Raw genomic sequence first — 57,060 nt, forward strand, 5'->3', positions numbered from 1 at the left:
ACGAGGCCCACCACCGCGTCTCCATCACCGACGCCGCCCTGGTCGCCGCCGCGACGCTCGCCGACCGGTACATCTCCGACCGGTTCCTGCCGGACAAGGCGATCGACCTGATCGACGAGGCCGGCGCTCGGATGCGGATCCGCCGGATGACCGCGCCGCCGGACCTGCGCGACTTCGACGAGCGCATCGCCCAGGTGCGCCGCGACAAGGAGTCCGCGATCGACGCGCAGGACTTCGAGCGGGCCGCCCAGCTGCGGGACACCGAGAAGCAGCTGCTCGGGCAGAAGGCGCAGCGGGAGAAGGAGTGGAAGGCCGGTGACCTGGACGTCGTCAGCGAGGTCGACGACGAGCAGATCGCCGAGGTCCTCGGCAACTGGACCGGCATCCCGGTCTACAAGCTGACCGAGGAGGAAACCTCCCGGCTGCTGCGCATGGAAGACGAGCTGCACAAGCGCGTCATCGGCCAGGAAGACGCCGTCAAGGCCGTCTCGAAGGCGATCCGCCGTACCCGGGCCGGCCTGAAGGACCCGAAGCGCCCGTCCGGGTCGTTCATCTTCGCCGGCCCGTCCGGCGTCGGTAAGACCGAACTGTCCAAGGCGCTCGCCGAGTTCCTGTTCGGCAGCGAGGACGCCCTCATCCAGCTCGACATGTCGGAGTTCCACGACCGGTACACCGTGTCCCGGCTCGTCGGTGCCCCGCCCGGCTACGTCGGCTACGACGAGGGCGGGCAGCTGACCGAGAAGGTGCGTCGCCGGCCGTTCTCGGTGGTCCTCTTCGACGAGATCGAGAAGGCCCACCCGGACGTGTTCAACACGCTCCTGCAGATCCTGGAAGACGGGCGCCTCACCGACGGCCAGGGCCGGATCGTGGACTTCAAGAACACGGTCATCATCCTGACCACCAACCTCGGCACCCGCGACGTCGCCAAGGCAGTGTCGCTGGGCTTCCAGGCCTCGGAGGACTCCGAGTCGAACTACGACCGGATGAAGCAGAAGGTCAACGACGAGCTCAAGCAGCACTTCCGGCCCGAGTTCCTCAACCGGATCGACGACACCATCGTCTTCCACCAGCTGCGCGAGACCGAGATCCTCTCCATCGTCGACATCATGATCGCCCGGATCGAGACCCAGCTGCGGAACAAGGACATGGGCCTGGAGCTGACCGACAACGCCAAGAAGTACCTCGCGAAGAAGGGCTTCGACCCCGTCCTCGGCGCACGGCCACTACGCCGCACCATCCAACGCGACATCGAAGACAACCTGTCCGAACGGATCCTGTTCAACGAACTGCCCCCCGGCCAGATCGTCGTCGTGGACTGCGAAGGCGACCCCGACGACACCGACACGTCCACACTCGTCTTCCGGGCCGGCAAGCCGGTGCCGACGGGTCAGCCGTAGGCCCGCCGGCCCACCGCCATCAGATGATCACGCGTCGCGTCGTCGCAGAGCGCCCCGGCCACCCCGGCGGCGTACGCCCGCTCGGGCCCGAGCCCGAGACGCGCCGCCAACTCGTGCTCACGGCCCAGATCGGTACCGAACATCGCCGGGTCGTCGGTCCCGACCGAGCAGCGCAGACCGGCGGCGACGAGGCGGGGCAACGGATGCGCGGCCTCGGACTCCACCACCCGGGTCCGCAAGTTCGACGTGGGGCACACGTCCAGCACCACACCCCGGTCCCGCAGCTCGGCGAGCAGGTCGTCGTCCTCGGCGGCCCGGATGCCGTGACGGATCCGGGCCGGAGCCAGCTCCAGCAGGTCGCGTACCGAATCCGGCCCACCCGCCTCGCCGCCGTGCGGGACGAACGCCAGACCGCCGTCGCGGGCGATCGCCACCGCCCGGGCGAACGCCTTCGCCGGCGCGGCCAGCTCCGGCCCGCCCAGACCGAACCCGACCACGCCCCGGTCCCGGTACCGCACGGCCTGGCGGGCGCACTCCTCGGCGTCGGCCGGCGCCAGCTCGCGGTCCACGTCGGGCGTCAACAGCACCCGTACGCCGTGCCGCTCGTACGCCTCGGCCGCGCCGTCGGCGTACCCCTCGAAGATGTCCGCCCAGCCGACGCCCCGGCGCACCCGCTCGGCCGGCGAGAAGATGCCCTCCAGGTAGACAGCGCCGTGCATGGCCGCCTCGGCGGCGTACGCCACCACGATGCGCCGGAAGTCGTCGGCCGTACGCAGGCAGTTGGTGGTCAACACCCAGGTGCGGACGAAGTGGTCGAAGTCGGTGAACTCGTAGAGCTGACGCAGACCCTCGACCGTCTCCGCGGGCAGCCGCTGACCGTTGCGGCGGGCGATGACCAGGAGCGTCTCCGGCCGTACCGTCCCTTCGAAGTGGACGTGCAGCTCGATCTTCGGGGCCGGCACGGCCATCAGGCGGTTCGGAGCGCGCGCCGCTCGGCCATCACCGGCGTCCGCCCCCGCCAGCCGGCCTGCGACACGCCCAGCAGCCAGCGCAGCGGCGTGGCCGAGAGCAGCGGCGGATCGGTGACCCGCACCTGCCGCACCGGCACCGTGAGCGTGGCCCGCGCGACGGCGATGCGCTGGGCGCTGCCCGTCTCGGCCGGTATCCGCAGGTCCGCGTCGCCGATCAGGAAGCTGTCCGGCGCGCCGTCGACGAGCGCCGAGGTGGCGTCCCGGTCCGGGCGCAGCAGCAGGACCCGGGCGCGGTGCTCGCCCGGCGGCACGGTGGCGGGCAGCGCGGCCGGCAGCGGGCGAGGCGCGGCCGTCCACCATTCGTTGCGCCCCCCGTCGTGGGGCGCCACCGCGGCGAGCAGCAGCCCCGGCAGGTCCACGGTGTCGAGGTGCATCAGCGCCCGGGGGCCCTGGCCGGCGACTATCGCGCGGCTGCGGATCACCGGCAGCAGCGCCGCCACCGACACGCCCGCCAACTGCCGGGCGAGTTGGCGGAACCGCTCCGGGGGCAAACTCACCCAGCGCCGGAACTGGGTGGTGAACGTGCCGACGCTGGAGTACCCGACCTGGGCGCTGATCGCCGTGACGGTGAGCGAGGAACGCAGCAGCAGCCGTCGCGCCTCGGCCATCCGCAGGGCGGCCAGGAAACGTGCCGGTGTCATCGAGGTGGCCTGCTTGAACACGCGATGGAAATAGAAGGGGCTGAACGGGGCAAGGCGCGCCAGCGTTTCCAGCGGCAACGGTCTGCCGAGCTCTCTTTTCATGTGCTCAATCACCCGGACAATGGCGGCCGACCGGCCGTCATGTTCCTTGCAGTCGGCACCTGAAAACTGCCCCATGGCCCCTCCATCGCTACCCGGAAACCGTGACCAATAGTGCTGTGCGGCTCTTGAACGAGTCTTGATTTGCCGCACGCGGGCCGCTCCGGCGCCCTCGGCGGCAGGCGATACGTGCTGGCCGGAGCCGGTGCGGGACCCACTTCCAGGCTTGCGCGCACCCGGCTTCACGCGCCCGCCGAAGCGGTGCCGACGGTCACCTGAGGCAACACAGCAACCTGCGAGAAGACAGTCGCCGAGGCGTTCCGCGAGTATTGGCCAGAGCGGGCACGCCAATCGAAGAACTTCTCTGCAGGCGAGCAGGATCCGCACGCGTACACCCACGGCGAATTGGACTTGCCATGGCCCGAATATTGTTGGCACTGCGACAACGAATCCTGACGCCGGATAAGCGCGAGGCGTTGTTTGACACACGCGGCTTCCATGTCAAGAACGACGCCGCGCGGCAGGCCCTGGAAAGCGCCGGGCAGAGTTTCATCGGCGGTTTCGGTGACGCCGCCGGGGCGCCGGAGCCCCGGGCCGCCGAGGAACTGCTGGAAAGCCGGCCGGCGCCGCTGCGCGGCTTCGCCTACGAGGGCGCCGCGATGGCGTACGCCCTGATGGACGGCCTCCGCCCCGGCGGCGGCCGGGGCATGGCGCGGTTCCTGGCCGGGCGCGGCGACGCGCACGTCTACATGGCCCACGTGGGCGCCGGCTGGGCCATGGCCCGGCTGCCCCGCTGGCGCCGGCCGGCCATCCTCCCGCCCGACCCGCTGCTGCGCTGGCTCGCCCTCGACGGCTACGGCTTCCACCAGGCCTACTTCCACACCGGCCGGTACGTCCACGAACGGCACCGCGACCCGGCGCACATCTGGCCGGCGGAGCTGCGGCACTACGCGCCGCACGCGGTGGACCAGGGCATCGGCCGGGCGCTGTGGTTCGTCGCCGGCGCCGACCCGGCCGAACTGGTCCGGCTGCTCCACCGGTTCCCCGCCGACCGGCACTCCGACCTGTGGAGCGGGGTCGGCCTGGCCGCCAGCTACGCCGGTGGCGCCGATCTGACGGAACTGCGAACGCTGCGCGAGGCGGCCGGCGAGCACCGGGCGGCGCTCGGCCAGGGCGCCGCGTTCGCGGCCAAGGCCCGGATGCGGGCCGGACACGTGCCGACGCACACTGCTGTCGCGGTCGGCGCGTTCTGCGTCACCAGCATCGAGCAGGCCGCCGCGATCACCGATGCCGCCCTGACCGATCTGACCGACTCGGCGTCGCTGCCCGCCTTCGCGGTGTGGCGTCAGCGGATCGCCGACCATCTCGTACTGCTGGGGAGGTGCTGACCGGGTGTCCATGATCCTGGGTTGGGGCCGACGTCATCTCGCCGGGCTGACCGCCCTGCTGCTGATCGTCGGCCTGTTCCTGATCGCCGAGCCGGCCACTGCTACCGACGAGGAACGGCGACGGGTGGCCGCGGGCTACCGGTTCACGCCGCTGTCCATCGCGATCCCGGGTGGTCTGCCGCAGCAGAGCATCCGCCGGGTCAACAAGGAGTACACGCACATCGACGCGTGGATCTCGTCGGTGGGCGCCGGGGTCGCCATGAACGACATCGACGGCGACGGCCTGGCCAACGACCTCTGCGTCACCGACCCGCGGATCGACCGGGTGGTGGTCACCCCGACGCCCGGGGCGCGCCAGGAGCGGTACCAGCCGTTCGTGCTCGACCCGGCGCCGCTGCCGATGGGGCCGCACATGGCGCCGATGGGCTGCGCGCCCGGCGACTTCAACGAGGACGGCCGCACCGACCTGCTGGTCTACTGGTGGGGCCGGACACCGGTGATCTTCCTGGCCCGCCCGGACGCCACCGGTCTGTCCGCGGCGGCGTTCCAGCCGGTCGAGCTGGTCCCCCGGCCCGCCGCCGCCGACGGCGGCTACACCGGGCCGCGGTGGAACACCAACACGGTGAGCGTGGCGGACTTCGACGGCGACGGTCACGAGGACGTGTTCGTCGGCAACTACTTCCCCGACGGCCCGGTGCTCGACCACACGGTCAGCGGCGGCGTGGCGATGAACAGGTCCATGTCGGCCGCGTACAACGGCGGGCGCGACCATGTCCTGCGCTGGACCGGCGCGACCGCCGACAGCGTCACCTTCGCCGACGTGCCGGACCTCTTCGACGACGACGTCTCCCGCGGCTGGGCACTCGCGTCGACCGCCACCGACCTCGACGGCGACCTGCTGCCCGAGCTGTACGTGGCGAACGACTTCGGCCCCGACCGGCTGCTGCACAACCGCTCCACACCGGGCCGGGTGCGGCTGGCCCTGGTCGAGGGCGAGGGCAGCCGGCTCACCGTGCCCAAGTCGAAGATCCTCGGGCACGACTCCTTCAAGGGCATGGGCGTGGACGTCGGCGACCTGGACGGCGACGGCCTCTACGACATGTACGTCGGCAACATCACCACCTCGTTCGGCATCCAGGAGAGCAACTTCGCCTTCGTCAACCAGGCCCGGGACACCGACGACCTGCGGCAGCGGCTCGCCGACGGGCGGGCGCCGTTCGTCGACCGCAGCGCCCCGCTCAACCTCGCCTGGAGCGGCTGGAGCTGGGACGTCAAGATCGCCGACCTGACCAACAGCGGCCGGCCCGACATCGTGCAGACCAGCGGCTTCGTCAAGGGCGAGGTGAACCGGTGGGCGCAGCTGCAGGAGCTGGCCACCGCCAACGACACGCTGCTGGAGCACACCTCGGCGTGGCCACGGGTCCGGCAGGGCGACGACATCGCCGGCGGGCAGCCGCTGCGCCTGCACGCCCGGATGCCCGGCGGCGCCTACGCCGACATCGCCGGCCAGCTCGGCTTGGCGGTGCCCATCCCGACCCGGGGCATCGCGCTCGGCGACGCCGACGGCGACGGCCGGCTGGACATGGCGGTGGCCCGGCAGTGGGACGCGCCGGTGTTCTACCGCAACGACAGCCCCGGCACCGGATCGCAGCTGTCCCTGAAGCTGAACCGGCCGCCGGCCGGCGACGCCGCCACCGGCTCCCCGTTGATCGGCGCGGACGTCACCGTCCGCACCCCGGACGGCCGTGTGCTGCGCGGCCGGGTCGACGGCGGCAGCGGCCACTCCGGCCGGCGCAGCTTCGAGGTGCACATCGGCCTCGGCGACGTCACCGGGCCGGTCCAGGTCGACCTGGCCTGGCGGGACCGCACCGGCGCGCCACGCGCGCAGACGGTGACGCTCACCCCCGGCCGGCACGCGCTCACCCTCGGCACCCAGGCACAGGAGGCGAGTTCATGACGAAGCCACGCGACCCGCGAGTGACAGCGCTGCGCCGCTTCGCGATCTCGATCACCGTCCTCAACATCCTCGGCTACACGGTCCTCGGCTTCGAGCAGCCCGCGCTCTGGCCGGTGTACGCCGTGCTCACCGCGTACGCCGCCGAGCTGCTGCTGGAGGCGGTGGGCGCCCGAGGTGAGGGCCGCGCCCCCCGGTACGCCGGCGGCGTGCGCAACCTGGTCGAGTTCCTCTTCCCCGCGCACATCACCGCGCTGGCGGTGAACATGCTGCTCTACACCAACGACCGGGTGCTGGTGATGCTCTTCGGCGTGCTGGTGGCGATCAGCGGCAAGTGGCTGCTGCGGGCGCCGGTCAACGGGCGGCTGCGGCACTTCATGAACCCGTCGAACTTCGGCATCGCGATCGTGCTGCTGCTGTTCCCGTGGGTCTCCATCGCGCCGCCGTACCACTTCACCGAGAACCTCTCCGGCCCCGCCGACTGGGCGATCGTGGCCGTGATCCTCGTCCTGGGCACGATGCTCAACGCGAAGCTCACCCGCCGGATGTGGCTGATCGCCGGCTGGCTGTCGATCTTCGTGGTGCAGTCGGTGGTTCGGGGCCTGGTGCTGGACACGTCGATCGTGGCCGCGCTGGCCACCATGACCGGTACCGCGTTCGTCCTGTTCACCAACTACATGATCACCGATCCGGGCACCACGCCGAGCCGGCCCGCCGCCCAGTTCGCGTTCGGTGGCGGCGTGGCGCTGGTGTACGGCGTGCTGACCGGCGCCTCGGTGACGTACGGGCTCTTCTTCGCCACCGCGATCGTCTGCCTGATCCGCGGCACCTTCCTCTGGTCGCTGCACGCCTCGCGCCGCGAGCAGCGACGCCGCGAGCAGGACCAACCCGTCTCGCCCGCAACGCCCGGGACACCGGCCACCGCCGGTCCCGTCTCCGCGGACAACGGCAAGCGGCCCGTGCCCGCCTGATCCGCGAATCGCACAACCCCAGGAGTGACGACATGAGCAGAATCGCGGTCGTCGGCATGAGCTGCCGCTACCCGGAAGCCGATTCGGTGGCCGACCTGTGGCGCAACGCCCTCAGCGGACGCCGCGCGTTCCGCCGGCTGCCGCCGGAGCGGATGAGCCTGGAGGACTACTGGGACGCCGACCCGGCCACCCCGGACCGTTTCTACAACCGGCACGCCGCCGTCATCGAGGGGTACACGTTCGACCGGATCCGGCACCGGATCGCCGGCAGCACCTACCGCTCCACCGACCTCACCCACTGGCTGGCGCTGGACGTGGCCGGCGAGGCGCTCGCCGACGCCGGCTGGCCGGACGGCGCCGGGCTGCCCCGGGACCGTACCGCCGTGGTGGTCGGCAACACCCTCACCGGCGAGTTCTCCCGCGCCAACGTGCTGCGGCTGCGCTGGCCGTACGTGCGCCGGGTGCTGGCCGCCGGGCTGCAGGAGCAGGGGTGGCCCGACCGGCGGATCGCGGAGTTCCTGGCGGTGACCGAGGAGCGGTACAAGAGCCCGTTCCCGCCGATCGACGAGGACACGCTCGCCGGTGGTCTCTCCAACACCATCGCCGGGCGGATCTGCAACCACTTCGACCTCGGCGGCGGCGGCTGGACGGTGGACGCCGCCTGCGCCTCCAGCCTGCTGTCCGTGGTCACCGCCGCGCGCGCCCTGGCCGACGGCGAGGTCGACGTGGCGGTGGCGGGCGGGGTGGACCTGTCCATCGACCCGTTCGAGATGGTCGGCTTCGCCAAGGCCGGCGCGCTGGCCCGCGACGAGATGCGGGTGTACGACGAGCGGTCGCAGGGCTTCTGGCCGGGCGAGGGCTGCGGCATGGTCGTGCTGATGCGCCACGACGACGCGGTGGCGCAGGGGCGCGTCGTGCACGCGACGATCGCCGGCTGGGGCGTCTCCTCCGACGGGCGCGGCGGGATGACCCGGCCCGAGGCACAGGGCTACCGGCTGGCGCTGGACCGGGCGTACCAGCGGGCCGGCTTCGGCATCGGCACGGTCCCGCTCTTCGAGGGGCACGGCACCGGCACCGCCGTCGGCGACGCCACCGAACTGCGTGCCCTCTCCGCCGCCCGGCGCGACGCCGGGGCCACCGATCCGGCCGCCATCGGCTCCATCAAGGCGCTCATCGGGCACACCAAGGCCGCCGCCGGGGTGGCCGGGCTGATCAAGGCGACCATGGCGTTGCGGCACGCCATCGTCCCGCCCACCGCCGGGTGCGCCCGTCCCCGCGCGGAGCTGACCGCCGCGGACCGTACGCTGCGCGCCGCGCCGGTGGCCGAGCCGTGGCCGGACGGGGCGCCGCTGCGCGCCGGGGTCACCGCGATGGGCTTCGGCGGGATCAACACCCACCTGGTGCTGGAGGCCGGCCCGTCCGCCGTGCCGGAACGTGTCCGGCGGCAGCAGTTGCGGCTGGCCCGGCACACCCAGGACGCCGAGCTGCTGCTGCTCGACGCGGCCGACCCGGTGGCGCTGCGGGAACGGGTGGCCGCGCTGCTGGATCCGCTGGCCCGGCTGTCGTACGGCGAGCTGACCGACCTGGCCGGCGCTCTGGCCGGCGAGGTACGCGGCCGGCCGATGCGGCTGGCGGTGGTCGCCGCCTCCCCCGCCGAGGCGGTGGACCGGTTCGAGCGTGCCCTGGCGGCGCTCGACCGGGGCGAGGAGGAGCTGTTCGCCGACGGGCTGGCGCTGCGGCGCACGCTGCGCCCGGCCCGGCTCGGGTTCCTCTTCCCCGGCCAGGGCTCCGGCCGCGGCGTCGACGGAGGCGCGCTGGCCCGGCGTTTCCCGGCCGCCGCCGAGGTGCACCGCCTGGCGGCGCTGCCGGCCGACGCGGACCCGGTGGCCACCGAGGTGGCCCAGCCGCGCATCGCCGCGGGTTCCCTGGCCGGCCTGCGGGTGCTCACCGAACTGGGCGTCGAGGCGCGGGTGGCGGTCGGGCACAGCCTCGGCGAGATCACCGCGCTGCACTGGGCCGGCACCGTCGACGCGGAGGCGCTGCTGCGGATCGCCGCGGCGCGCGGCGCGGTCATGGCCGGCTGCCGGGAACCGGGCACGATGGCCGGCATCGCCGCCGACGACACCGTCACCGCCCGGCTGATCGGCGCCGAACCGGTGGTGGTGGCCGGCTACAACGGGCCGCGGCAGACGGTGGTCGCCGGCCCGTCCGACGCGGTCCGGCGGGTGTGCGAGCGGGCCACCGAGGCCGGTGTGCACTGGGCGGACCTGGCCGTCTCGCACGCGTTCCACTCCCCGCTGATGGCGTCGGCCGCCCGCGAGTTCGGCGACTGGCTGGAAGGGGTCCGTCTGGCCCCGCCGCGCCGGCCGGTGGTCTCCACAGTCACCGGCGCGGAGCTGACCTCCGGCACCGACCTGGCGGCGCTGCTGCGCCGGCAGATCACCGAGCCGGTGCGCTTCGCCGCGGCGGTCACCGAGGCCGGCCGGCGGGTGGACGCGCTGGTCGAGGTCGGTCCCGGCCAGGTGCTCGCCCGGATGGCCCGGGAGCTGGTCGACGTGCCGGTGTTCGCCACCGGCACGGACGCGCCGACGCTCGCCGGGTTCCTCGGCACTGTCGGCGCGCTCTGGACGCTGGGCGCGCCCGTGGACCACGCCGCGCTGGTCAGCGACCGTCCGATCCGTCCGCTCGACCTGGCCGCGCGGCGGCGCTTCTTCGCCAACCCGTGCGAGTCCGCGCCCGCCGTGGCCGTGGCGGCGGCGTCCCCGACCGGGGCCACCCCGCAGGCCGCGGGCGGGCCGGTGACCGTCGACGAGACGGCCCCGGCCGGAGGCGGGCCGGCGGCCGACCCGCTGGCGGTGCTGCGCCGGCTGGCCGCGTCCCGCGCGGAGCTGCCGCCCGAGAGCGTCGGCGCGGACACCCGGCTCCTCGACGGTCTGCACCTCAGCTCGATCGCCGTGGGTCAGCTGGTGAACGAGGCCGCCCGGGAACTGGGCCTGCCCGCGGTGCAGGCGCCGACGAACTTCGCCACCGCCACGCTGCGGGAGATCGCCGACGCGCTGCGGGAACTGGACCCGGCCGCCCCGCCTGCCGACCGGCGGGTGGACGGCGTCGCGCCGTGGGTGCGCGGTTTCACAGTCGAGCTGGTCGAGGAACCGGTGGAGCCGGCCGGCGCCGGCCCCGGCGGCCCGGGTGCCTGGCAGTGGTACGCGCCGGCCGGGCACCCGTACGCGGAGGCGCTGCGCGACGCGCTCGCCGGTGCGGGCGTCGGCGGCGGCGTGCTGCTCTGCCCGGGCGAGGAGGTGGACCTGGACCTCGCGTTGCGCGCCGTCCAGGCGGCGGTGGCCCAGCCTCCGGGTGCCCGCCTGGTGGTCGTCCAGCACGGCCGGGGCGTCGCCGGGCTGGCCCGTACCGCCCGGCTGGAGGGCTCGGGTCTGCACGTGACGCTGGTCGAGGCGGCCCCGGCCGACGACCTGGTGGACCGGGTGGTGCGCGAGGTGGCGGCCACCGACGGGTACGCCGAGTCGCACCTCGGCCCGGACGGCCGGCGACGGGTCCCGCTGCTGCGGCCGCTGCCGCCGCCCGGCCCGGCACGCCCGGGTCCGGCCGGTCCGCCGCTGCGGCCGGACGACGTCCTGCTGGTGACCGGCGGCGGGAAGGGCATCACCGCCGAGTGCGCGCTCGCCCTGGCCCGGGACACCGGGGCGCGGCTGGCCCTGCTCGGCCGGGCCGACCCGGCCGCGGACCCGGAGCTGGCCGCGAACCTGACCCGGATGCGGGAGGCGGGGGTGCGCCTGCGGTACGTGCGCGCCGACGTCACCGACCCGGAGGCGGTACGCGCCGCGGTGGCGCAGGTACGCGCGCACCTGGGCCCGGTCGCCGGGGTCCTGCACGGCGCCGGGGTCAACCGGCCGGCCGCCCTCGGCGCGCTGGACCCGGACACCCTGCGCGCCACGCTGGCGCCGAAGGTGGACGGCCTGGCCAACGTCCTCGCCGCGGTAGAGCCGGACGAGCTGCGGCTGCTGGTGACGTTCGGCAGCGTGATCGGGCGCGGCGGCCTGCCCGGGGAGGCGCACTACGCGCTGGCCAACGACTGGCTGGCCCGGCTGACCGCCGAGGCCGGCCGGCGCTTCACCGGATGCCGCGCCGTCTGTCTGGAATGGTCGGTCTGGTCCGGCGTCGGCATGGGTGAACGGCTCTCCGCCGTCGAGTCGCTGCTGCGCGCCGGCATCACCCCCATCCCGCCGGACGAGGGCGTCCGGCTGCTGCGCCAGGTGCTGGCGCTGCCCCGGCTGCCCGCCTCGGTGGTGGTCACCGGCCGCACCGACGGGCTGGACACGCTGCGGCACGAGCGGCGGGAGCTGCCGCTGCTGCGCTTCCTGGAACGTCCGCTGGTGCAGTACGACGGCGTGGAGCTGGTGGTCGAGGCGGACCTGTCGGCCGAGAGCGACCCGTACCTCGCCGAGCACGACCTGGACGGCAACCTCCTGCTGCCCGCGGTGCTCGGCATGGAGGCGATGGCGCAGGTGGCCACCGCGCTCGCCGGCGCCACCGGCGTGCCCGTGCTGACCGGCGTCAGCTTCCCCCGGCCCGTGGTGGTGGCCCGCGGCGGGCGCGTCACCGTCCGGATCGCCGCGGTGCAGGCCGAGGCGGGCGTGGTGGAGGTGGCGATCCGCAGCGACGAGACGGGCTTCGCGGCCGACCACTTCCGGGGCACCGTCCGCTTCGAGCCGGACGAGGGCGACCGGGAGGCGCCGGGCGTGACCGGAGGGCTGCCGCCGGTGCCACTGGAGCCGGGCCGGGACCTCTACGGTGACCTGCTCTTCCAGGGCGACCGGTTCCGCCGGCTGGTGCGCTACCACCGGGTCGCGTCCCGGCGGGCCGAGGCGGACGTCGCCACCACCGAGGACCTGCGCTGGTTCCACGCGTTCCTGCCGCAGCGGCTGCTGCTCGGCGACGCGGGCGCGCGGGACGCCTTCCTGCACGGCATCCAGGTCTGCGTGCCGGACGCGACGCTGCTGCCGATCGCCGTGGACCGGGTGGAGCCGGCCGGGCCGAAGCTCGCCGCCACCGAGCAGGTCCGCTTCGTGGCGGTGGAGCGGGAGCACCGCGACGACACCTACCGGTACGACGTGACGGTCCTCGGCGCGGCCGGGACGGTGGTGGAACGCTGGCTCGGTCTGCGCCTGCGCGCGGTGCGCCACCGCCCGGCCGCCCTGCCGTGGCCGCCGGCGCTGCTCGGACCGGCGCTGGAGCGGCGGCTGGGCCGGCTGCTCGACGCCGACCTGGCGGTGGTGGTGGAACCGCGTCCGGACCGGACCGGCGGAGCACGACGGGAGGTCACCGCCGTCGCCGTCGGACGGGCCGTGGGACGGCCGGTACGGCTGCGGTACCGGCCGGACGGGCGGCCCGAGGAGGTCAACGGCCGGCACGTCTCCGCCGCCCACAGCGAGGTCGCCAGCCTGCTGGTGGCCGGCGCCGGGCCGCTCGCCTGCGACCTGGAGGTGGTCCGGCCCCGGCCCGCCGAGGTGTGGGCCGACCTGCTCGGCCGGCACGCCGGGCTGGCCGGGCAGATCGCCGCCGACCTCGGCGAGGACGCCGACGTCGCCGCCACCCGGGTCTGGTGCGCCAAGGAGTGCCTGGTCAAGGCGGGGTTGCCGGTGGACGCCCCGCTCACGGTGGCCGGCGGCGACGGCGAGTGGGTGCTGGTGCGCAGCGGCCGGGTCACGGTGGCCACCGGCCCGGTCCGTCTGACCGGCGAGCCACAGCCGGTGGTCGTCGCCGTCCTCACCGCGACGGGGGTGTGACATGTCCGCCTGGTACGAGTACCGCCACGTGGTCGGGTTCGAGGAGACGAACCTCGTCGGCAACGTCTACTACGTCAACTACCTGCGCTGGCAGGGCCGCTGCCGGGAGATGTTCCTGCGCGAGCACGCCCCGGCGGTGGTCGACGACCTGCGCGCCGGGCTGAAGCTGTTCACGCTGCGGGTGGACTGCGAGTACCTCGCCGAGCTCGACGCCTTCGACGAGCTGCGCATCCGGATGAGCCTGACCGAGCTGACCCAGACGCAGCTCGGCCTGGCCTTCGACTACCTGCGCGACGGCCCGGGCGGGCTGGTCCCGGTGGCCCGGGGGCACCAGCGGATCGCCTGCATGCGGGAGGTCGCCGGGCAGGTGGTGCCGACCCGCGTGCCGACGCCGCTGGTGCGGGCGCTGGCGCCGTACCGGGCGGCCGAGGGGGTGGCCGGCCGTGCCTGAGCGCGCCGTGGACGCGCCGCCGGCCGCCGCCGCGCTGCGTACGGTGCTCGGCGAGTTCGTCACCGGCGTGACGGTGCTGACGGTCGGTGGTCCGCTGCCGCACGGGATGACGGCGAACTCGTTCACCTCGGTCTCGCTGGACCCGCCGCTGGTGCTGCTCTGCGTGAGCCGGGACAGCCTGATGTCCGCCTGCCTGTCCGACGCGGACGGGTTCGGCATCTCCGTCCTGGCCGGGGGGCAGGAGCGCCTGGCCCGGCACTTCGCCGACCGGCGCCGGCGGCCCGGACGCGCGCAGTTCGCCACTGTCGGCTGGTCGCCGGGCGAGCGGACCGGCGCGCCGCTGCTGCACGGGGCGCTGGCCTGGCTGGAGTGCCGGCCGTGGCGCTGCCACGACGGCGGCGACCACGTGATCGTGGTGGGCCGGCTGGTGGCCGCGCGCACGGCTGCCGACAGCGACGCCCTGATCTTCCGGCGAGGCCGGTTCGACAGGTACGGGAACTCCCACCCGGCCGCCGGCCGCCGGCACGTCCAACCGCTCCTGAAGGAGGCGCAGTGACCCTGTCGGACAAGCGCGACGCCGACGCTTCGGGGCTCGATCTGAACGGCAGCCGGCACCGGGCTGCCCTGCAGATCTTCCTCGTCGTCGTCATCGCCCACTGGGCCGAGCACCTGGTGCAGGCCGCGCAGATCTGGGTGTTCGGCTGGTCCCGGCCGGAGGCCCGGGGCGTACTCGGCATGCCGTTCCCGTGGCTGGTGGAGAGCGAGTGGCTGCACTACGGGTACGCGCTGGTCATGCTCGCCGGTTTCTGGCTGCTGCGCGGCGGCTTCGTCGGCCGTGCCCGGACCTGGTGGATGGCGGCGCTGCTGATCCAGGTGTGGCACCACCTGGAGCACCTGCTGCTGCTGGTGCAGTCGCTGACCGGCAGCAACCTGGCCGGGCAGCCGGTGCCGACGAGCCTGCTGCAACTGGTGGCGCCCCGGGTGGAGCTGCACCTGTTCTACAACGCGGTGGTGTTCCTGCCGATGGTGGTGGCGATGTACCTGCACCGCACGCCGCTCGCCGACGAACTGGCCCGGATGCGGTGCAGTTGCCGCCGGGTGGCCGAAGTCCGGTGAGGCGCGGGCCGGGGCTGAGGTGGCTGGCGGCGGGTCTGCTCACGCTGCTCGCGCTCGGCCTGGCCGGGCTGACCCTGGCCGCGCAGCTGCGGCCGGCGCGGTTGGTGACCACCGACCCGCCGGCCGGCGCCCGGCTGACCACGGCCCCGGCGGCGGTGACGCTCACCTTCAACGGCCCGCTCGACGCCGAGCGGACCCATGTCTGGTTGATCGGCCCGGGCGGCGCGTTCGGCGCGACGGGCGCGCCGCGCTACCGCGACAACGGCGTCGAGGTGCCGGTGACGGTCGTGGGTGACGGGCGCTACCGGGTCGGCTACCACGCCCAGCTCGCCACCGGGCAGACCGCCACCGGCGTGGTCCCGTTCACCGTCGCCGCCGGGCTCGGCGCGCCGCCGCGGGCCGCCCCGGCCGCGTCCCCGCCGGCCACCGCGCCGCCGGACGGGTCCGCCGGGGGCGGCCACCACGGGGGTACGGGCGGAGCGGCCGGCCTGGCCCTGCTGCTGGCGCCGGTGGTCACCGGGGCGGTCCTGCTCGTGCTGATGGCGCGGGGACGGCGTGACCGGCCCGCCGGCGGCACGCCCTCGTCGGCCGGTCCCGGGCCGGGCGGGCGACGGCGGGCCTGGGTGCTGCGGGAGCCGGAGGACGCCGGCGACCGGCCTGCCGACCGCGAACCGGCCCGGCCGGGCGGGTGACCTGACGGACCACAGGAGGGAAAGCGATGTCCGTATCGACAGATGCCGCCGCGGTGAAGGCCGAACAGCGGCGGACCTGGGACGCCGTCAGCGACGGCTGGACCCGCGAGTGGGAGACCTTCGAGCGGGGCGGCGCGGCGCTCACCGCGCGGCTGCTGGCCCTGGGTGGCGTACGGCCGGGGCACCGCGTCCTGGACGTCGCGACCGGTCCGGGGGAGCCGGCGCTCAGCGCCGCCGACATCGTCGGCCCGGCCGGCACGGTCACCGGCGTCGACCTCTCCCCCGCCATGCTCGCCGTGGCCCGCCGCCGGGCCGAGGGCCGGCGCAACGTCAACTTCCTCGTCGCCGACCTGGAGACGGTGGAGCTGCCGCCGCACGCGTTCGACGTGGTGCTCAGCCGGCTCGGCCTGATGTTCGCCGTCGACCCCGGCGCCGCGTTCGGCCGGATCGCCCGGCTGCTCGTCCCGGGCGGCGTGCTCGCCGCGGCGGTGTGGGCGCCACCGCCGCGGGTGCCGCTGATGTCGCTCGGGTACGGCGTGCTCGCGCGCCGGCTGGACCTGCCGTCCGGGCCACTGGACGCCCCCGGCCCGTACCGCCTGTGCGATCCGGAGGCGCTGGCGGCCGGGCTGACCGACGCCGGCCTGCGGGACGTGACAGTCGAGGAGTACCCGGTCCCGTTCCGGTTCCACGACCCGGCCGAGTACGCGCGGTTCACCCGGGCGGTGGCGCCGCCACCGGTACGCCGCCGGGTCGAGGCGCTCGATCCGGCCGGGCGGGACGCGCTCTGGGCGGAGGTGGCCGCCGCCGCCGAGGGACGCGCCGGCCCGGACGGACTGGTCGACCTGACCTCGACCGCGCTCACCGTCCGCGCGGTCGCCCCGCACTGACAGATTCCACGCGAAGAAGGGACCGAGATGACCACCGAACTGCAACGCCGCAAGCTGGAGAAGGTCTTCGCCTCGTACGACGCCGACGGGGACGGCGTCATCGACGGGCTGGACATCACCGCGATGGCCCAGATCTGGTGCGACACGTACGGCGTGGCGCCGTACTCGCCGGGCTGGCGGCGGATCCACGGCGCGGCGGCCCGGATGTGGCGCGGGATGCGCGGCAGCGACGGGCCCGACGGCGAGAAGCGGGTGACGGTCGCCGAGTGGGTGGCGTGGGCCGACAAGCCGGAGTTCCCGGAGTTCGTGACGAACGCGGCGGTGCCGTTCAGCCTGGCCGTGTTCGACGTGGCCGACGCGGACCGGGACGGGCGCATCAACCACGCGGAGATGTTCGCGGCGCAGAGCAAGAGCGGCATGCGCTCGGAGGACACGCAACGGATCTTCGACCGGCTCGACACCGACCGGGACGGCTACCTCACCAGCGAGGAGTACGGCCGGGCGGCGCACGAGTTCTACCTCAGCGCCGATCCGGACGCGCCGGGCAACGTGATCGCCGGGGAGCTCTGAGCGGCCGGACGCCCGGCCGCCGGTCCGTGTGGGCCGGTGGCCGGGCGTCGGTCGTTCAGCGGGTACGGCGGCGCGCGGTCATCGGCAGCGCGTCGACGGGCATGGTCATGGCCGGCACGGGCTTCGGCTCGTGGCCGGGCACCGGCTCCAGCCGCCAGCGGGCGGCGATGCTGGCCAGCGAGACGATCATCTCGGTCCAGGCGAACTGGTCGCCGATGCAGCCGTGCACGCCGGTGGCGAACGGCATGAACGCGCCGCGGGGCAGCGTCCGGGCCCGTTCCGGCAGCCACCGGTCCGGGTCGAAGAGCTCGGGCTCGGGGTAGATGCGCGGGTTGTGGTGCACGGCGTGGAAGCTGTAGAGCACGTCCGAGCCGGCCGGGATCAGGTAGCCGCCCAGCTCGGCGTCGCGGGCGGTGACCCGGTTGTTGAACAGGCCCTGGGTGCGCAGCCGCAGCGTCTCGGAGAGCACCTGGCGGGTGTACTCCAGCGCCGGCACGTCGGCGTAGCCGGCGGCCCGTCCGTCGAGCACCCGGTCGACCTCGGCGTGCAGCCGCCGCTGCACCTCGGGGTCCGCGCCGACGTGGTGCAGCGCCCAGCAGAGCGTGTTGGCGATGGTGTTGCTGCCGGCGATGAAGAACGTCATCACCTCGTCGTGGACCTGCTCGTCGCTCATCGCGGGCCGGCCGTCCTCGTCGCGGGCGAAGAGCATCATCGACAGCAGGTCGCCGTGGTCGGTGCCGGCCGCGCGGTACTCGGCGATGACCCGGCGGATGGTCGCCCGCAGGTATTCGGCCGCGGTGTCGTAGTCGCGGTTGGCCTGGGTGGGCAGGCGGGTCAGCACGCCCGTCACGTCGGTGATCCGGCGGAACAGTCCGCCCAGGACGGTGGTGGTCGCGGCCATGAACCGGGCTCGGTCCAGGCTTCGGTCACCGGCGAAGACGACCTCGACGACGTTGGTGAGGGCCAGCTCGTCCATCTCCTTCTCGACCGCGAGGCGCTGGCCGTCGCGCCAGGAGTCGAGCTTGCCGGCGACCGTCCGGCTCATCAGCTCGGTGTAGTGGATGACCTTGTTGCGGTGGAAGGCGGGCTGGATCAGCGCCCGCTGCCGGCGGTGGAACTCGCCCTCGGAGATGCCCAGGCCGTTGCCGAACATGGACCGGAAGCGCTCGGTCATCGGCCCGCCCCGGACGAAGGTGTCGCCGTCGCGCAGCAGCTCCCGCATCAGGGTCGGGTCGTTCACCACGTACGCCGGGCGCTTGCCGAGCGCGATGGTGACGACCGGCTCGCCGGACTGGAGTTCGAGCAGGAACTCGGCGGGTCGTCGTTTCATCTGCAGGCCGTGCCCGAGCACGGGCAGGCGGCCGGGCGCCGACGCGGGTGTGCGCAGGGTGGTGGTCATGGTGCGTTCCCTCGGTGTCGGGCCGCGCGGCTCGCCGCGTCGGCGGTGACGGGCCGGTCCGTCGTGCGGCGGCGGCCCGGTCGGGATCAGCGGGAGAGCAGCGCGCCGGTGGACGCGGGCCGCCCGGCGGCGTGCCAGACCCGCGACGAGCCGATGGTCTGGCCGTTGGCCAGGTCCTGAAGGGTGATCTGGACCCGCCAGGGGTCGAACTGGAGCACCTCGAAGCCGGCGTCGGCGGGGCCGTCGGGCCAGACCGCGTACGGGTCGAAGCCGCGCTGGGTCGCCTCGGCGGCGACGAGGTCCCAGACGTGGCGTTTGGTGTCGCCCGGCTCCAGCCAGGTGGCGCGGCAGTCGACGAAGACGGCGTCGTGCGCGGGTGTCCAGTAGCTGCACGAGACGTACGGGTTGCGGGCCAGGTGGGCGGTCTTGACCGGGGTGCGGGAGGTGCTGACCCAGCCGGTCGGGCCGGCGTCGCCGACCTCCCAGGAGACGTGCATGATCCGGCTGCGCGGCCGGTCGCGTCCGTCCACAGTGGCGACGGTGCACCAGCCGATCTCGGTGGTGAGCCGCAGGAAGTCGTCACGGAGGTCGGCGAAGTCGCCGACCGGGGTGCTGAACGTGGAAGGCTCCATGCCGAGATGGTAGATCCGCGCGAGCGCAGTTTGCTATATGATTCTCAATTCTTGCGGTGCCCGCTTCGGAGCGTCACCAGGCCCGCAGAATCGTGCGCAGCGCGTCGATCACCCGGGCCTGCGCGCCCTCGTCCAGCGACGGGTACATCGGCAGCGAGAAGATCTCCCCGGCCAGCCGCTCGGTCACCGGCAGTGACCCCTCGGAGTAGCCGAGGTGGGCGAAGCCGCGCATGGTGTGCACCGGCCAGCGGTAGCTGACGTTCAGCTCGATGCCGTGGCGGCGCAGCGCCGCCAGGATCTCGTCGCGCCGCGGGTGCCGCACCACGTAGAGGTAGTAGACGTGCTCGTTGCCGGGCGCGGTGACCGGCAGGCCCAGTCCGATGCCGGCGAGCCCCTCGTCGTAGCGGCGGGCGATCGCGCGGCGGGCGGCGACGTAGCGGTCCAGCCGCCGCAGCTTGCGGCGCAGGATCTCCGCCTGCACCTCGTCCAGGCGGCTGTTGCGGCCGGGCGTCTCCTCGACGTAGTAGCGGTCCGCCATCCCGTAGTACCGCAGCCGGCGCAGGCGCCGCTCCACGTCCGGGTCGGCGGTGATCGTCGCGCCGCCGTCGCCGTACGCGCCGAGCACCTTGGTCGGATAGAAGGAGAAGGCGGCGGCGTCACCGAGCGACCCGGCCACGCGGCCGTGGTGGCGCGCGCCGTGCGCCTGCGCGCAGTCCTCCAGCACCGCGAGGCCGTGCGCGGCGGCGAGCGCCCGCAGCGGCGCCATCTCGACGCACTGCCCGTAGAGGTGCACCGGGAGCAGCACCCGGGTACGCGGCGTGATCACGTCGGCGACCCGGTCGACGCGCATCAGGCAGGTCGCCTCGTCCACGTCGACGAAGACCGGCACCGCGCCCACCGCGTCGATGGCGAGCACGGTCGGCGCGGCCGTGTTGGCGACGGTGACCACCTCGTCGCCGGGGCGTACGCCCAGCGCCCAGAGGGCCAGCGAGATGGCGTCGGTGCCGTTGGCCACCCCGACGCAGTGCGGCACGCCGTGGTAGGCGGCGAACTCCCGCTCGAAGCCGCGCACGCTCTCACCGAGCACCAGCCGGCCGGAGGAGAAGACCTGGTCCACCGCGCCGAGGACGTCCTCCCGCTCGCTCTCGTACTCGGCCAGGTAGTTCCAGACTCCGACGGTCATGGCGGCGGACCTCCCCGGGAGCGTCGTCGCCGCGGCGCCTCACCCCGGCATCACCACCCCGCATCCTAGTCGCCGCCCCATCGGCTAGCTACACGTTCGTCAACCGACGTCGGTACCGGCGGCTCCCGGCCACTGGCCCGAACGGACGGAATCACCGTCGCCGCGACGCCGTCGCCGCGGACTGGCACCAACCCTGCGGGGCGCGCGAACAGCCTTTCCCGGCAAGCCCTCAGGACCGAGCTGACCTGCCCCGACATCGGCCACTGTCGACCACCTAGGCGCCTCCGGCAATCGATGGAAATTGCGCGCAGTGGATCTCCCTGTAGTCGACTTCCCGTCAATTGACAGTTGCAATTCGGATAGTAGGCTCGCTGCCGCGGGCGCCGCTCCCCGGCACTTCTCCGTCCCCCTCGACCGCGACGCCTGGCATGTTCCGGCCTCAATCCCGCACGTGACCAGGAGGACGTCCATGCCCCGTCCACAACTGCGCGGTCCGCTCCGGCGTGCCGCCCACATCGGAGTGATCGCGCTCGTCGCCGTCAGCAGCGGCCTGGTGCCACCCCCGGCCGCGGCCGGGGCGGCCGTGCGACGGGTCACCTCGACGGTGACCGGCAGCGACGGCCAGCCGTACCGGATCACCAACCACCTCACCCGCACGGCTCAGGCCGCCGAGCGTCCCGGCGCGCCCGCCCGCCAGTGGCTGCTGGTCTGGACCGGTGACGCCGCGCCCGGCCCCGACGGCAAGCCCGACCCCGACTTCCTCGCCGTCGTGGACGCCACCCCCGGCTCCCCCGACTACGGCCGGGTGGCGAACACCGTCACCGTCGACTCGGTCTTCGGCAACGAGCCGCACCACATGCAGTACACCTGGCGAAAGGGCGACAAGGTGTACGCGGGCGGCCTGCTCAGCGACACCGTCTACGTCTTCGACGTCAGCCGGCTGCCCCGGGTCTCGCTCAGCGGCGTGACGCTGCCGCACGACACCCCGTGCGGCTCGGTGCCGGACGCGTTCACCGTCCTGCGCGACGGCACCGCGTACGGGTCGTACATGGGCGGGCCCGACGTCGCCGGGCCCTGCACCTACTCCGACGGGCAGACCCGCGTCGGCAACGGCTTCGCCGGCTCCCCCGGCGAGGTGGTCCGGCTCGGCCCCGACGGCCGGGTGCTGGCCGAGATGCCGGCGGCGAAGAAGACCGCCGAGGACCCGGTCTCCTGCCCCAACCAGCCGGCGCTGCCGGTGCCGACCTGCGCCAACCCGCACGGCATCGCGCTGCGCGAGGACCTGAACCGGCTGGTCACCAGCGACTTCGTCGAGGTGCGGCACGTCGTCGCCGGCCTGGTGACCGACCCCAACCTGCAGCGCCGCACGGTCCGCACGTACGACATCAGCGACCGGAACCGGCCCCGCCTGCTCTCCCTGTCCTACCTGCCCGACGGGCCCCGGGTCGACGACGAGTACAGCCGCGAGGGTCTGCTGGCCATGGAGCCCGCGGTGACGCACCAGCCCCGGCACAAGGGAGCGTTCGTGGCCACCGGGATGGGCGCGGTCTACTACACGCCGGACATCACCAAGCGGGAGCTGACCTGGCGGCAGGTGTTCGACGACGCGACCGCCTTCCGCCGTATCTACCCGCGCGACACCCCGACCAGCGCGGCCGACGGCGGCAGCTGGCTGATGGTGAGCCCGGACGACCGTTTCCTGTTCCACACGGTGATGTTCGGCGGCAACAACTCACCGGCCGTCAACGCCGAGTCCGGCATGGTGTACGTGCTGGACATCCGCCGGCTCCTGGCCGCCGGCAGCCGGACCTCGTGCCGCATCGACACGATCGCGGAGACCGTACGCGGCGGCGCCGAGCCGGACTGTCCCGCGCTGGTCAGCGCCCTGCCCATCGTGGACACCACACTCGGTGGCCCGCACTGGGGCGCGATGGACACGTTCCGGCCGGTGGCGGGCGGGAAGCACTTCCGCCAGACCGACCAGGTCTCCCGGGTGGTCACCTCGAACTACTTCGTGGCGCCCACCGGACTCGACGGTGACGCCCGGATCTGCATGGCGCTGGTCGACCCGGCGGGCCGGCTCACCGAGGACCGCGCGTTCCGCGACGAGCACACCGGCCGGCGCTGCGTGAGCTTCGACCGGACGAGCTGGCCGCACGGCGACACCGGCAAGGCGAACCCGCACGGGCTGCTCTTCGCGGTGGCCGACGCGCAACTGCGCTGACCGCAACCGCGCGGCGGGCGGCGACGAGCCGCCCGCCGCCGGGCTCACACCGCCGCGGCCAGCCGGGGCACCACCTCGGCCGGGGACGGCAGCGCCGCGATCTCGGCCCGCACCTCGCCGGTCACCCGGCCCAGCTCCGCGTCGGTGAGCAGCCGGCCGATCGCGGCGGCGTCCAGCTCGTCCACCGAGCCCAGCACGTGCGCCAGCCCCCGGCCGCGCAGCAGCTCGCCGGTGACCAGCTCGTCCGGCGAGCCGGGCAGCACCAGTTGGCGGACGCCGAGCGCGGCGCAGGTCAGCGTCGTGCCGTCGCCGCCGTGGTGGATCGCGGCGGCGCAGCCGCGCAGCAACTGGTTCAGCGGCACCCAGCCGGTGGTCCGCACGTTCGGCGGCAGGTCGGCCGGAGCGGCCGACTCCCCGATCGCCAGCACGAACTCGGCGTCCAGCCCGGGCGCGGCGGCGAGCACCCGCGCGATGCCGGCGGCGAACCGGTCCGGCCCGCCGAGCGTGCCGAACGTGACAGCGATCCGGGGCCGCGCGACCGGCTCCCGCAGCCACTCGGGCAGGACCCCGCCGCCGTTGTACGGCACGTACCGCATGGAGATCTCGGCCGGCCCGCCCTCGACCAGGCTCGGCGGGGCGATGTCGACGGTCCGGATGCCCTCGGGCAGCGTCACCCCGTGCCGGCGCATCGCCACCGCGCCGGGCAGCTCGCGCAGCAGGTCGGGGGTGAACCGGGCCAGCCCGAGGCTGTGCGCGACCGCCGGCACCTTCAGCCGGGCGGCGACGACCGGGCCGACCGCGAAGATCGGGTCGTACACCACCAGGTCCGGCTGGACCCACTCGCCGAGCGCGACGTGGGCGTCGACGAACGGGTCCCAGGCCGAGACGATGTACGGCTTGCGTTCCTCCATCTCCGCGATCGGGTCGGCGCCGATCGGCTCGAAGAGTCGCGGCACGTCGCGGATGAACTGCGCCTGCATGTCCGAGGTGGTGCGTCCGGGCACGGCGTCCAGGACCGGCAGCCCGGCCCGGGCCACCGCCAGCGCGTCACCGGCGGTGACGAAGACGACCTCGTGCCCGGCGGCGCGGAACGCCCACCCGAGCGGTACCAGCGGGAACGCGTGGCCGATGGCCGGACCCGGCATGAACAGTACGCGCATGACTCCTGCCCTCCCTGTCGTCGCGGCGGCACGGCCGACGCCGTACCGCCGAGCCGGTGACGCCGGTCGCGCCACCTGTCGATTCCCCGCCGGCGCTACGGCGCCCGCTGGCGCGGCGGCCCCGCCGACGCCGGCTCCCCGTCGCCGGAGTAGCGGCGCAGCTCGTCGTGCCAGAAGTCGGTGACCGCCCGGCGCAGGTCGCGGCGCGGCCGCCAGCCGAGGGCCGCCGCGGCGGGCGCCGGGTCGACGCACGACCACCGGGTCCCGGCCCGCCAGCCGGCCGGGCCGGCACGCTCCACCACTGTCGCCTGCACCCCGCTGACCTGCACCAGGAGCCGGACCAGCGTCCGCACCGGCACCGCCTCGCCGCGGCCGATGTCGAGGACGCGGCCGGTCACCGGGCGCCCGGCGGCGGCCAGCACGGCCTCGGCGGCGTCCCGGACGTCGACGAAGTCACGCCGGGCCTCCAGCGGGGCGAGCGTCACCCGCGCGGCGACGCCGGCCCGCGCGGCCGGCGCCAGCGCGGCGGCGACCCGGCCCAGCAGGCTGGTCGCGGGCAGCCCCGGGCCGAGCGCGTTCACCAGCCGCAGCACCACCGCGTCGACCTCACCGGCGTCGGCTGCCGCCAGTACGGCCCGGGTCGCGGCCAGTTTCGCCCGGCCGTACGCGGTGTCCGGCGCGGGCGTACGGCGCGGATCGGCCGGCGCGACCGGCTGCCCGTACTCCAGCACCGAGCCGAGATGGACCAGCCGGGGGCGGCAGGCGGCGCGGCGCAGCGCGTCGAGCAGCAGTGCGCTGAGCCGGGTGCAGCGCTCCGCCATCCGGCCGGGGTCCAGTCCCCAGCTGCTGCCGGTGGAGTCGACCACGGCGACCGGGTCCTCGGCGTCCAGCAGCCGCGCCAGCGTCCCCGGACCGGTGTCGCAGAGGTCGAGCGCGGTGAACCGGTGCCGGTGGCCGGCCGGGGCGCGGCGGGCCACCGTGAGCACGTCGTGGCCGGCGTCGACGAAGGCGTCCGCGACATGGGCGCCGACGAACCCGGTGCCGCCGAGCACGACCGCGCGTGGCCGGTCGCCGGTCACCGCGCACCTGCGGGCCGGGCGATCCACAGGCCCCACCGGAACGGCGGCGCCGTGACGTGCGCGGCGGCGAGCCCGGCCCGGGCGAACGCGGCGGCGAAGTGCTGCGGCCGGAACAGCGTCAGATCGGTCGTCGCGGTGTCGTGCCGGATGCCGGTCTCCGGGTCGGCGTACGCCTGGTGCACTGTCATCCGGATCCGGTCGCGCGCGTCGTCGAGCCACGTCGAGTGGGACAGCCGGACCACCACCCGGTCCTGCTCCTGCACCATGTCGCGGGCCACGTAGCCGGGGACGAACGTCTCCGGCGTGTACCAGGGCTCGACCGCCAGCACGCCGCCCGGCGTCAGGTGGGCGGCCAGCCGCGCGACGGTCCGGTCCAGTTCGGCGGCGCCGCGCAGGTGCGGCACCGCGAAGAGGCAGACCACCACGTCGAAGGTGTCGGCCAGGTCCAGGTCGCGCATGTCGCCCTCGTGCAGGGCCACGTCCGGCACCCGGGCGCCGGCTCGGGCCAGCATCTCCGCGGACAGGTCCACGCCGGTCACCGGGGCGAAGTGGGTCCGCAGGTGCTCGAGGTGCAGCCCGGTGCCGCAGGCCACGTCGAGCAGCGAGGCGGCGGCCGGGTTCCGGCGCCGGACCGTCCGGGCGAGCGTGGCGGCCTCGGCGATGTGGTCGCGGCCCCGGTGCCGCATCACCAGGTCGTAGATCTCCGGGTATCCGGCGCGGTAGAAGCCGCGCGCCACCGATGCCGTCACCGTACGCGCACGGTGGGCACGTAGTGGATCCACCGGCCGCCGGCGGCCCGGAAGCCGGTCTCCTTCGCCATGATCTCCTCGGCGTGGTTCCAGGCGAAGAGCACCGCGTAGTCCGGGTACGGGTCGGCGAATACCTCGGGCGGGCGGACCGGGATGTGCGCGCCCGGGGTCAGCCGGCCCTGCTTGGCCGGGGTGGTGTCGCAGACGTACGAGATCAGCTCCGGCCCGAGCCCGCAGTAGTTGGTGACGGTGGCGCTCTTCGCGGTGGCCCCGTAGGCCGCGACGGTGCGGCCCTCCTCCCTCAGCGAGCGCAGCAGCGCGACCAGCTCGGATCGGGTACGCGCGACGGCGGCGGCGAACCGGCGCAGCGCCGCCTCCCCGGTCACTCCCTGCTCCCGTTCCTGGCGCAGCAGGTCGGCGACGGCCGGGGACGGGGTACGCGCCCCGGCGCGGGCAAGCGTGTAGCGCACCTCGCCGCCGTGCACCGGGAGCCGCCGCACGTCCACGAGCTCCAGCCCGAAGCGGGCCGCGGCGGCCCGTACCGAGTGGGCGGTGAAGTAGTAGAAGTGCTCGTCGTAGATCTGGTCGAAGGCGGTCCGGGCGAGGATGTCGCCGAGGTACGGGTCCTCGAAGACGAGGACGCCGCCGGGGGCGAGCAGCAGCCGCGCGCCGCGCAGCACCGAGTCCAGGTAGGGCAGGTGGCAGATCGTGTTGGCGGCGTAGATGACGTCGGCCGGCCCGTCGGTGGCGAGCACGTCGGCGGCGGTCTCCTCCTCGAAGAAGTCGGTACGCACCCGTACGCCCTGCCCACGGGCCAGCTCGGCCACCCCGGCGGACGGCTCGAAGCCGAGGTGGCGTACGCCGGCCGCGGCCACGGTCCGCAGCATCACCCCGTCGTTGCAGCCCAGCTCGACGCAGAACGCGCCGGGCCGGGTCAGCTCGGTGGCGAGCAGTTCCCGGCCGGTGCCGGTGAAGTGCGCGCGCATCACCGACGACAGCGACGAGCGGTACGGGTAGTCGTGGTGGAACATCCGCTCGCGCGGCACCTCCTCGACGAGCTGGACCATCGTGCAGTCGGCGCACCGGCCCACCGCGAGGCGGTAGAAGAACTCGCCGTCGAGGTCGGCCGGGCGGAGGAACGCGTCGGAGAGGGGCTGGCGGCCGAGGTCGAGCATCTCGGTCACCGGGCCGCCGCAGATCCGGCAGCCGGTGACGGCGGGGGCGGTCATCTGCCTGCTCCTTCCGGTCACCGGTGCCGGGCGGGTCAGCGCGGCTTGTGGGCGGCGATGACGACGCAGCCGACCTTGGTCCGCAGGACGTCGAGCACGGCCGGCATCTCGGCGAGGAAGGCGTCGATCTTCTCGGCGCCGTGCGCGGCGGCGAGCGTGTCGCGCCGCTGCTGCACCCGCTCGTGGTACGCGGGGAACGAACGGCTGATCTTGTCGCCGCAGCTGAGGAACTCGTCCACCACGAATCCGGCGTCGCGGACCAGGTCGAACGCGGCCATCGGCGGGCCGGGCGGGGCGAGGGTGAAGTCGGTGAGGATCTGCCGGTCCCGCTCGGTGAGCGGGGCGTCCTCGGCGAGGTCGGTGAGCACGAGCCGGCCGCCGGGCTTGAGTACGCGGCGGATCTCGGCGAGCCACTGCCGGCGGTCCTGCGCGTGCACCAGGGACTCGAAGGCGAGCACCTTGTCGAAGGAGGCGTCCGGGTAGCTCAGCGCGGCGGCGTCGCCGAGCTCGAAGCGGACCTGGCCACGCAGCCCGGACTCGTTGACCCGTTCCCGGGCCCGCTTGAGGTGCTCGGCGCTGTTGGTGATGCCGGTGATGTCGGCGTCGCTGCGCTGGCCGAGCCGGATGGCCGGCTCGCCGGCGCCGCAGCCGACGTCCAGCAGCCGATCGCCGGGGCGCAGGCCGAGGCGGTCGCCGACGATGTCGGTGAACCGGTTGATGGCCTCCAGGAAGGGCGTGCGGTCGTCGTCGTCCTCCCACCATCCGAAGTGGATGTTTCCGCCGAGCACCTCGACGGCCCAGGCGCCGTCGTCGTAGATCTCCGCTACCTCGTCGATTTCGGTCAGCTCGCGTGTGGACACGTCCGCTCCTCCACTCTCGGCGGCAAGTTGCTGCTTGAGAATGTTATAGCTATCGACCGACGGGTGTCCATGCGACGATCACGTGGTGGCGGAACGCGCGCGACGCGCGGATCAAGAGGCGTGACCGGAGCGAAACGTCCTGCTACTATATGTTTGTGAACACAATGTCGCGTACGGCTGGGTTGTCCGCACAGCAGACCGACACTCCCGCCATCGAGATCACACGATTGCGCAAATCCTACGGCGAGGTGCGCGCGCTCGACGGGATCGATCTGCGCGTGTCGGCCGGAAGCGTGTTCGGCGTGCTCGGCCCCAACGGCGCCGGGAAGACGACGATCGTCCGCACCCTCGCCACGCTCGTCCCGCCCGACAGCGGCGAGGTCCGCGTGCTCGGCCACGACGTGGTGCGCGAGGCCGGGGCGATCCGCGACCGGATCGGGCTGACCGGGCAATACTCGTCGGTCGACGAGGAACTGTCCGGCCGGGACAATCTCGTCCTGCTCTCCCGGCTACGCGGCTTCTCCTGGAGCGCGGCCCGCCGCCGCGCCGAGGAGCTGCTCGCCACGTTCGGCCTGGAGGAGGCCGCCGCCCGGCTGGTGCGGACCTACTCCGGCGGCATGCGCCGTCGGCTCGACATCGCCAGCAGCATGATCGTGACACCCGACCTGATGTTCCTCGACGAGCCGACCACCGGGCTGGACCCGCACAGCCGCAACCAGGTGTGGGAACTCGTCCGGGGCATGGTCGGCGAGGGCGCCACCGTCCTGCTCACCACGCAGTATCTCGACGAGGCCGACCAGCTCGCCGACCGGATCGCGGTCGTCGACCACGGCCGGGTCATCGCCGAGGGCACGCCGGTGGAGCTGAAGCGGTCGATCGGTGCGAGCGTGCTGCGGGTGCGGTTGCGCGACGCCGGGCAGCGGGAGACGGCAGAGCGGATGCTGGCGGAGGCGCTGGGCACGGCGGTGCACGCCGGCACCGACCGGATGGAGCTGACCGCGCAGGTCGCGGCCGAGGAGGAGGCCACCCGGGCGCTGGCCGCCCTCACCGGGGCCGGCGTCGGCCTGGCCGAGTACGCCTTCGGCCACGCCACCCTGGACCAGGTGTTCCTCGCCCTCACCGGGCACCGGGCGGACGGCTCGCGGACCGAGACCGAGGAGGCGGCGTGAGCAGCATGGTGGAGACCGGCACCGGCCGTGGCGCCTCGGCGCCGTCCGCGGCGCGGCCGGCACGTCCCGGCGCGCTGTCGTCCACGCTGACCTTCGCGTGGCGGGCGGTGCAGAAGGTACGCCGCGACCCGACGCAGATCCTCGAGGCGCTCGGCGTGCCGGTCATGTTCACGCTCGTCTTCGGCTTCCTGTTCGGCGGCGCGCTGGCCGGTTCGACGTCGAGCTACATGCAGTTCTACATCCCGGGCATCGTGGTGTTCACCGGGATCATGATCAGCATGCGGATCGGCGCGGTGGTCAACCTGGACAACTCCCGGGAGGTGACCGACCGCTTCCGCGCGCTGGCCATCTGGCGGCCCGCCGCGATCGTCGGCACCCTGCTCGGCAACAACGTGCTCTACGTCGTCGGCTGCGCGGTCGCCGTGGCGGTCGGGCTCGCGGTCGGCTTCCGGCCCGACGGTGGCGTGCTCGGCGTCCTCGCCACGATCCTGATCACCCTGGTCTTCGTCTTCTCCTTCTCCTGGGTGTACGTGGTCTTCGGGCTCGCCCTGAAGTCACCGACCGCCGCCCTAAGCGCCTGCCAGGCGATCGTCTTCCCGGTGTCGTTCGTCAGCAACTTCTTCGTGCCGCAGGAGACGCTTCCCGGCTGGCTGCAGGCCGTGGTCGGCCTGAACCCGTTCGCGTTGACGGTCACCGCCGCGCGCGGCCTGGCCCATGGCACGGCGACCGCGGGTGAGGTAGGCGCGGCGCTGGTCGGCTGCGCGGCGCTGGTGGCCGTCTTCGCCCCGCTCTCCATGTTCCTGTACCGCCGGCGGGCCTGACCCCGCCACCGTTTGTACGCAGTGCCGATGACACGAGAAGGGAACACGGCTACCCCGTGGACAGCGACCGTTTGACTCAACCGCCTGCCGTCACCGCGCAGATGCTCATCCGCAGGCCCGCCGCCGAGGTCTTCGAGGCGTTCGCGGACCCGGCGGTGACCACGAAGTTCTGGTTCACCAAGAGCAGCGGCCGGCTCGAACCCGGCGCCACCGTCACCTGGGACTGGGAGATGTACGGCGTCTCCACCGTCGTCACGGTCAAGGACGTCGAGAAGAACAGCCGCATCCTGGCCGAGTGGGACCCGGAGTCCCCCACCCAGCTCGAATGGCGGTTCCTGCCGGGCGAGGGTGACACGACGCTGGTCCGGGTCACCGAGACCGGCTTCGCCGGCAGCGCCGACCAGGCCGTGGCGAAGGCGATCGACTCGATGGGCGGGTTCACCATGGTGCTCTGCGCCTGCAAGGCGCTGCTGGAGCAGGGTGTGCTGCTCAACGCGGTCGGCGACGCCCACCCGACCGGCTTCGGCGACTGACCGCCGTCGCGGCGGGCGGACCGGGCGCGACCCGGTCCGCCCGCTCAGCCGGCGTCCAGCAGCCCGCGCAGGCAGGCGATCAGGCTGCGGGCCGAGACGTTCACGTAGTTGCTGTGCCGCAGCAGTTCCGAGAGCTGGTGCAGCGTCACCCAGCGGTACTGGTCGCTCTCCAGGTCGACGTCGTCGGTCTCCACCACCAGATAGCTGCTACGGGCCCGGTAGAGCCGTCCGCCCTCCTCGGAGAGGAGCGCGCGGAACCGGACCCGCTCCGGCGGCGCGCCGAGCACCTGGTCCAGGAAGGGCGGACGCGCGGCGGCGGGCAGGTAGTCGAGCGTGGCGGGCGTGCACTGGACCGTCGGCGCCAGTTCCACCACGTCGACGAAGCCCGGTTCGACCCGGGCGTGCGCCAGCACGTGCAGCACACCGTCGAGACGGGTGGCCAGGAACGCCACCACCCCCTGGCCGCAGGGCCGCAGCATCGGCTGCGACCAGCTCGCCACCTCGCGCCCCTCGGCGTCCACGTCCACGCCGATGACCTCGAAGAACAGCCCACTGTCGTGTCGCAGGGAGACCTCGCCGAGATGCCACGCCGCCTGTCCGCGCAGCGCCGTCCGGTCGGCGTCCACCTCGGTCCGGCTGCGGACGTCGGTGATCCAGTGCAGCAGCTCGCCGGTGTGGTGCCGGCTGCCCGGCCCGGGTCGGCAGGAGCGGCGCAGCGCGGCCGTGAAGGCGTCCCCGGCCGGGCCGGCCGCCCGGGCCGTCAGCTCCGCCGGCAGGCACGAGAGCACGGTACGGATGTCCATGTTGACCAGGTCGTCGTGGCGCAGGAGCCGGTGCAGCTGGGCGAGGCTGAGCCAGCGGAACCCGGGCGGCGGCACGATGTCCTCGTCGGTGAGGACCACCATGTTGCGGTTGCGTTTGCGCAGGAACCAGGACCCGTGCTCGGACTGGCGGACGTCCACGAGCACCCGGCGCGGGTCCGGGTCGCGGAAGTGGTGCAGGAACGGCACCGGGCGGCCGCCGTGGACGCCGGTCCAGTTGCTCCGGGTGGCCTGGACGGTGGGCGCGAGCTGGTGGCCGTCCTGGTTGCCGGGCTCCGCCTTGGCCTGCACCAGCACCCGCAGCGTGTCGCCGTCGCGGCGGGCGAGCAGCCCGAGGATGCCCACCTCCGGCTGGTGCAGCACCGGCTGGTCCCAGCGGGGCACGGCCGCGCCCGGCACCTCGACGGAGAGCCCTTCCACCCGGAAGAACCGGCCGCTGCGGTGGGCCAGGACTCCGGTGTCGGCGTCCTGGCGCCAGCCGCGCAGGCCGGCCAGGGGCACGACGTCCACGCGCATCGGGGCCTGACGGCGCCAGTCGGCGAGCCACTCGTGGATGTCGGCGTCGGGGTCGGCGGTGGCGAACCGGCCGTGCTGCGGCAGCCCTGGTGGCGCGGTCGTCTCCGTCACGCGCGTACCCCCTTTGTCGACACCTACCCGTTGATCACTTCTATATCCTATAGCGAACGGCCGGCGTTAGCGCGGGTCGAGGAAGGACGAGAGGATGACTGAGGACGCGAGCGCGCCGGCGCTGCCGATGTGGCCGGACGGCGCCGACGCCGGATATGTGGCCGCGCGGCTGCGCCTCGCCGAGGCCGAACGCCGCCTGTGTGACCAGATCGAACAGGTCGCCGCCGCCCGGCGGGAGCTGCCGCTCGGCGCGCCGGTGGCCGACGTCGCGCTCACCGAGGGACCGGCCGACCTGACCGCGCCCGGCCCGTTGCGCCCCGTCCGGCTGTCCGCGCTCTTCGGCGCGCACCGCACGCTCCTCGTCTACCACCTGATGTTCCACCCGGACGCCGACGCCGCCTGCCCGATGTGCTCGATGTGGGTGGACGGGTTCCACGGCGTCGCCCACCACCTCCAGCAGCACACCGCGTTCGTGGTGGTCGGCAAGGCCCCGGCGGAGAAGCTGCGCGCCTGGGGCGCCCGGCGCGGCTGGGCCGGCCTACGGCTGCTCTCCAGCCACGGCACCGACTTCAACGCCGACCTGCGCGCCGAGCACCCGAACGGCGACCAGCGCCCGATGGTCAGCGTGCTGGTCCGCGACGGCGACGGCGTCCGGCACTTCTACAGCCAGCCGGCCAACTTCGTCGACGGCACCGAGCGCGGCATCGACCTGCTCTCCCCGGTGTGGAACGTGCTCGACCTGCTGCCGCGGGGCCGCGGCGACTGGTACGCCGCCAACACGTATCCCCCGGTTACCGACCCGGCCGATCGACCCGTGTGACAGCCGAGGAGACACGAGTGCCCGACCGCACCGCGACACCGCGTACCGCCGACGGTCGCCGGGGCGTACCCCGATCGGCCGGACGGCTCACCGGCGCGGCCCTCGCCGCAGTGGCGGCCACGCTGCTGGCGGCGGGGCCGGCCCACGCCGCGGACGGCGGCGGTGTCGCGCCGGCCGCCACCGGGTTCGCCGCGCTGCTCGCCCTCGCCGCGACGGCCACCACGGCCGGGCTTGTGCTGCTGCGACCGCTCGCCGCCCCGGCGCCCCGCCGCCTCACCGCCCCGGCGGTGACCGCCGCCGTCGCGCACCTGCTCACCCTCGGCCTGGGCGGGGACGCCCCCGCCGCCGGAACGCTCGTGCTCGCGGCGGCCTGCCTCGCCCTGCCCGGGTGCGCCGGGCGGCGCGCGGTCGGCGTACCCCTGGCTCTGCTCGTGTCCGCCGGGGCCGGCCTGCTGGCGCTGCCCACCGCGACAGTCGCGGAGGCGACGGCCGCCGCCGGGCACGGGCTCGCCGCCGCGGTGCTGCTGGGCGGCGTCGCCACAGTGCTCGGCGCGGACTCGGCCCGGCGGCGCGTCGCCCACCGGGCGGCGCCCTGGATGCTCGCCGCCGTCACCGCCGAGGCGGCGGCCGGCGCGGTGCGGCTCGGTACCGACCACGCCGCCCTCGGCCCGGAAGGCCCCGGATGGGCCGGCCCGGCACGCTGGGTCTGCCTTGCGGTCGCCGTGGCCGGAGCCGTGGGCCTGGGCGCCGGCCTGCGACGCCGACGGCAGCCGGACCGGGCGTTGCTGCGGGGACAGGCGGTCGTGCTGCCCGCGGTCGTCATCGTCGCCGCCACCGCGACCGCCGTGGCGCTGCCCGCGCCGCCCGGCCGCCCCGGCGCGCCGCTGCTGGTCGCAGTTGACAACGGCGGCCGGGGCCTCCCGCTGGTGGTGGCACCGCAGCGGCCCGGCTGGAACCTCGTGCACGTCGGCGCGGAGGGAGTCTCGGTCGGGACGCGGGCGGACCGCCTCTCCCCCGCCGTCCGGCTGCCCGGTGCCACCAACGGCTGGGCCCTCGTACACCTTCCGCCCGGCCCGAGCCGGCTGCACGTCGCGTACGGCGGACGCCAGGCCGTGATTCGGCTGGACGCCGGGGCGGCCGACGCGCCCGGTCCCGACCTGCGCGGTCCGGACGGGCCGGAGTGCGTCAGCGCGGCCCTCGGCGTGCTCCTGCGGGACGACCCGCAGCCGCTGTCGCGCTGCCCCGCGGACGCCCTCACCTCCGGTGACCGCGAGGACCTCGACGCCACAGTCGCCTTCCTCGTGCCCCGGGCCGAGGGCGCCCTCAGCGTCGTGGGCGACTCCTCGGCCCGCTCCGTCGCGGCGGTCGCCGCCGTCACCGACGCCGCGCGCCGCGCCGGACTGCGTGTCGTACCCCCGGGGTCCGGACGGCATCCGACGCTCGTGGTCACCGGCTGGGCCGGGGCGGAGGCGGCGCTGCGCGACGCCGCGCGGGGGCCGGGCGCGGCGGCCGGCACCTATCTGGCGCCCTGGCTGCTCACCGCCGCGGTGCTGCGCCCCGCGACCGGGCAGATGCTCGCGCTCCGGTTCGACCCGCGCGCGGAGCCGGTGTCCCGGTACGTCGCGGAGCTGGCCCGCCGTTTCCCCGGCGAACCCGCCACCGTCTCCGGCTACCTGGCCTGGCAGGGCGGCGCGCCCGCCGGGCCGGCCCGGATGTACGCGGCGGCCGCGGTCTCGCTGCCCGGCCCGGTGGCGCACGGCGGGCACGGCCGGTCCGGCTTCCTGCCCGGCGGCACGGTGACCGCGGTGACCGGCCCGCTCGGCTGAGCCGCGAGCGCGCTACCGCCCGGACGGACTCCCGATGATCTTCGGACCGTCCTCGGCGGTGCGTCGCAAGTCCTGGTGGTAGTACGCCCGGAGTCCGGCCCGGGCGGCCGCCGGGGCCCCGAGCCAGCGGAGCAGGTTGCGGCCGTCACTGCGGGGCGAACTCCCCGGAACGAGGTTGCCCAGGCCGAGCAGCGCTCCGACGAACGCGGCGCTGAACAGCGCCAGGCGCGTCGACACCGTTGCCGTGTGCGTCGCCACGACGACGAGCGCCGCGGCGGCGCCCAGGTTCGCCACCGGGCCGCCGAGATGGAACAGCGCCATCCGCAGCGGCAACGCCGGCATCGACGCCGACGGCCGGACCGACACCTCGTTGCGCCATCCGGTGAAGGGCGCGATGTGGACCGCGACGACCGGCAGGCGCAGCAGCTTCGCCGCGACGAGGTGGCCGCCCTCGTGCAGGGCGAGGTGCAGCCACAACGACAGGCAGGTGAGGCCGGCGGCTGCGATCGCACCCGTCAGGGACTCGGTGACGAGCAGCGCGAGCGCCATCGTCTCCACCGCCAGCAGCAGAGACGCGGCGACGAGCCGGCGGCGCAGCTTCACCGGGCGATGGTACGGCCTGATCGACCCATTGGGCGGCCCCGGAAATCGGATGCCTGGCCCGATCCATGATCAGCAGAATGGGGGCGTCCACCGGCGACGGGAGGTGACCGGCATGCCAGAGAGGCGTTAGTCCCGCGCATGGTGCGCGGGCGGCCGAAGGGCGGTCGTCACATGGCCCGTACCGACATCCACCGACCCGAGCGTGTGCAGCAGCGGGATCCGTACCTGCGCGAATGGTTCACCGACATCCACCGGCACGGCTCCGGCCCGTGCGACCTGGCCGAGTTCCTCGCCTCGCCCAGGTGGATCCGCACCCGCTGCCACCGCGAGGTGTCGGCGCACGCGCCCAACCTCTGCGGCTGCCGGCTCTGCACGTTCCAGCCCTGCCGCAGGCTCGGCCGCCGCCAGGAGCGCGTCGCCTGGCGATCGATCCGCCGCCGACTGCTCGCCGAGCACCGGGGCGGCGAGCACGAGCTCGACGTACCCCCGATCCGCGGCAAGGCCTGGTAGCGGTCCGCCGGATCACCGATGAGTTCACATGTCCCGGCCGGTCTCAGCTGGTGCATCCGTTCGGATGCACCAGCTGATTCTTCAGGAGGACGAGAGCCATGAGCGTTGTCGACACCACTCCCCCGCCCGTCACCCGTGGGCTGCACCGCACGCTGTGGGTGCTCCAGGGCTTCCTCGGCGTCTTCTTCATCGTCGCCTCGGCCGGCCCCAAGCTGTTCGGCGAGACGAACACCGTCCAGTCCTTCGAGGACATGGGCGCAGCGCCCTGGTTCCGCTACTTCATCGGCCTGGTGGAGCTGGCCGGTGGCATCGGGCTGCTGGTGCCGCGGCTCGCCGGCCTGGCCGCCGTCGGGCTGGCGCTGCTCATGGTCGGCGCCGCCATCACCCAGGCGTTCATCCTGGACGGCGGCGCGCTGGTCATCACCCCGGTGGTGCTGTTCTTCCTGTTCGTGTTCATCGCCTGGGGCCGGCGCGACTCGATAGGCCGCCTCTTCAGGCGATGAGCAGGCGGGTGCACCCGGGGTGCGGCCGGCGGCCGGTCACGGCGTCCAGCGCACCCCCGGGTTCACCCGCCCGGACCAGTCGAAGACGGCCATGTTGTCCCAGCCGTTCCCGGTGCCGTTGATGTTCGCCGGGTCCCAGCCGTTGCCGGGGACGGCGTACCAGGTCGGCTCCCAGTAGAAGACCCCGATGGCGCCGGCGTTGCGGGCGGTGTTCTGGACCCAGTCGAACTGCTGGGCCTGCCCGGCCCAGGTCGCGCTGATCCCGTCGCAGGTGACGTCGCCGATGACGTTCGGCTGGCCGTCCGCGTCGTCCCGGGTGAACGGGTACGCGGTCTCCACGATCACCACCGGCTTCCCGTAGCGGTTCCGCAGGTCGACGATGTTGTTGTAGAGGTTCGCCAGGCTGCCGTGCCACATGCAGTAGTACGACAGGGCGGTCATGTCCCACTGCACGCCCTGGGCGCGGATGCCGTCGTAGAACCAGCGGGCGTTGGCGTTGCTGTCGGCGTTGGCGGTGTGGATCATGACCGGGATGCCGCCGCCGCAGGCCTTCACCGCGTTGTAGCCCTGCTTCAGCAGGCCGGCCAGCGGGGCGAAGTCGTTGTTGACGACCTTCCCCTCGTTCCACAGCATCCCGACGTTGATCTCGTTGCCGATCTGCACGCTGTCCGGCAGCGTGCCCTGCCCGCGCAGGGCGGCGCAGACGTCGTACGTGAAGGCGTACACGTCGTTGCGCAGCTGGCTCAGGCTGTGGCCGGCCCAGGCGGCCGGCTTGTACTGCTTGCCGGGGTCGGCCCAGGTGTCGGAGTAGTGGAAGTCGATGAGGACCTTGAGGCCCTTCGCCTTGGCCGCTCTCGCCTGGACCAGCACCTTGCTCTTGTTGTTGTAGCCGCTGGCCGGGTTGTTCCAGACGCGCAGCCGGACGTAGTTGACGCCGGCGGACCTGAGGATGTCCAGCGGGTCACGGGCGACCCCGCCCGCGTCGTAGTACTTCGCCCCCAGGTCCAGGCTGCGCTGCAACGACGAGACGTCCGCGCCCCGCATGCTCAGCGTGTTCGCGGCGGCGACGGGCGCCGGCGTACCCCCGATCGTGGTGGTGAGGGCGAGGACGACGGCCGTGACGGCCCCGGCCAGGGCGCGGCGGCGGTGGCGTGTGGTCACAGGACTTCCTCTCAGCCGACTGTGCAGGGGGCGCCGTTGAGCGAGAAGCCGGTCGGCGGCGCGTCGCTGGCGCCCCACCGTCCCTGGAAGCCGAAGGTCGCGGATCCGTCCGGGGCGATGACGCGGTTCCAGTCGACGTTGCGGGCGGTCACCGTGGCGCCGGTCTGCCCGACCGTGGCGTTCCACGCGTTGGTGATCTGCTGGTCGCCGGGGAAGCCGAACGTGACGATCCAGCCGTCGACCGCCGCCGTCCCGGTGTTCTGGACCGTCACCGTGGCCACGAAGCCGCCGGCCCACTCGGACTGGTTCCGGTAGGTCACCCGGCAGGTCGAGGGCGGCGGTGGTGGCGGAGTGGTCGTCGTGGGCACGGTGACGGTGTTGGAGGCGATCGACACGTTGCCGGCGGCGTCCCGGGCCCGCACGTAGTACAGGGTGCGCAGCGGCGTCGACGGGGGCAGCGGCCCGGTGTACGTGGTCCCCGGCACGGTGGCGACGAGCGTCGAGGTGAACCAGCCGTCGAACCGGTAGACGTTGTACCCGAGCACGCCGACGTTGTCGGTCGACGGTGCCCAGGACAGCGTGGCGGTGGAGCCGGTCACCTCGCCGACTGTGAGGTTCTGCGGCGCGCTCGGCGGGGTGGTGTCCGGGCCGGTGTCGGTCACCGGGGTGACCACCGTCAGCGCGTCGGTGGCGGCCGAGCGGCGGCCGTCGCCGTCGCGGGCCGACACCCGGAACGAGTACTGCCGGCCCGGCTGGATGTAGTTGGTGATCGTGGTGGTGGTGACGTCGCCGAGGCTGAGGCTGTAGATCACGTCGTCGAACGCCTGGTAGTAGGTGATGTCGTACCCGACGACCGGGCAGCAGCCGCGCGTGGCGGCCGTCCAGGTGAGGGTGACCGAGGTGGTCCGCACCTGGGTGGCGGTCAGGTTCGTGGGCGGGCTCGGCGGGAACGGCGTGGTACTGGGCGTGCTGGGCGTCGACGTGGGCGGCGAGACGGTCCCGGTCGGGTCCGCGACGGGCGCCGCGGCCCCGCCGGGCGCCGGTGCGACAGCGGGGTACGCGGCGCCGGCGCCCGCCGGCGGCACCGCGGTCAGGGCGGTGCCGAGCACCGCCGTGGACACCACGACGGCCGCCGGCAGACCCGGCCGCAGACGGCGCAGAAGTGAGGACGAGGAGACGGCAGCCATACGCCGACGATGCCGCCAACGCATCGATGATCGCCAACGTATCCCACGCCTCGGTCGGGACGGCAACCCGGCGACCAAGGCACCACCTTTGCCTGATTCGTCGTTTTGCGCCGCCTATCTGAGCAATCAGCCACAATCGGAGAGACAGGGTGAGCCGCTGCGGAACGGCCACCGCACACACGAAGGCTGGACGGGAATCGGCGATGGCCACCTTCGAGTACCGCTGCCCGCAGGACGGCAGCTTCGACGTCGTGATGCCCGTCGGCACCGCGGGCCCGTCGACGAGCTGCCCCCGATGTGACGGCCCGGCGACCCGGGTGTTCTCCGCGCCCCGGCTCACCCGCACGCCGGCGGCGCTGCGCGAGGCCATCGACCGGACCGAACGCAGCGCGGAACAGCCGGAGGTGGTCGGGCAGGTGCCCGGCCGTCGCCCGGCGCGCCGCTCGACGAACCCGGCCCACGCCCGACTGCCCCGATGGTGACCACGAGAAGGGCTCAAGACCGTGCCTGAACTGCTGTTCCCCCTCGACTCCACGAAGAGGTTCACCGACCAGGAGAAGGTCGGGCACAACCGCTGGCATCCCGACATCCCGCCCGTGGCGACGGTACGGCCCGGACAGTCGTTCCGCGTCCACTGCCGCGAGTGGTTCGACGGCGCGATCCACAACGACGACTCCGCCGAGGACATCCGGGACGCTCCGCTGACCCGGGTCCACGCGCTCAGCGGCCCGTTCGCCGTCGAGGGCGCCGAGCCGGGCGACCTGCTCATGGTCGACATCCTCGACATGGGCCCGATCCCGCAGGAGTCCGGTCCGCTGGCCGGTCAGGGCTGGGGTTACACGGGCATCTTCCCCACCGGCAACGGCGGCGGCTTCCTCACCGAACAGTTCCCCGACGCGTACAAGGCGGTCTGGGACTTCACCGGCCGCAAGGCCACCTCCCGGCACATCCCCGGGGTCTCGTTCACCGGGATCGCCCACCCGGGACTGATGGGCACCGCCCCGTCCGCGTCGCTGCTCGCGACCTGGAACCAGCGGGAGGGGGCGCTGATCGCCACCGCACCCGACCGGGTGCCGCCCCTGGCCCTGCCCCCCGAGCCGCAGGACGCGATCCTCGGCAGCCTCACCGGCGCCGACTTCGACCGGGTGGCCGCGGAGGCGGCGCGAACCGCGCCGCCTCGGGAGAACGGCGGGAACCAGGACATCAAGAACTTCACCGTCGGCAGCCGGGTCTTCTACCCCGTGTACGTGCCGGGAGCCAACCTGTCCCTCGGCGACCTGCACTTCTCCCAGGGCGACGGAGAGATCACCTTCTGCGGCGCCATCGAGATGGGCGGCTTCGTCGACCTGCACGTCGACCTGATCAAGAACGGCATGCAGACGTACGGCGTCGCCGAGAACACGATCTTCATGCCGGGTGACACGCCGCCGCAGTACTCCCAGTGGCTGGCCTTCTCCGGGCTCTCGGTCACCCTCGACGGCGAACAGCGGTACCTCGACTCGCAGCTCGCCTACCAGCGCGCGTGCCTGCACGCCATCGACTACCTGACCCGCTTCGGCTACCAGCCGGAACAGGCGTACCTGCTGCTCGGCGCCGCACCGATCGAGGGCCGGCTCTCCGGCGTGGTGGACATCCCCAACTCCTGCGCGACCGTCTACCTGCCCACCGAGATCTTCGACTTCGACATCCGACCCTCGGCCGCCGGTCCGACCCGGATCGACCCGGGCAAGGGCGCCCCGAAAGCCACCATGCCGTGAGCAGGTGACCCTCGTGCAGAAGTCATCCCTGACCGCACTGGCCCGCGAACAGCTCAAGCTCGCGCACGCCGCGCCCAACGGCCGCAGCAGCTCCACCGTCTACGGCGGCCACGAGCACAGGCTCCGCCAGACGGTGATCGCGCTGACCGCCGGCCAGGCGCTCGGCGAGCACGAGAACCCCGGCGAGGCCACCGTCCACGTGCTGCACGGCCGGGTCCGGCTCGGCGCCGGCGAGACGTCCTGGGACGGCGCACCCGGCGATCTGCTGATCGTGCCGGACCGACGGCACACGCTGGAGGCACTGGAGGACGCCGCGGTGCTGCTCACCGTCGCCAAGCGCTGACCGGCGAACCCGCCGTCCCCGCTGACCAGTACAGGCGGTCAGCGCTCCCGGATAATCGCTGTTACGTTGTCGTCAATGGACACCGATGATCACCCCACGGGGAACGGCGGCGCGGATCTCCCCGGCGTCGAAGCTCTACGCGCCGCCGAACGGCGTCTTCAACGTGCCCAACTGTCCTCCGACGTCGCGGCGCTGGATCGGTTGATCGATGACCGGCTCGTGTTCACCGGGCCGGACGGCCGCCTCTACTCCAAGCAGGACGACCTGCACGTGCACCGATCCGGGCAGCAGACGATCACCCGGGTGGACGAGGAGGACCTGGCGGTCCTCGTGGCCGGCGGCACCGGTGTGACGTGGTTCCTCGGCACCGTGGAGGGCACCCTCGCCGGCGAGCCGTTTCTCGCCCGGGTCCGCTACACGCGCACATGGATCCTCGACGAGGACGAGGGGTGGCGCCTGCTCGCGGCACACGTCGGTCCGGCCGACTGAGGCTGCCGTCAGGTCGCGGCGAGCGCCTTGGTGATGTTCCACTCGGCCAGGTCGAGCATCCACTTCCGGTCCGGGAAGTCGGTGTCCGCGATCCGCAGTGGCCCTTCGATCAGGGACAACGTCTGCGCGTACCGGTAGAGCTCCAGCCGGTGGGGATCGAGATCGACCGGACGCAGCGCCGAATACGCTTCGCCGAAGCGCATCTGCAGCCAGGCATGATCCCATTCGACATCGAAGTACGTCAGCCCCTCGAAATCGATCATGACGGCCTCGCCGGCCGGCGTGACGAGAACGTGGTCCGGGCCGAGTTCACCGTGCACCAGCCCGTACTCCTCGCGCGGGGTGACCGCGCTCCTGAGATGGCGTACGTGGGCGGCGATCCGGTGATGGGCGTCGGCCAGCCGGGCGTCGCGGGCCGCTGCCGCGTCGAGGTGGCCGAGCGCCCGGTCGACGATCACGTCCTCCGCGCGCCGCGTCTGGGACGCCTCACCTCGCGCGACGGCCGCGACCTTGCCGTAGTGCGGTCCGAAGGCGGTGTGCATGCGGCGCAGGGCATCGCCGAGCGCGGACAGCGGCCTGGCGGCGGTGGCCGGATCGTGTTCCAGCACCGCCTCCAGCCGTCGCGCGCCGGCGTCCTCGACGAGCGCGACGTCGGCGTCGAGGTGACGGCCGTCCCGGTCGATCATCATCAGATGCGGGACACGCACACCTGCCGCGGTGAGCGCCGCGTGGCTGGCGGCGAAGAGATCCGCGCCCGACGCATCGGTGAACGGGTCGTCCGGGATGGTCGGTGACGGGGGCCAGTAGTTCTCGTCCGCGGCCCACACGTACAGCATCACTGTTGTCCGGTCGTCCAGCCGGAGCCGGTAGACGCCCTTCTTGGTGCCGCCCGTCAGCCGGTCCAGGGCAGCGAGCCGCCGGTCGGAGCCGAACTGGTCCGACACGAGGTCGTGCAGATCGTCCGGCTGCAGGAAGGTCCGCGTCATGGCCGCCTCTCGTCAGATCGAGGCAGCCAGGCTGCCAGGCCGAGCAGCGGCACACAACCGAGTTGACGCAGCGGACTTCGCGGACCGGCCCGCCCCGGCGCTGACCGTGTTCGCGCTGCTGATGCAGGTCGGCTTCATCGGTGGTGCCACCGAGCAGCCGGCGCTCCCTCAGATGTTGGAGCCGTCCGACGGCAGGCCGGGCGGTGGCTGCGGGGATCCGCCCCGGCCGGCAGCCGGTGGACAGGACATGCCCAGGGTGTAGGCCGTCATGGACAACGAGCCGTAGGCATAGCCGTCGACGAGGACCTCGGTGTCGGGGATGTCTCGCCCGGATCGGAGATCGAGCCTGCAGCCTGCCCATTCGGGCGGCTGCCGAGTGACTCCTTGCGATGGAATCATGATCAGGTGACGCCCTTCCACATCGATGTGCCCGAAGCCGTCCTGGACGACCTGCGGGCTCGGCTCTCGCGGACAAGGCTCGCGCCGGCCGCCCCAGGTGAGCCGTGGGCCGCCGGCACCGACCCTGCGTACCTGGCAGATCTGGTGCGGTACTGGCTCGACGGATTCGACTGGCGTGCGGTCGAGCGTGCCCTCAATCGGCACCCTCAGTTCGTCACCACGGTCCGGGGCACGCCGGTCCACTTCGTTCATGTCCGCTCGGCATCGCCCGACGCCACGGCGCTGATCCTGACCCATGGCTGGCCCAGCACGTACACGGAGATGCTGCCCCTGATGTCCCGGCTCGCAGACTTCGACCTCGTCATACCGAGCCTGCCGGGCTTCGTCTTCTCCGGGCCACTCGCCGAGGGCCCGACGACCGAGGCGGCTGTCGCGGACGTGTGGGCTGAGCTGATGACCCGTCTGGGCTACGACCGCTTCGGCGCCTACGGTGGCGACATCGGGTCCGGCGTGTCGACGTGGCTCGGCGCCCGCCACGCAGATCGGGTCATCGGGGTCTTCTCGCAGCACATCAAGTTCCCGCCGGCGGACCGCAGGGGCGACCTCAGCCCAGCCGAGGAGGCGTTCGTCGCCATGCTCGACGCGAAGGCCCAGGATGACTGGGGCTACGGAATCATCCAGGAGACACGGCCCGACACCCTTGCGGCCGCGCTGAGCGACTCGCCGTCCGGACTGGCCGCATGGATCATCGAGAAGTACCAGCGCTGGAGCGACTGCGGCGGCGACATCTCCCGCCGGTTCGGCTTCGACGAACTGCTGACCACCGTGATGCTGTACTGGGTGACCAACTGCATCGGCACGTCCTTCCGGCCCTACCGTGACGACCGCCTGGCCCCACCACTGCCGATCGTCGCCGTGCCTGCCGGTATCACGGTCAGCGTGGAGGACGCCGGCCTGCCCCGGTCGTTCGCCGAACGCACCTACGCCAACCTCACCCACTGGCGCGAGCCCACCGTCGGCGGCCACTTCTTCGCCCAGGAAGAGCCCGACCTGCTCGCTGCCGACCTGCGCGCCTTCTTCAGCGCGCTGCGGTGATCCAGTAGCTCAACCGGCGGCACCGCCGACCCGGACCGGTACCTGGTGGTGCCAGCTGGCGCGCCGCAGGAGCCGGGTGGCCGCGATCGTCGCCGCCCACGTCGACCAGCTACCCGCCCGCCGCTCGGAGATGGCGCGCGGGCATGCTGCGGCAGCCGGCGCGGAAACGACCAAAGAGGCCGCCGCCTCCGTCCGCCCGAAGGCAGGTGGAGGCGGCGGCCTCATGGCGTACGGGGTTATCAGGAGCGTCACGCTGAAGCTCCTGCGTGGACACATGATCGACCAGACGCAATTTCCGCACTGAGGAGCTTCCTGCTGCCTCGTCCTGTCCAGTTGTCGCGCACGGGCGAAGGACCTGAATCTTGACTAAGGGAACCCGGCCTCGTACAGTGTCCAGACATCCAAAAATTTAAGACTATGTCTCTCAACGGGGGTTGGGTGTTCCATGGCTCGAAAAGAAGGCCGTAGTAGGTCAGTTGGCACCGTAATCGCATTAACCGCTTTGATGCCTGCGGTCGCTTTGATGCCGACGACGCCGTCGTTCGCTGCCGAGATTCCATGCAGCTCAACCTTGTCACCAAGCGAGATCAAGTCGGTCGGCACTTCTTGCCAATTGGCTTCGGACACCGTCGTCCGAGTCGCCGAGGGTCTCGAGGTTGCAGTTCCGGAGCCAGGCATGGTCGCCATCGTGCAGGTTCTGCGGACGCCCGGCTCGACGGGCCCGAGCGCTGCTTCTGTCTATCGGGCGACCGACGGTCAGCTGGCGTTGCAGATCGACGAGACGCCCGCGCTTGGATCCACTGCCACAGCGGGCGCTCTCAAGCGCATCCTCGCCAAACGCGCAGAACCAGCCACCAAGCACCCAGAACCAGCCGGGGCAGCGAAGACTCAGTCATCTGGGCTCGCAGCTGTGCCTGCGTACTGCGGAAGCTCCTACGAATACAACTTCAGCGGCGGCGTATGGCAGCAATCTGTGTTTCCGTGGACCTACAACAGCCGGTCGCAGCCGGCCTCGGACGCGCTTCAAGCCATCAAGTACGGCTTCCAATTCATAACTGACACTTCTTCCGCATGCGGCACGTACTACACGTTCGCCTTCGCCGACTATCGAGGGTCAACCACCCGCTACACGTGGGGAACGAGGGACAACGGAAATGTAGTCGGATGGGCCGGATTTGATCCGGACATCTTGGGAGCCACCTACTCGTGGGTCGACGGCTCCGGCCTCAGGGTAGAGGTCGACATAGCATTCAACAACCGGGTCACGAACTGGTTCACCGGCCTTTCCGGGACTGTCCCTGCGGGGCGTTTCGACCTCATCTCCGTTGCCACGCATGAGGCTGGGCACGGCTTTGGCTTGGCGCACTACACGGGCAGCTCTTATCCGGTGATGTTCCCGACGCTCGGCACGGGAGTGAATAAGCGAGTCAAGCGGAGCGGTGATCTTACCGGGATGGGCACCTTGTACTGACAGGCAAGCCGTAGTACTCCGGCGTCGCTCGACTTCGGCGTTGGGTGTGGCGAGCCATGAGGACGGCCACCGCACGTTCATCGATGGTCTGAGGACCGCCGATGAACGTGCGGTGGCCGTGTGCCACAGTCGGCTACAGATCCCTGCCGGCCGCCGTTGTGGACCACCCGCGAGTTGGTCAGGCTCGGGTGCGCTGCCGCTGCCGGGTCGACACGACCGCGACGACAGCCATCAGGACCGCGACGACCAGGGACGGCAGGGCGTCCGGCCGGCGCAGCAACTCCCCCGTCAACCCGCTGTTGTCCAACTGGTGGAGCGTACCCAGCAGGAGGGTGGGGACGACGGCGATCAGCAGCCGCTGGTCGGCCGTGGCCACCCACAGGAATGCGGCAATCCCGGCGACGACCATGACGGCGACGACGATCCGCGGACCGGCGTCGGCCATGCGGAGGCCGCCCGCGGGGATGAGATGCAGGGCGAGGATGCCGGCGGTGACCAGGACGGCGTTGGCCCGGGGCGCCGGCGGCACGTCCGCCGGACGCCGCAGCCCCAGCACGATCAGCGGCGTGGCGACGACCGGCGCCCACCACTGCGGCAGGCCGTTGAGGAACAGGTACTGCGAGATCACGGTCGGCACCACCGCCGCGGTCACCGCCAGAACGGCGGCGGTACGGGCGCGGCCCGCGACGAGCGCCACCAGCGCGGCGATCAGCACGATCTCGTGGATGCCCTGATTCCGCAGGACGGTCAGAGGGTCCGAGAGTCCGCCGAACTGGAACGCCTCGACGATGTCGTCCAGGCCGATGAGGACACCCAGCGCCAGCACCGCGAGGGCGCCGAGGTGGATGCCCTGCCAGAACAGCACGGCGGTGGGCCGGGGCGCGGTGCCGCCGCCGTACACCCGCAGGCCGCCCCGGACGAGCGAGGCAGCCTCCCGGGCGCTGGGCCAGCGGCGGGTGGTGGGTTCGTCGCCGATCAGCGTGTCGATCAGCTCGTCGGCGCGTTCGCGGCGGTAGTCGGCGGGGTAGGCCCGCAGCAGCATCCGGTAGCGCTTCTCCAGGACATCGGAACTCATGCTGGTCTGATCCTCGCGGTAGAAGGGTGACGGGCACTTGCCTGCGATTGGACCCGGCGCGGCAGGCGATCCATGACCACCCGGGCGGCCTGGGCGAGCCGGTCGGCCTCTTCGGTGAGTACGAGACAGCCCTCGTCGGTGAGCCGGTAGTAGCGACGGGCACGCCCGTTGACGATCTCCTCACCGTCGGCGGTGACGAGGCCCTCGCCGAGCAGCCGGTCGATCACGGAGTACAGCGACCCGGCGGCGAGGGTCACCCGCCCGTCGGACAGCTCTTTGACCCGCTTGATCACGGCATAGCCGTGGAGCGGCCCGCCGAGCAGAGCGGCGAGGACGAAGTACGACGGTTCCCGTAGCGCGGGACGCGAAGCCGATCCCATGAGCCGAATATACAACCAACTTGAGTATCCGTCCAAGGTGACTGTTCACAGTGACCCTTGCCCAAATTATCTTAATGATTAAGGTAATTGCATGAGCACATCGACGGACTTCTCGGTGGCGATCGCCGGCGCCGGCCTCTCCGGCCTCTGCCTCGCCCAGTACCTGACGCGCGCCGGCATCGACGTGCACGTCTACGAGCGGGACCCGGGCCCCTTCATCCGGCGGCAGGGTTACCGGATCATTCTCGACCGGTACGGGCTGGAGGCGCTTCGCGAGAGCCTGCCCCGCTCGCTCTACCACCTGGCGCTGGCCACCGGCGACGAGCCCGGCGGTCACCTGCGCTTCACCAACAGCCGGCTGCGGGACGCCTTCACCATCACGTTCAAGGACGAGCCGGGCGCGACCCGCCAGGTCGACCGGCTGACCCTGCGGTCGATCCTGCAGTCCGGGTTGAACGGGCGCATCCACTACGGCAAGGACGCCGTCGCGGTGGAGAGCGGCGGCCCGGCAGGGCTTCGACTGCGGTTCTCCGACGGCGAGGCCGCTGCGGCAACCGTCGTGGTGGGCGCGGACGGCGTCGGCTCGGCCCTGCGACCACAGCTCATGCCGGACGCGGACCCGGCGAACACCTCGATGGCGGGGATCTACGGCCGCTCTCCCCTGCTGCGCTACGGCGAGAGCGTCATCCCCGACGCACTGCGTACCAGCGGGGTCCTGGCCATCGCCGACCGGCCGGGCAGCGCCTTCTTCTTCACCTCCATGCGGTTCGGCGAGAGCCCGCAGGCGGCGTTCGCACGCCTGGCCCCGGGCAACTACGCGCCCAGCGGCGACGACTACGTCATGTGGGGCCTGCTGCTCCGGCAGGAGGAACTGCCGGCCGACGTCCGCGGGAACCTGCTGGCGCTGTGGAAACTGGCCGACCGATTGAGTACGGACTTCCATCCGCTCATCCGGCGCCTGGTCGACACCGCCGAGCTGGACGCCACGGTGCTCAACCTCTTCGCCACCGGCCGACGGCCGCACCGGTGGGCGGTGCCACGGGCCACGATGATGGGTGACGCCGTACACGTCATGCCACCGTTCGGCGCCCACGGCGGCAACACCGCGCTCCGCGACGCCGCCCTGCTCGGCCGCCGGCTGGTCGAGGCGCGGGCGGGCGCCACCTCGGCGGAGGAGGCGATCGCCGCCTACCAGGACGAGATGACGGACTACGCCTTCCGCGCCGTCGACACCGCCTCCGGACTGATGCGCCGCCTCACCGGGGGCGCGGCCGCGCCACACTGGGTGCTGACCCGCGTGCTACCTCGGCTGCACCGGGTCACCGTGCCGGAGGCATGATTGCCCGCATGTCCCACGATCCGGCCCGCGCCTCCGCGATCACCGACCTCATGCGCGCCGGGCGGGAGACGTCGCGGCTGTCCATGGTGTTCCGGTACGCCATCGCGGAGCGGCTGGGCCTCGCCGTGAGCGACCTGGAGTGCCTGGACTACCTGGCGGACATCGGCTCCGCCACCGCGGGGCAGATCGCCGAGCGGACCAGCCTCACCACCGGTGCGGTCACCAGCATGCTCCGCCGGCTCCAGCAGGCCGGTTACGTGACGGCCGAGCGCGACCCGGCAGACCGGCGGCGGGTCGTCGTCACCATACGGCCGGAGCGGATCGCCGACCTGGAGCGGCCGTACGAGCGTTTCGCCGAGCGGGCGGAACGGCTCGTCGAGGGCTACAGCGCCGAGGAGGTCCGGCTGCTGGTCCGGCACCACGACCGCCTGCAGGCGATGTACCTCGCCGAGTTGGACCACCTCCGCGACGGCGACACCGAGTAGCCCGGCCGTCGCCCGTGACGACGGCGCGCCGATGGGCTCCCTTGGGAAGTCGTCCAACCTGCCGGGGAGCGGCAGTCATCACCTGTGAGGTGGGACGCTCTCCATTTGATTGCCGACGTAGACCTCCACCAACTCCCCCACCGTCCGGGGGAAGATCTCGTCCTCCAACGCGAGGAAGGGATCAAATCCCATCGACTGTTCGAGCCGCGTAACGAGGACGGCGAAGGCGAGACTGTCCAAGCCGCTGTCGGCCAGGCCGCTCTGCAGGCTGACGTCGCCGTCCTCGCCCCCTTCCTCTTTGATCAGCTTGACCACTTCACGAAGAACGATCTCCGCTACACGTTCCCGCTCGAGCACTGCGCCACCTTCCCTACGTGTTTGTCCGTCCACATTTCCGGTCCGGGCCTCATGCGGTGGAGCCGCCGTCCACGGTGATCAGCGTTCCGGTCACACCGGCGGCATCCGGGGAAAGAAGGTAGGTCACTGCGGCGGCCACTTCGTCGAGACGTGCGAACCGGCCGATCGGACTGCGCCCCTTGATGCGCGCCTGGCTCTCCGCCCCCAGGGCGCCGGTCATCTCGGTGTCAAGGAAGCCCGGCGCCACCGCATTGACCGTCACGCCGCGCCGCCCTACGTCGCGGGCCAGCGAACGGGTGAACCCCTCCAAACCCGCTTTCGCCGCCCCGTAGACGGACAGACCGCGGAATCCCGTCGAGGCAACGATCGAGGAGACGTTGACGACGCGTCCCCGGCCCGCTGAGATCATCGAGCGGACAAGATGCTTCGTCAGAACCATCGGCGACACAAGGTCGAGTTGCACTGTTTCCCAGATGGTTCTGTCCTTCACCAGCGGCAGGAGACCGTCGGTGCCGCGAGCGGCGTTGTTCACCAGCGCGTAGGGGGCGCCGTGCGCCTCCACGATTGCGCGTGCCAGGCCGGGCAAGGACTCCAGATCACTCAGGTCGGCACGGACGTGGACATAGCCCGGACCCACCTCCTCCGGCTCGACCTCGCGGCGGGCCAGGCCCACCACCCGGTATCCGTCGCTGCCGAGCCGCCGGGCCACCGCCCGCCCCAGGCCACTGCTGGTTCCGGTCACTACCGCGTACGGACAGTCGCCGCGGGATTCCGCCTCGTTCACGCTCTGCTGACCTTTCCGGTGGGCGACAAGAAGAACTCGGTTACCGCGGTGATCGAGGCAGGAGTATGCGACCGGGGCAGATGGTCGGCGACGAATGACCGCAGGGCCGACTGCAGTTCGTCGGGGTCGAGCCCACTGCCGAGAGGCGAAGGCACAACCCGGGCGGTCAGGATCCAGCCCGTGATCGGGCTGCGCCTGGGCGTCACCACGGCATCATGTACTGCGGGATGCCGCCGGATCAGCTCCTCGACCCGCTCCGGCGAGACCTTGTCCCCTCCGACGTTCACCGTCTGCGACTTCCGGCCGACGAAGTAGACCCGGTCACCGCGAGGCTCGACGAGGTCGCCCGTGCAGACGAATCCGTCCGGCTGCGCCGTGCTGCTTCCCGGCGCCCGGACGAACAGGACGCCGTCGCGGATCTCCAGTGCCACACGGCCGGGAGCCGGCTCGAGAAGATGCCGGGGAAAACCTTCCCTGCCGTCGCTCACCGAGAAGGCGGCACCGGCCTCGGTGGACGCGTAGACATGCGTGACGCGCGCATCGAACCGCCGCCGCAACGCATTGATCAGCGACTGTGTCGCGATCTCACCACCCAGCGTGATCTGTTGCAGCCGGAGGTCGTCACAGGCCCTGCTGCGCAGAATCATCCGCCACATCGTCGGAGTCGCGGACAGTGCGTCGACGCCGGCTCCGGCGAACAGCTGGAGGCGCTCGTCGAGCCCGGCGGCGTGGTGGGCGTCCACCAGGGTGTCGCCGTGGATCGCCTGGAGGACGACCTGGATGCCCGCCATCCGGGTAGGAGAGAACAGGAGACCCCACCGCCGCTGCTCGCGGTCGCCGGGATTCCGCGCCGGGCGTACCGGGCGAATTCGCCGCGTCAGCGAGTCGAGACTGTGGTCGGTCGGGGTGGGCGTCCCCGTCGTGCCTGAGGAGAAGACACGCCAGAGCGTATGCACGTCGGTGCTCGCGTCGCCGGCCGACAGTTCGCCGTGGGATGCGTAGGCGGCAGCTGGGGCATCATCCCCGGCCTCGCGCAGGACCACCGCCTCCGCCGAGCCTACGGTCGGACTCAGGTCACCCACGAACTCGACCCGGGCGGCCCAGCCCTCGAGTGCGACGATGGCCGAGGCGACCAGGCGGGAACTCTGCCCCACCAGGGCCACGGTCGCACCTCGGGGTACGCGACGTCGCAGGCCGAGAACGTCAGCGTGCAGGTCGTGCGAGGTGAGCGGCGGAGACCGGCCGTCGATGACGACCGGACGACCGACGGCAGCGGCCCCCGCTCGGCCGCGCGTCCCGTCATGGTCTGCGACTTCCACCTCAGGACCGTTCATCCTGCTCCCTCACTGCACCGCGGGCCCGGCGCCCGACCGGGGCGGATCGACCGGAGCGTGAACTCGTAGAAGATCCTGCCGTCTTCGGTGACGCACGGATGAGCCGCGAACATGCCCTCGCGACTCGCGCGACGTAGCACCCGGTTACTGCCGGACCCGCAGCAGAACGCCTTGTACTCGGGCGTGAAGAAGAGGTCGGACAACAGGGCCATGGCCGGGTCGAGAATCTTGATCTCCCCGTCGGTGTCCACGAGCCGTACCCAGGAATGCAGGCCCAGGCGTGCGCCTCCGAAGATGTAACCCGATTCCTGCTCGGCCGCCACACCACGGTCCAGCAGTTCAGACATCAGTACCTGGCACAGCGAGTCGCAGTCGCCGACGCCCCGGTGCCTGGTGCCGGCGACATCGGAGGACAGGGTCACGGGTGTGAAGTGGAAGCGGTACCGCCGCAGCAGGTCGTCCCAGACCTCCCGCACCCTCGGGTCTCGCACCGTGGCGGTGTTCCCGGTCAGTTCGACCCTGCCGCGCCACTCCGCCCTGCCGGCCTGGATCTCTTCATGCTGCCACTGCACGTCCGGTAGGACAGGCGCGCTCCACTCGGACGACGGGCAGTGCTCCGCGCGGGGACACTGGGCCCAGCCGACGATCTCGTAGGCCCGCGCGGAGACCCAGTCCGCGCCGTACGACTTCAGCATCCTCGCGAAGAAGATCATGATCCGCTCCGGACTGCTGCGTCCGGTGCCGCTGAGCAGGCCCACGTTCCACACGTCGCAGTAGTCGTGTCGGCCGTCCTCCTCCACGAGGCCGGCGGCAACCAGTTGCGCCAGTTCCTCAGGCGTACACCGCAAGGTGTCCAGCGCCTCGGCCCTGCTGATCCACACCCGGTGCTCGGGTGGAGTCGGCACGACGTCCCGCAGCCCTCCGAGGAGACTCATCCGAGGGCTCCGAGAGACTGGACGACGGAATCGGCGTGGCGGCCGATGTGTTCGCACATCAGTGACCGGAGCTTTCATATCGTGAGAGCCCGTGCCGGAAGACGGTCGTCCCGATCCACAGGCAGTAGAGGGCGACGACCGGCGTCAGCAGCCCCAGCCAACGAGCCGGCCCGTGCGCGAGGACAGCCGCGGCGGGGAAGAAGCTCATGAACGCATAGGGCAGGACGACGGTAAGGGTGATCCGGACCCCAAGGCCGTAGATGGTGACCGGAAAACGAGCCAGTTCCCCGAAGCTGTGCATGGAGAACGCGAACATGGAGTACGGGGAACGCAACCAGAAGGCGGCGCAGTTCGTGAGGAGGTTGAGCCCGATCTTCACACCGGCCGCCGCAACCACGAGCAGCAGCCCGAGCGCGACGCGACCGACGTTCCAACTGACGTCGACGTGCCGCACCGCGGCGATCAGCAGACCGGTGCCGAGGACGAGATTGCCCAGTCCGTTCATTCCCACCGCGGAGCTGAGCACCTGGAGGACCGGTGGATAGGGCCGCAACAGCATCGCGTCCAGCTGTCCGAAGTTGACAGTCACCGCGAGAGTCCAGGCTCCCTGCGCGACCAGCACGCTCAGCCCTTCCGCGACGACCACCAGCGCGTAGATGAGCACGACTTCCCAGAACTGCCAGCCGTTGATCTCCGGGATGCTCCGGAAGATCGCCCACAGGAAGACCACGCCGACGGCCTGCACGAGAACTGCCGACAGGCTCATGATCCAGAAGTCGGCCTCGTACTGGAGAGTGGCGCGCACCTGGGCACCGAGCAGACGGCGGTAGAGCCACAGCGCTCGTCGTACTTCAGCCACCATGGACCGTCAGCTTCCGAGCGGCGGCCGACCACATCAACCGCGCCAACCACCACAGCGCGACCGCCCAGGCCGCCTGCACCAGCACGGCGGTCGTCGCGTCGCTGCCGTCCAGTGAGCCGGTGTAGAGCAGCGCCGGGGTCGACGCCATTCCGACGAACGGCAGGTACGTGGCGATGACCCGCATCCACTCGGGCAGGAAGGCCAGCGGTACGAGTGCCCCGGAGAACAGCGTGATCAGGGCGATCCGGGCGGCCTGCACACCCACGTAGTTCTGTGTCCAGAAGACGAGCAGACCGCTCAGGTACACGATTCCGAACCGCAGGGGCAGCACCAGCAAGGCGGACAGGATGAACAGCGGCACGGTGTCCCGGTCCGGCGGCGACATGCCGCCGAAGATCGCGGCGGCTGCCAGGACGACCACGATCGCCGTGCCGGCTTCGTAGACGGCGAACCCGACGCTCTCGGCCAGGCGCGACCACTGGTAGTCGACCGGCCGAACCAGGTCCATGGCCACGTCGCCCTGCTGGATGCGGTTGGCCATTCGATAGTCGGTATAGCTGGACACCAGCGAACCGACGACGAACGCCACCAACAGGTACGCCTTCATCTGCGGCCAGTCGAATCCTTGCCGAGGGCCGGCGGCGAGTGCCGAGCGCCACAGGTACAGCATGGACAGGACGCCGAACGCCGAGGCCAGCATGCCGAAGAGGAAGCTCGTCTGATAGGCGAGAAGGCTCTTCAGCGCCATCCGGGCCATGCTCCGATAGGCACGTATCCGGCGTGATCGGGTATCAGCCGGCAACGGCACCGCACCGGCGGTCACGAATGTCATGACACGGTCTCCCGATCGACCCCGCCGCCGGGCTCGGGCCGCAACTGCCCCGCGTACACCTTCCGGACGACCGTCTCGATGGCCGGCTCGTCGATGTGCATGTCGACGATCTCCGCCTCGGCGAGCACTGCCGCCAGCACCTCTCGCGCGCCGAGCGTCATCCGGTCGAAGGTGACCGTGAGCTCGCGGTCGTCCGACCCCGCGCGGACCTGAGCGCCCGGCAGTCGCGCGGCGATCCGATCGACGCCCGCCAAGCCGGCGGCCAGCTCGAAGGACATCGACCGCTCGCGGACATGGGTGTCCTTCACCGACTGCAGGTCACCGTCGTACACCACACGTCCCGCGTCGATGATCACGATGCGCCGGCAGATGTCCTCGATGTCGGCGAGGTCGTGGGTGGTGAGCATGACCGTCGTCCCGTCCGCCACCAGCCGACGCACGAAGGAACGCACCCGGTCCTTCACCGCGATGTCCAAGCCGATCGTCGGCTCGTCCAGGTAGACGATCCGCGGTTCGTGGAGCAGCGCCGCGGCGAGGTCGGCCCGCATGCGCTGCCCCAGCGACAACTTACGGGCGACCACCGGGAGAAGGTCGGCCAAGCCGAGGACGTCGTCGAGGCGGGCCAGTGTCTCCCGGTACCGCGCGGCGCCCAGACCGTGCATGTCCCGCAGCAGTTCGAGCGAGTCACGTACGGGCAGGTCCCACCACAGCTGCGTTCGCTGCCCGAAGACGACGCCGACGCGTCGCGCGTTCTCCACCCTCGCCCGGTACGGCACCAAGCCGTCGACGAGGACCTGTCCAGCGGTCGGGACCAGGATCCCGGAAAGCATCTTCACCGTGGTGGACTTGCCGGCGCCGTTCGGACCGACGTAGGCCACTGCCTCGCCCTGTGCCACAGACAGATCGATGCCGTCCACAGCGACGTGCTCGGAGAATCTACGCTGGAGCAGGTGCCGGAGGGAACCGCGTAGCCCCGGCGCCTTCTCCGGCTTGCGGAAGACCTTACGCAGTCCTGCGACTTGGATCAATGTCACCGGACGAGCATGCACCATTTCCATCGCCGCGCCAACCACCTTGCCCCGCACGGATGCCAGCGATAGCCTTCGACGCAAGCCTCTCTCTGAATCGAATTGTTTTCGGTGTCCTGTTCAACGGAGAAGATGTCACTGCGGGACGGAGAAAAATTGGAAATTCGTTTTCGTGCGCCGTCCGGGCGAACCGCCGATCTGACCTGGGGACAGCAGAGGATGGCGCAACTGATGGCGGATCTCCAGCCGAACAACGCCTCACTCAACCTCAAGTTCGCTCACCGGATCAAGCCGGGTCTGAAAGCCGACGAGGTCGCGTCCGCCATCAGAGGAATGGTCGAGGCCTGCGAGTCCGCGCGAACCCTGTTCGAGCCGGACGCGCCCTCCGCACAGCAAAGGGTCACAACCGAGGGAGTCCTGCACGTCGCGGTGATCACCGCCGTGACAGCCACCTTCACATCGGCTCTCGAATCGGCAGCCGAGCTGGCGGGCACCCCGTTCGGGGCCGACGACCTCCCCGTTCGCGTGGGCATCCTGACCGATCGGAGCGGCCCGGCCTTCGTCCTGCTGGCCATCAACCATCTCGCGTCGGACTACCTCGGCGCTCACTGGATGACCTGGCACCTCCGCCACGTCCTCCAGGCTGACTTCTCCGACGGCGAGCCGTCGGCGATCCACCCCGTCGATGTCAGCCACTGGGAGAGCAGTGAGGCCGGCCGGCGGGAAGGGGCCCGTGCGCTGCTCCGGCACGAACGGAGCCTTGCACGCATGCCTCAGAGCATGCTGCCCCGGCTCCCGGTCGAGCCGTTGCATCCCCGCTATCGGTACGTGGTGATGCAGACGTCAGCCGGCGCGTGGTGCCTGAGTCACCTGGCCAAGCGGCACGGGGTCAGCGAGACGGCGGTCGGCCACGCGGCCCTCTCCCTCGTGCTGGCCCACGTCAGCGGGCTGAGCCGGGCCCACCTCCAGGTGTGCGTCAGCAACCGGGCCGGTCGGGACACGGCTGCCGTGGTGGGTTGCCTCACCCAGGACGTTCCCACCTGCGTGGCGATCGACGACGCCGACTTCGACGCACTGCTGCGGCGATCCGCCGGCGCCATCCACCACGCGACACTGACCGGGCGCTTCCCGCACCGAGGCCTGATGGAGGTGCGCGAGCGCGTCGAGAAGCGACGCGGCTTCCCGCTGGATCTCTCCTACTGGCTCAACAGCCGACTGTTCGTGCCGCTCCCCGCGGAGGCACCGAACGCCGCGCGGATACGGGAGGAAGCGGCCAGGACCTCCGTCCGGTGGCTGGGCGGCGACCAGTGCAGCACGAGCACCCTCTTCTGCTACCTGGACCGCCGCGACGACATACTCGAAGTGCTGATGCTCGTCGACACCGCCTATGTCGCTCCCGCCGAGGCGGAGCAGTGGTTGCGCGCGTTCGAGTCGATTCTCGTCACCGCGGTCCTGCGACCGGAGCTCAGCGCGGACGCTCTCGTCGCGGAGACCGGCGTCGTGTCGTTCCGCGCGACGGACGACTGGGTCAAGATCGACCACAGCTGGATCCACCTACCCACCACGGCGGCACGCCTGCATGCGGCGCTTCCGGGCATGACCCTACGACTTACGGTTGAGACTCCCGGTGGTGAGGCTTCCCTGGTGGCGATGGTGGCCAGTCCTCGGAGCGGCCGCGAGACCAGCGCTCCTTCCGACACCGTTGTCGTCGAGGCGCTTCGTGGCTGCCGGGTCGGCATGCGCCCGCACCGGTTCGTCTCGAGGGCAGGGGATGTACAGGACTGATCGGCGACGTGGACCGCCTCGCGGCCCGGGTGCCCGGGCACGCGAGGACAGCAGGCCGCAGTCGCTCTCGAACCGGTAGGCGGCGCCCAGGTCGCCATGGCCCTCTCACTCCCGGAAGTTACGGGAAGGCACCGAGAATCCCGGCGCGGCAGTGATGCGGTTCCGCAGCTGCGCACGCGACACCGGGTCGCACGGCATGCCACCCGCGACCGCGTAGGTGACCCCCTGCCCTACACCACAGCGAGACCGACCGCCAAGCAGGGAAAAGAGCGTCGACGCATTGAATCCGAGAAATTTCCGGGCGCCGCGGGGCACCTGTGCAAGCGGTCAGAAGCTACAGTTGCACATGCCGCGGGCCGCCAGAGCACTCAGGATCGGCCCATTACCAGCAGCATCACCGGAGCCCGAAATTTCCGACAAGTTGTTCTCTGATTTATCGGACCGGTTCCACTCACGAGAGGCGACGACTGAGCCCACGAAGAGCCGGTCAGCGAGGCATCAGCAGCTGTTCACGGGGAGGACAGGTTGATCGACGCCAACGATCCGCTGCAGGTTGTGGAGAGCTGGACCGAAGGAAGCCAGCAGGAGGCCGTATCGGTACCGATCCGGTCGCTCCTGCCCGGTCAGGGCCCCCGCCGGCACGGGGTCGACGAGACGCACGTACAGCTGTTGGCCCAGTCCGAACTCCAGCACCCGCCGATCCTGGTGCAGCGCAGCACCATGCGCGTCATCGACGGGATGCATCGTCTGCAGGCGGCACTGCTCCGTGGTGCGGACTCGATTCACGCGCTGATGCTCGACGACGACGACCAGATGGCCTTCCTGCGCAGCGTCACGAGCAACATCAAGCACGGCCTGCCGCTGACCCTGGCCGACCGCCGGGCGGCGGCCGAACGTCTGCTGGAGATGTTCGCGCATTGGTCGGACCGGTCACTCGGCCGCGCCACCGGGCTGTCGGCCAAGACGATCAGCACATTGAGGCAGCGCAGCGGCCAGCCGATGCCGGCCGAGCGGACCGGCCGGGACGGACGGGTCCGGCCGACAGACGCCGACGCCGGCCGGAAAGCTGTCGTCGCGCTCCTGACCGAACGACCTGATGCTTCGCTGCGGGAAATCGCCCGGTTGGCCGGCGTCTCACCGAACACGGTCCGCACCATACGCCGCAAACAGAACGAAGGTGCGGCGGGTTCACCGTCGCCGGCACGGGCACTGTCCGCGGTCAAGGAG

Annotated in this window: 54 protein-coding genes (1 of these 54 only partly in view); 30 read left to right on the top strand and 24 right to left on the bottom strand. The window is 72.3% G+C overall.

The genetic code is table 11. The annotated features are described in order from the left end of the window. On the top strand, positions 1-1,397 hold a 1,397-nt coding region (locus KBX43_RS17420), incomplete at its 5' end, for an AAA family ATPase (RefSeq protein WP_210885556.1). Here the strand turns inward: KBX43_RS17420 and add are convergent. Further along, positions 1,388-2,365, bottom strand: coding sequence for an adenosine deaminase (add, locus tag KBX43_RS17425; protein WP_210885561.1), 978 nt, complete (start codon positions 2,363-2,365; stop codon positions 1,388-1,390). The genes KBX43_RS17420 and add overlap by 10 nt on opposite strands. Further along, positions 2,365-3,171: an AraC family transcriptional regulator gene (locus tag KBX43_RS17430; RefSeq protein WP_247677485.1), complete on the bottom strand. Its 807-nt coding sequence runs from the start codon at positions 3,169-3,171 to the stop codon at positions 2,365-2,367. Before KBX43_RS17430 ends, add begins: the two co-directional genes overlap by 1 nt. Before the next feature lie 413 nt (positions 3,172-3,584). Between KBX43_RS17430 and KBX43_RS17435 the strand changes: the two genes are divergently transcribed. The 10 genes from KBX43_RS17435 to KBX43_RS17480 are packed head-to-tail and all read left to right on the top strand — an operon-like array spanning position 3,585 to position 17,001. Beyond that, positions 3,585-4,556, top strand: a complete 972-nt coding sequence (locus KBX43_RS17435) for a DUF1702 family protein (protein WP_104114689.1) — start codon at positions 3,585-3,587, stop codon at positions 4,554-4,556. Between the two features lie 4 nt (positions 4,557-4,560). Then, on the top strand, positions 4,561-6,513 hold the full coding sequence (locus tag KBX43_RS17440) for a CRTAC1 family protein (protein ID WP_210885567.1): 1,953 nt from the start codon (positions 4,561-4,563) through the stop codon (positions 6,511-6,513). Next, positions 6,510-7,481: an enediyne biosynthesis protein gene (locus tag KBX43_RS17445; RefSeq protein WP_210885569.1), complete on the top strand. Its 972-nt coding sequence runs from the start codon at positions 6,510-6,512 to the stop codon at positions 7,479-7,481. Before KBX43_RS17440 ends, KBX43_RS17445 begins: the two co-directional genes overlap by 4 nt. 32 nt (positions 7,482-7,513) lie before the next feature. After that, positions 7,514-13,285 carry an SDR family NAD(P)-dependent oxidoreductase gene (locus KBX43_RS17450; protein WP_210885572.1) on the top strand — a complete coding sequence of 1,924 codons (5,772 nt, stop codon included), beginning with the start codon at positions 7,514-7,516 and terminating at the stop codon, positions 13,283-13,285. A 1-nt stretch (position 13,286) separates the two neighbouring features. After that, positions 13,287-13,736, top strand: coding sequence for a thioesterase family protein (locus tag KBX43_RS17455; protein WP_030503316.1), 450 nt, complete (start codon positions 13,287-13,289; stop codon positions 13,734-13,736). Then, complete coding sequence (locus tag KBX43_RS17460; protein ID WP_307851546.1) at positions 13,729-14,292, top strand: flavin reductase family protein; 564 nt, start codon at positions 13,729-13,731, stop codon at positions 14,290-14,292. Before KBX43_RS17455 ends, KBX43_RS17460 begins: the two co-directional genes overlap by 8 nt. After that, positions 14,289-14,852, top strand: coding sequence for a hypothetical protein (locus tag KBX43_RS17465; protein ID WP_210885576.1), 564 nt, complete (start codon positions 14,289-14,291; stop codon positions 14,850-14,852). Before KBX43_RS17460 ends, KBX43_RS17465 begins: the two co-directional genes overlap by 4 nt. Further along, complete coding sequence (locus tag KBX43_RS17470; protein ID WP_064447373.1) at positions 14,849-15,544, top strand: copper resistance CopC family protein; 696 nt, start codon at positions 14,849-14,851, stop codon at positions 15,542-15,544. The genes KBX43_RS17465 and KBX43_RS17470 overlap by 4 nt, the downstream gene beginning before the upstream one ends. Before the next feature lie 26 nt (positions 15,545-15,570). Further along, complete coding sequence (locus KBX43_RS17475; protein ID WP_210885578.1) at positions 15,571-16,431, top strand: class I SAM-dependent methyltransferase; 861 nt, start codon at positions 15,571-15,573, stop codon at positions 16,429-16,431. A gap of 27 nt (positions 16,432-16,458) precedes the next feature. Beyond that, positions 16,459-17,001 (top strand): EF-hand domain-containing protein, encoded by a 543-nt coding sequence (locus KBX43_RS17480; protein WP_030503321.1) that lies wholly within the window; start codon positions 16,459-16,461, stop codon positions 16,999-17,001. 55 nt (positions 17,002-17,056) lie between these two features. Here the strand turns inward: KBX43_RS17480 and KBX43_RS17485 are convergent, their stop codons facing one another. The 3 genes from KBX43_RS17485 to KBX43_RS17495 form a co-directional block, all read right to left on the bottom strand. Beyond that, the gene (locus KBX43_RS17485) at positions 17,057-18,400 is read right to left on the bottom strand and encodes a cytochrome P450 (RefSeq protein WP_043325274.1); all 1,344 of its coding nucleotides are present in this window, start codon (positions 18,398-18,400) and stop codon (positions 17,057-17,059) included. An 86-nt stretch (positions 18,401-18,486) separates the two neighbouring features. Next, positions 18,487-19,032, bottom strand: coding sequence for a pyridoxamine 5'-phosphate oxidase family protein (locus KBX43_RS17490; protein ID WP_030503323.1), 546 nt, complete (start codon positions 19,030-19,032; stop codon positions 18,487-18,489). Between the two features lie 73 nt (positions 19,033-19,105). Next, on the bottom strand, positions 19,106-20,215 hold the full coding sequence (locus KBX43_RS17495) for a DegT/DnrJ/EryC1/StrS aminotransferase family protein (protein ID WP_210885581.1): 1,110 nt from the start codon (positions 20,213-20,215) through the stop codon (positions 19,106-19,108). Positions 20,216-20,684: 469 nt separating this feature from the next. On the opposite strand from KBX43_RS17495, the gene KBX43_RS17500 reads away from it, so the two are divergent. Then, on the top strand, positions 20,685-22,439 hold the full coding sequence (locus KBX43_RS17500) for a hypothetical protein (RefSeq protein ID WP_210885583.1): 1,755 nt from the start codon (positions 20,685-20,687) through the stop codon (positions 22,437-22,439). A gap of 44 nt (positions 22,440-22,483) precedes the next feature. Here KBX43_RS17500 and KBX43_RS17505 read toward each other — a convergent pair whose 3' ends face one another. The 5 genes from KBX43_RS17505 to KBX43_RS17525 all read right to left on the bottom strand — a co-directional run bounded on the left by KBX43_RS17505 (position 22,484) and on the right by KBX43_RS17525 (position 27,516). Further along, positions 22,484-23,599: a nucleotide disphospho-sugar-binding domain-containing protein gene (locus KBX43_RS17505; RefSeq protein WP_210885586.1), complete on the bottom strand. Its 1,116-nt coding sequence runs from the start codon at positions 23,597-23,599 to the stop codon at positions 22,484-22,486. Positions 23,600-23,694: 95 nt separating this feature from the next. After that, positions 23,695-24,678: an NAD(P)-dependent oxidoreductase gene (locus tag KBX43_RS17510; protein WP_210885589.1), complete on the bottom strand. Its 984-nt coding sequence runs from the start codon at positions 24,676-24,678 to the stop codon at positions 23,695-23,697. Continuing rightward, positions 24,675-25,427 carry a trans-aconitate 2-methyltransferase gene (locus KBX43_RS17515; RefSeq protein ID WP_223201165.1) on the bottom strand — a complete coding sequence of 251 codons (753 nt, stop codon included), beginning with the start codon at positions 25,425-25,427 and terminating at the stop codon, positions 24,675-24,677. The genes KBX43_RS17510 and KBX43_RS17515 overlap by 4 nt, the downstream gene beginning before the upstream one ends. Then, positions 25,424-26,656, bottom strand: a complete 1,233-nt coding sequence (locus KBX43_RS17520) for a class I SAM-dependent methyltransferase (RefSeq protein ID WP_210885592.1) — start codon at positions 26,654-26,656, stop codon at positions 25,424-25,426. The genes KBX43_RS17515 and KBX43_RS17520 overlap by 4 nt, the downstream gene beginning before the upstream one ends. A gap of 35 nt (positions 26,657-26,691) precedes the next feature. Then, positions 26,692-27,516 carry a cyclopropane-fatty-acyl-phospholipid synthase family protein gene (locus KBX43_RS17525; RefSeq protein ID WP_043325280.1) on the bottom strand — a complete coding sequence of 275 codons (825 nt, stop codon included), beginning with the start codon at positions 27,514-27,516 and terminating at the stop codon, positions 26,692-26,694. Between the two features lie 164 nt (positions 27,517-27,680). Here KBX43_RS17525 and KBX43_RS17530 point away from each other — a divergent pair, with 164 nt between their 5' ends. The 3 genes from KBX43_RS17530 to KBX43_RS17540 all read left to right on the top strand — a co-directional run bounded on the left by KBX43_RS17530 (position 27,681) and on the right by KBX43_RS17540 (position 30,039). Then, positions 27,681-28,685 carry an ATP-binding cassette domain-containing protein gene (locus KBX43_RS17530; RefSeq protein ID WP_210885760.1) on the top strand — a complete coding sequence of 335 codons (1,005 nt, stop codon included), beginning with the start codon at positions 27,681-27,683 and terminating at the stop codon, positions 28,683-28,685. Between the two features lie 5 nt (positions 28,686-28,690). Continuing rightward, complete coding sequence (locus KBX43_RS17535; RefSeq protein ID WP_205798118.1) at positions 28,691-29,506, top strand: ABC transporter permease; 816 nt, start codon at positions 28,691-28,693, stop codon at positions 29,504-29,506. Between the two features lie 101 nt (positions 29,507-29,607). Continuing rightward, on the top strand, positions 29,608-30,039 hold the full coding sequence (locus KBX43_RS17540; protein ID WP_176722772.1) for an SRPBCC family protein: 432 nt from the start codon (positions 29,608-29,610) through the stop codon (positions 30,037-30,039). A gap of 44 nt (positions 30,040-30,083) precedes the next feature. Here KBX43_RS17540 and KBX43_RS17545 read toward each other — a convergent pair whose 3' ends face one another. After that, positions 30,084-31,487, bottom strand: a complete 1,404-nt coding sequence (locus KBX43_RS17545) for an NDP-hexose 2,3-dehydratase family protein (protein WP_064447364.1) — start codon at positions 31,485-31,487, stop codon at positions 30,084-30,086. A 94-nt stretch (positions 31,488-31,581) separates the two neighbouring features. Here KBX43_RS17545 and KBX43_RS17550 point away from each other — a divergent pair, with 94 nt between their 5' ends. Both KBX43_RS17550 and KBX43_RS17555 read left to right on the top strand, forming a co-directional pair. Then, on the top strand, positions 31,582-32,307 hold the full coding sequence (locus tag KBX43_RS17550; RefSeq protein WP_210869462.1) for a DUF899 family protein: 726 nt from the start codon (positions 31,582-31,584) through the stop codon (positions 32,305-32,307). 17 nt (positions 32,308-32,324) lie between these two features. Next, complete coding sequence (locus KBX43_RS17555) at positions 32,325-34,133, top strand: hypothetical protein (RefSeq protein ID WP_210885602.1); 1,809 nt, start codon at positions 32,325-32,327, stop codon at positions 34,131-34,133. 12 nt (positions 34,134-34,145) lie between these two features. Here the strand turns inward: KBX43_RS17555 and KBX43_RS17560 are convergent, their stop codons facing one another. Continuing rightward, positions 34,146-34,736 carry a hypothetical protein gene (locus KBX43_RS17560; protein ID WP_247677486.1) on the bottom strand — a complete coding sequence of 197 codons (591 nt, stop codon included), beginning with the start codon at positions 34,734-34,736 and terminating at the stop codon, positions 34,146-34,148. Positions 34,737-34,907: 171 nt separating this feature from the next. Here KBX43_RS17560 and KBX43_RS17565 point away from each other — a divergent pair, with 171 nt between their 5' ends. Continuing rightward, the gene (locus KBX43_RS17565) at positions 34,908-35,246 is read left to right on the top strand and encodes a hypothetical protein (RefSeq protein ID WP_210885605.1); all 339 of its coding nucleotides are present in this window, start codon (positions 34,908-34,910) and stop codon (positions 35,244-35,246) included. Positions 35,247-35,344: 98 nt separating this feature from the next. Then, positions 35,345-35,749 carry a DoxX family protein gene (locus KBX43_RS17570; RefSeq protein WP_064447360.1) on the top strand — a complete coding sequence of 135 codons (405 nt, stop codon included), beginning with the start codon at positions 35,345-35,347 and terminating at the stop codon, positions 35,747-35,749. Between the two features lie 36 nt (positions 35,750-35,785). Here the strand turns inward: KBX43_RS17570 and KBX43_RS17575 are convergent, their stop codons facing one another. Then, on the bottom strand, positions 35,786-36,910 hold the full coding sequence (locus KBX43_RS17575; RefSeq protein ID WP_043325295.1) for a glycosyl hydrolase 53 family protein: 1,125 nt from the start codon (positions 36,908-36,910) through the stop codon (positions 35,786-35,788). A gap of 11 nt (positions 36,911-36,921) precedes the next feature. Beyond that, positions 36,922-38,097: a cellulose binding domain-containing protein gene (locus tag KBX43_RS17580; RefSeq protein ID WP_043325296.1), complete on the bottom strand. Its 1,176-nt coding sequence runs from the start codon at positions 38,095-38,097 to the stop codon at positions 36,922-36,924. 203 nt (positions 38,098-38,300) lie between these two features. Here KBX43_RS17580 and KBX43_RS17585 point away from each other — a divergent pair, with 203 nt between their 5' ends. The 4 genes from KBX43_RS17585 to KBX43_RS17600 all read left to right on the top strand — a co-directional run bounded on the left by KBX43_RS17585 (position 38,301) and on the right by KBX43_RS17600 (position 40,686). Further along, positions 38,301-38,579 carry a zinc ribbon domain-containing protein gene (locus tag KBX43_RS17585; protein ID WP_069087883.1) on the top strand — a complete coding sequence of 93 codons (279 nt, stop codon included), beginning with the start codon at positions 38,301-38,303 and terminating at the stop codon, positions 38,577-38,579. A 21-nt stretch (positions 38,580-38,600) separates the two neighbouring features. Continuing rightward, the gene (gene fmdA, locus KBX43_RS17590; RefSeq protein WP_043325299.1) at positions 38,601-39,854 is read left to right on the top strand and encodes a formamidase; all 1,254 of its coding nucleotides are present in this window, start codon (positions 38,601-38,603) and stop codon (positions 39,852-39,854) included. Positions 39,855-39,867: 13 nt separating this feature from the next. Continuing rightward, positions 39,868-40,197, top strand: a complete 330-nt coding sequence (locus KBX43_RS17595) for a cupin domain-containing protein (RefSeq protein ID WP_210885608.1) — start codon at positions 39,868-39,870, stop codon at positions 40,195-40,197. Between the two features lie 75 nt (positions 40,198-40,272). Beyond that, positions 40,273-40,686, top strand: coding sequence for a nuclear transport factor 2 family protein (locus tag KBX43_RS17600; RefSeq protein ID WP_210885611.1), 414 nt, complete (start codon positions 40,273-40,275; stop codon positions 40,684-40,686). Between the two features lie 8 nt (positions 40,687-40,694). On the opposite strand, the gene KBX43_RS17605 is transcribed toward KBX43_RS17600, so the two are convergent. After that, positions 40,695-41,672 (bottom strand): phosphotransferase family protein, encoded by a 978-nt coding sequence (locus tag KBX43_RS17605; protein ID WP_210885614.1) that lies wholly within the window; start codon positions 41,670-41,672, stop codon positions 40,695-40,697. Between the two features lie 405 nt (positions 41,673-42,077). On the opposite strand from KBX43_RS17605, the gene KBX43_RS17610 reads away from it, so the two are divergent. The 3 genes from KBX43_RS17610 (at position 42,078) to KBX43_RS17620 (ending at position 44,637) form a co-directional block, all read left to right on the top strand. Next, complete coding sequence (locus KBX43_RS17610) at positions 42,078-43,166, top strand: epoxide hydrolase family protein (protein WP_187692317.1); 1,089 nt, start codon at positions 42,078-42,080, stop codon at positions 43,164-43,166. Positions 43,167-43,242: 76 nt separating this feature from the next. After that, complete coding sequence (locus KBX43_RS17615; protein ID WP_209960913.1) at positions 43,243-43,470, top strand: hypothetical protein; 228 nt, start codon at positions 43,243-43,245, stop codon at positions 43,468-43,470. A gap of 372 nt (positions 43,471-43,842) precedes the next feature. Next, on the top strand, positions 43,843-44,637 hold the full coding sequence (locus KBX43_RS17620) for a matrixin family metalloprotease (protein ID WP_147265144.1): 795 nt from the start codon (positions 43,843-43,845) through the stop codon (positions 44,635-44,637). A gap of 178 nt (positions 44,638-44,815) precedes the next feature. On the opposite strand, the gene KBX43_RS17625 is transcribed toward KBX43_RS17620, so the two are convergent. Both KBX43_RS17625 and KBX43_RS17630 read right to left on the bottom strand, forming a co-directional pair. After that, a complete protein-coding gene (locus KBX43_RS17625; RefSeq protein WP_209960911.1) occupies positions 44,816-45,712 on the bottom strand; it encodes a hypothetical protein in 897 nt (298 codons plus the stop codon). Further along, positions 45,709-46,092, bottom strand: a complete 384-nt coding sequence (locus KBX43_RS17630; protein ID WP_043325311.1) for a PadR family transcriptional regulator — start codon at positions 46,090-46,092, stop codon at positions 45,709-45,711. The genes KBX43_RS17625 and KBX43_RS17630 overlap by 4 nt, the downstream gene beginning before the upstream one ends. 91 nt (positions 46,093-46,183) lie before the next feature. Between KBX43_RS17630 and KBX43_RS17635 the strand changes: the two genes are divergently transcribed. Together KBX43_RS17635 and KBX43_RS17640 are read left to right on the top strand one after the other, a co-directional pair. After that, positions 46,184-47,431, top strand: a complete 1,248-nt coding sequence (locus KBX43_RS17635; protein ID WP_210885617.1) for an NAD(P)/FAD-dependent oxidoreductase — start codon at positions 46,184-46,186, stop codon at positions 47,429-47,431. Between the two features lie 8 nt (positions 47,432-47,439). Beyond that, entirely contained in the window at positions 47,440-47,916 is a 477-nt protein-coding gene (locus KBX43_RS17640) for a MarR family transcriptional regulator (protein WP_231915556.1), read from the top strand. A 78-nt stretch (positions 47,917-47,994) separates the two neighbouring features. Here KBX43_RS17640 and KBX43_RS17645 read toward each other — a convergent pair whose 3' ends face one another. The 7 genes from KBX43_RS17645 to KBX43_RS17675 form a co-directional block, all read right to left on the bottom strand. Further along, positions 47,995-48,273: a phosphopantetheine-binding protein gene (locus KBX43_RS17645; RefSeq protein ID WP_158559989.1), complete on the bottom strand. Its 279-nt coding sequence runs from the start codon at positions 48,271-48,273 to the stop codon at positions 47,995-47,997. 49 nt (positions 48,274-48,322) lie between these two features. After that, positions 48,323-49,057 (bottom strand): SDR family NAD(P)-dependent oxidoreductase, encoded by a 735-nt coding sequence (locus KBX43_RS17650; RefSeq protein WP_069087888.1) that lies wholly within the window; start codon positions 49,055-49,057, stop codon positions 48,323-48,325. Next, positions 49,054-50,391, bottom strand: a complete 1,338-nt coding sequence (locus KBX43_RS17655) for an AMP-binding protein (protein WP_210885620.1) — start codon at positions 50,389-50,391, stop codon at positions 49,054-49,056. Before KBX43_RS17655 ends, KBX43_RS17650 begins: the two co-directional genes overlap by 4 nt. Continuing rightward, positions 50,388-51,272 (bottom strand): hypothetical protein, encoded by an 885-nt coding sequence (locus tag KBX43_RS17660; RefSeq protein ID WP_210885623.1) that lies wholly within the window; start codon positions 51,270-51,272, stop codon positions 50,388-50,390. Before KBX43_RS17660 ends, KBX43_RS17655 begins: the two co-directional genes overlap by 4 nt. A gap of 112 nt (positions 51,273-51,384) precedes the next feature. Then, positions 51,385-52,188, bottom strand: coding sequence for an ABC transporter permease (locus tag KBX43_RS17665; protein WP_210868693.1), 804 nt, complete (start codon positions 52,186-52,188; stop codon positions 51,385-51,387). Beyond that, complete coding sequence (locus tag KBX43_RS17670) at positions 52,178-53,011, bottom strand: ABC-2 family transporter protein (RefSeq protein WP_307851547.1); 834 nt, start codon at positions 53,009-53,011, stop codon at positions 52,178-52,180. Before KBX43_RS17670 ends, KBX43_RS17665 begins: the two co-directional genes overlap by 11 nt. Positions 53,012-53,016: 5 nt before the next feature. Continuing rightward, positions 53,017-54,105: an ATP-binding cassette domain-containing protein gene (locus KBX43_RS17675; RefSeq protein WP_280841839.1), complete on the bottom strand. Its 1,089-nt coding sequence runs from the start codon at positions 54,103-54,105 to the stop codon at positions 53,017-53,019. 75 nt (positions 54,106-54,180) lie between these two features. Between KBX43_RS17675 and KBX43_RS17680 the strand changes: the two genes are divergently transcribed. Both KBX43_RS17680 and KBX43_RS17685 read left to right on the top strand, forming a co-directional pair. Beyond that, the gene (locus KBX43_RS17680; RefSeq protein ID WP_210885625.1) at positions 54,181-55,833 is read left to right on the top strand and encodes a condensation domain-containing protein; all 1,653 of its coding nucleotides are present in this window, start codon (positions 54,181-54,183) and stop codon (positions 55,831-55,833) included. Between the two features lie 525 nt (positions 55,834-56,358). Then, a protein-coding gene (locus KBX43_RS17685; protein WP_104114718.1) for a ParB/RepB/Spo0J family partition protein crosses the window boundary here: on the top strand, positions 56,359-57,060 show its 5' portion. 270 nt of this gene lie beyond the right edge of the window; 702 of the gene's 972 nt are visible here — the first part of the coding sequence; its start codon is at positions 56,359-56,361; its stop codon lies beyond the right edge, outside the window.

Origin of the sequence: Micromonospora sp. C41 (genome assembly GCF_018070485.1) — a bacterium.
GTDB classification, from domain to species: domain Bacteria; phylum Actinomycetota; class Actinomycetes; order Mycobacteriales; family Micromonosporaceae; genus Micromonospora; species Micromonospora chalcea.

Coding starts and splice junctions, on each gene's coding strand:
- add (WP_210885561.1), bottom strand. CDS start 2,365: ATGGCCGTGCCGGCCCCGAAGATCGAGCTGCACGTCCACTTCGAAGGG.
- KBX43_RS17430 (WP_247677485.1), bottom strand. CDS start 3,171: ATGAAAAGAGAGCTCGGCAGACCGTTGCCGCTGGAAACGCTGGCGCGC.
- KBX43_RS17435 (WP_104114689.1), top strand. CDS start 3,585: ATGGCCCGAATATTGTTGGCACTGCGACAACGAATCCTGACGCCGGAT.
- KBX43_RS17445 (WP_210885569.1), top strand. CDS start 6,510: ATGACGAAGCCACGCGACCCGCGAGTGACAGCGCTGCGCCGCTTCGCG.
- KBX43_RS17450 (WP_210885572.1), top strand. CDS start 7,514: ATGAGCAGAATCGCGGTCGTCGGCATGAGCTGCCGCTACCCGGAAGCC.
- KBX43_RS17455 (WP_030503316.1), top strand. CDS start 13,287: ATGTCCGCCTGGTACGAGTACCGCCACGTGGTCGGGTTCGAGGAGACG.
- KBX43_RS17475 (WP_210885578.1), top strand. CDS start 15,571: ATGTCCGTATCGACAGATGCCGCCGCGGTGAAGGCCGAACAGCGGCGG.
- KBX43_RS17480 (WP_030503321.1), top strand. CDS start 16,459: ATGACCACCGAACTGCAACGCCGCAAGCTGGAGAAGGTCTTCGCCTCG.
- KBX43_RS17485 (WP_043325274.1), bottom strand. CDS start 18,400: ATGACCACCACCCTGCGCACACCCGCGTCGGCGCCCGGCCGCCTGCCC.
- KBX43_RS17490 (WP_030503323.1), bottom strand. CDS start 19,032: ATGGAGCCTTCCACGTTCAGCACCCCGGTCGGCGACTTCGCCGACCTC.
- KBX43_RS17495 (WP_210885581.1), bottom strand. CDS start 20,215: ATGACCGTCGGAGTCTGGAACTACCTGGCCGAGTACGAGAGCGAGCGG.
- KBX43_RS17500 (WP_210885583.1), top strand. CDS start 20,685: ATGCCCCGTCCACAACTGCGCGGTCCGCTCCGGCGTGCCGCCCACATC.
- KBX43_RS17505 (WP_210885586.1), bottom strand. CDS start 23,599: ATGCGCGTACTGTTCATGCCGGGTCCGGCCATCGGCCACGCGTTCCCG.
- KBX43_RS17520 (WP_210885592.1), bottom strand. CDS start 26,656: ATGACCGCCCCCGCCGTCACCGGCTGCCGGATCTGCGGCGGCCCGGTG.
- KBX43_RS17530 (WP_210885760.1), top strand. CDS start 27,681: ATGTCGCGTACGGCTGGGTTGTCCGCACAGCAGACCGACACTCCCGCC.
- KBX43_RS17535 (WP_205798118.1), top strand. CDS start 28,691: ATGGTGGAGACCGGCACCGGCCGTGGCGCCTCGGCGCCGTCCGCGGCG.
- KBX43_RS17540 (WP_176722772.1), top strand. CDS start 29,608: ATGCTCATCCGCAGGCCCGCCGCCGAGGTCTTCGAGGCGTTCGCGGAC.
- KBX43_RS17550 (WP_210869462.1), top strand. CDS start 31,582: ATGACTGAGGACGCGAGCGCGCCGGCGCTGCCGATGTGGCCGGACGGC.
- KBX43_RS17565 (WP_210885605.1), top strand. CDS start 34,908: ATGGCCCGTACCGACATCCACCGACCCGAGCGTGTGCAGCAGCGGGAT.
- KBX43_RS17570 (WP_064447360.1), top strand. CDS start 35,345: ATGAGCGTTGTCGACACCACTCCCCCGCCCGTCACCCGTGGGCTGCAC.
- KBX43_RS17580 (WP_043325296.1), bottom strand. CDS start 38,097: ATGGCTGCCGTCTCCTCGTCCTCACTTCTGCGCCGTCTGCGGCCGGGT.
- KBX43_RS17585 (WP_069087883.1), top strand. CDS start 38,301: ATGGCCACCTTCGAGTACCGCTGCCCGCAGGACGGCAGCTTCGACGTC.
- KBX43_RS17600 (WP_210885611.1), top strand. CDS start 40,273: ATGGACACCGATGATCACCCCACGGGGAACGGCGGCGCGGATCTCCCC.
- KBX43_RS17605 (WP_210885614.1), bottom strand. CDS start 41,672: ATGACGCGGACCTTCCTGCAGCCGGACGATCTGCACGACCTCGTGTCG.
- KBX43_RS17620 (WP_147265144.1), top strand. CDS start 43,843: ATGGTCGCCATCGTGCAGGTTCTGCGGACGCCCGGCTCGACGGGCCCG.
- KBX43_RS17625 (WP_209960911.1), bottom strand. CDS start 45,712: ATGAGTTCCGATGTCCTGGAGAAGCGCTACCGGATGCTGCTGCGGGCC.
- KBX43_RS17630 (WP_043325311.1), bottom strand. CDS start 46,092: ATGGGATCGGCTTCGCGTCCCGCGCTACGGGAACCGTCGTACTTCGTC.
- KBX43_RS17635 (WP_210885617.1), top strand. CDS start 46,184: ATGAGCACATCGACGGACTTCTCGGTGGCGATCGCCGGCGCCGGCCTC.
- KBX43_RS17640 (WP_231915556.1), top strand. CDS start 47,440: ATGTCCCACGATCCGGCCCGCGCCTCCGCGATCACCGACCTCATGCGC.
- KBX43_RS17655 (WP_210885620.1), bottom strand. CDS start 50,391: ATGAACGGTCCTGAGGTGGAAGTCGCAGACCATGACGGGACGCGCGGC.
- KBX43_RS17665 (WP_210868693.1), bottom strand. CDS start 52,188: ATGGTGGCTGAAGTACGACGAGCGCTGTGGCTCTACCGCCGTCTGCTC.
- KBX43_RS17680 (WP_210885625.1), top strand. CDS start 54,181: ATGTCACTGCGGGACGGAGAAAAATTGGAAATTCGTTTTCGTGCGCCG.